At 70.1% G+C, this 55547-nt stretch carries 54 protein-coding genes (1 of these 54 cut by a window edge); 19 read left to right on the top strand and 35 right to left on the bottom strand.

All coding sequences use genetic code 11. The features are described from left to right. Window positions 1-858 carry the 5' portion of an urease accessory protein UreD gene (locus ABB55_RS18210; RefSeq protein ID WP_200912042.1) on the bottom strand. The gene continues 57 nt to the left of window position 1, outside the view, so the window shows 858 of its 915 coding nt (coding positions 1-858); the start codon lies at window positions 856-858; the stop codon falls past the left edge of the window. A 352-nt stretch (window positions 859-1210) separates the two neighbouring features. On the opposite strand from ABB55_RS18210, the gene ABB55_RS18205 reads away from it, so the two are divergent. Together ABB55_RS18205 and ABB55_RS18200 are read left to right on the top strand one after the other, a co-directional pair. Further along, complete coding sequence (locus ABB55_RS18205; protein ID WP_054360069.1) at window positions 1211-2836, top strand: D-alanyl-D-alanine carboxypeptidase family protein; 1626 nt, start codon at window positions 1211-1213, stop codon at window positions 2834-2836. A 43-nt stretch (window positions 2837-2879) separates the two neighbouring features. Further along, window positions 2880-4148 (top strand): CobW family GTP-binding protein, encoded by a 1269-nt coding sequence (locus ABB55_RS18200; RefSeq protein WP_054360068.1) that lies wholly within the window; start codon window positions 2880-2882, stop codon window positions 4146-4148. Here the strand turns inward: ABB55_RS18200 and ABB55_RS18195 are convergent. Beyond that, window positions 4115-4375, bottom strand: a complete 261-nt coding sequence (locus ABB55_RS18195) for a sulfurtransferase TusA family protein (RefSeq protein ID WP_054362152.1) — start codon at window positions 4373-4375, stop codon at window positions 4115-4117. The genes ABB55_RS18200 and ABB55_RS18195 overlap by 34 nt on opposite strands. A 51-nt stretch (window positions 4376-4426) precedes the next feature. Here ABB55_RS18195 and ABB55_RS18190 point away from each other — a divergent pair, with 51 nt between their 5' ends. Then, a complete protein-coding gene (locus ABB55_RS18190; protein ID WP_160321263.1) occupies window positions 4427-5320 on the top strand; it encodes an AMP-binding protein in 894 nt (297 codons plus the stop codon). A 186-nt stretch (window positions 5321-5506) separates the two neighbouring features. On the opposite strand, the gene ABB55_RS18185 is transcribed toward ABB55_RS18190, so the two are convergent. After that, a complete protein-coding gene (locus ABB55_RS18185; RefSeq protein WP_181183822.1) occupies window positions 5507-6628 on the bottom strand; it encodes a polysaccharide biosynthesis/export family protein in 1122 nt (373 codons plus the stop codon). Between the two features lie 194 nt (window positions 6629-6822). Continuing rightward, entirely contained in the window at window positions 6823-9180 is a 2358-nt protein-coding gene (locus ABB55_RS18180; RefSeq protein ID WP_054360065.1) for a glycosyltransferase family 2 protein, read from the bottom strand. On the opposite strand from ABB55_RS18180, the gene ABB55_RS18175 reads away from it, so the two are divergent. Next, a complete protein-coding gene (locus tag ABB55_RS18175) occupies window positions 9179-9508 on the top strand; it encodes a hypothetical protein (RefSeq protein WP_054360064.1) in 330 nt (109 codons plus the stop codon). The two genes, ABB55_RS18180 and ABB55_RS18175, sit on opposite strands and share 2 nt — an antisense overlap. A 36-nt stretch (window positions 9509-9544) precedes the next feature. Here the strand turns inward: ABB55_RS18175 and ABB55_RS18170 are convergent, their stop codons facing one another. The 3 genes from ABB55_RS18170 to ABB55_RS18160 form a co-directional block, all read right to left on the bottom strand. Further along, entirely contained in the window at window positions 9545-10501 is a 957-nt protein-coding gene (locus tag ABB55_RS18170; protein ID WP_054360063.1) for a prephenate/arogenate dehydrogenase family protein, read from the bottom strand. Next, on the bottom strand, window positions 10498-11598 hold the full coding sequence (gene hisC, locus ABB55_RS29860; protein WP_054360062.1) for a histidinol-phosphate transaminase: 1101 nt from the start codon (window positions 11596-11598) through the stop codon (window positions 10498-10500). Before hisC ends, ABB55_RS18170 begins: the two co-directional genes overlap by 4 nt. A 243-nt stretch (window positions 11599-11841) precedes the next feature. Continuing rightward, window positions 11842-12705, bottom strand: a complete 864-nt coding sequence (locus ABB55_RS18160; RefSeq protein WP_054360061.1) for a chorismate mutase — start codon at window positions 12703-12705, stop codon at window positions 11842-11844. Window positions 12706-12877: 172 nt separating this feature from the next. Between ABB55_RS18160 and metX the strand changes: the two genes are divergently transcribed. After that, window positions 12878-14068 carry a homoserine O-acetyltransferase MetX gene (gene metX / locus ABB55_RS18155; RefSeq protein WP_054360060.1) on the top strand — a complete coding sequence of 397 codons (1191 nt, stop codon included), beginning with the start codon at window positions 12878-12880 and terminating at the stop codon, window positions 14066-14068. Then, window positions 14065-14733 carry a methionine biosynthesis protein MetW gene (gene metW / locus ABB55_RS18150; protein WP_083463724.1) on the top strand — a complete coding sequence of 223 codons (669 nt, stop codon included), beginning with the start codon at window positions 14065-14067 and terminating at the stop codon, window positions 14731-14733. The genes metX and metW overlap by 4 nt, the downstream gene beginning before the upstream one ends. Window positions 14734-14900: 167 nt before the next feature. Here metW and ABB55_RS18145 read toward each other — a convergent pair whose 3' ends face one another. Both ABB55_RS18145 and ABB55_RS18140 read right to left on the bottom strand, forming a co-directional pair. Continuing rightward, the gene (locus ABB55_RS18145; protein WP_054360059.1) at window positions 14901-16376 is read right to left on the bottom strand and encodes a methyl-accepting chemotaxis protein; all 1476 of its coding nucleotides are present in this window, start codon (window positions 16374-16376) and stop codon (window positions 14901-14903) included. Window positions 16377-16572: 196 nt separating this feature from the next. After that, window positions 16573-17298, bottom strand: coding sequence for a class I SAM-dependent methyltransferase (locus ABB55_RS18140; protein WP_054360058.1), 726 nt, complete (start codon window positions 17296-17298; stop codon window positions 16573-16575). A gap of 251 nt (window positions 17299-17549) precedes the next feature. On the opposite strand from ABB55_RS18140, the gene gloB reads away from it, so the two are divergent. Beyond that, window positions 17550-18326, top strand: a complete 777-nt coding sequence (gene gloB, locus ABB55_RS18135) for a hydroxyacylglutathione hydrolase (RefSeq protein ID WP_054360057.1) — start codon at window positions 17550-17552, stop codon at window positions 18324-18326. Between the two features lie 4 nt (window positions 18327-18330). Further along, a complete protein-coding gene (locus tag ABB55_RS18130; RefSeq protein ID WP_054360056.1) occupies window positions 18331-18762 on the top strand; it encodes a cupin domain-containing protein in 432 nt (143 codons plus the stop codon). 59 nt (window positions 18763-18821) lie between these two features. Here the strand turns inward: ABB55_RS18130 and yddG are convergent, their stop codons facing one another. Further along, complete coding sequence (gene yddG / locus ABB55_RS18125; RefSeq protein ID WP_054360055.1) at window positions 18822-19736, bottom strand: aromatic amino acid exporter YddG; 915 nt, start codon at window positions 19734-19736, stop codon at window positions 18822-18824. A 383-nt stretch (window positions 19737-20119) separates the two neighbouring features. Between yddG and ABB55_RS18120 the strand changes: the two genes are divergently transcribed. Then, a complete protein-coding gene (locus tag ABB55_RS18120) occupies window positions 20120-21958 on the top strand; it encodes an NYN domain-containing protein (RefSeq protein WP_054360054.1) in 1839 nt (612 codons plus the stop codon). An 89-nt stretch (window positions 21959-22047) separates the two neighbouring features. Here the strand turns inward: ABB55_RS18120 and ABB55_RS18115 are convergent, their stop codons facing one another. The 15 genes from ABB55_RS18115 to ABB55_RS18045 all read right to left on the bottom strand — a co-directional run bounded on the left by ABB55_RS18115 (window position 22048) and on the right by ABB55_RS18045 (window position 39225). Beyond that, window positions 22048-23208 (bottom strand): M20 aminoacylase family protein, encoded by a 1161-nt coding sequence (locus ABB55_RS18115; protein WP_054360053.1) that lies wholly within the window; start codon window positions 23206-23208, stop codon window positions 22048-22050. A 77-nt stretch (window positions 23209-23285) separates the two neighbouring features. Next, on the bottom strand, window positions 23286-24788 hold the full coding sequence (locus ABB55_RS18110) for a class I adenylate-forming enzyme family protein (RefSeq protein ID WP_054360052.1): 1503 nt from the start codon (window positions 24786-24788) through the stop codon (window positions 23286-23288). Window positions 24789-24837: 49 nt separating this feature from the next. Then, on the bottom strand, window positions 24838-25089 hold the full coding sequence (locus ABB55_RS18105) for a hypothetical protein (RefSeq protein WP_152982090.1): 252 nt from the start codon (window positions 25087-25089) through the stop codon (window positions 24838-24840). A gap of 99 nt (window positions 25090-25188) precedes the next feature. Beyond that, window positions 25189-26070 (bottom strand): 3-hydroxybutyryl-CoA dehydrogenase, encoded by an 882-nt coding sequence (locus tag ABB55_RS18100; RefSeq protein WP_054360050.1) that lies wholly within the window; start codon window positions 26068-26070, stop codon window positions 25189-25191. 377 nt (window positions 26071-26447) lie between these two features. Continuing rightward, window positions 26448-27392: an electron transfer flavoprotein subunit alpha/FixB family protein gene (locus ABB55_RS18095; RefSeq protein ID WP_054360049.1), complete on the bottom strand. Its 945-nt coding sequence runs from the start codon at window positions 27390-27392 to the stop codon at window positions 26448-26450. Window positions 27393-27411: 19 nt separating this feature from the next. Further along, window positions 27412-28161, bottom strand: coding sequence for an electron transfer flavoprotein subunit beta/FixA family protein (locus ABB55_RS18090; RefSeq protein WP_054360048.1), 750 nt, complete (start codon window positions 28159-28161; stop codon window positions 27412-27414). Window positions 28162-28524: 363 nt separating this feature from the next. Further along, the gene (locus ABB55_RS18085; RefSeq protein ID WP_054360047.1) at window positions 28525-29244 is read right to left on the bottom strand and encodes a rhomboid family intramembrane serine protease; all 720 of its coding nucleotides are present in this window, start codon (window positions 29242-29244) and stop codon (window positions 28525-28527) included. A gap of 134 nt (window positions 29245-29378) precedes the next feature. Next, window positions 29379-29957 carry a cob(I)yrinic acid a,c-diamide adenosyltransferase gene (locus ABB55_RS18080; RefSeq protein WP_054360046.1) on the bottom strand — a complete coding sequence of 193 codons (579 nt, stop codon included), beginning with the start codon at window positions 29955-29957 and terminating at the stop codon, window positions 29379-29381. 82 nt (window positions 29958-30039) lie between these two features. Then, on the bottom strand, window positions 30040-30231 hold the full coding sequence (locus ABB55_RS18075; RefSeq protein ID WP_054360045.1) for a twin transmembrane helix small protein: 192 nt from the start codon (window positions 30229-30231) through the stop codon (window positions 30040-30042). A 231-nt stretch (window positions 30232-30462) separates the two neighbouring features. Then, window positions 30463-31305, bottom strand: a complete 843-nt coding sequence (locus tag ABB55_RS18070) for an SDR family oxidoreductase (protein WP_054360044.1) — start codon at window positions 31303-31305, stop codon at window positions 30463-30465. A gap of 581 nt (window positions 31306-31886) precedes the next feature. After that, on the bottom strand, window positions 31887-33569 hold the full coding sequence (locus ABB55_RS18065) for an acyl-CoA dehydrogenase family protein (protein WP_054360043.1): 1683 nt from the start codon (window positions 33567-33569) through the stop codon (window positions 31887-31889). A 154-nt stretch (window positions 33570-33723) separates the two neighbouring features. Then, complete coding sequence (locus ABB55_RS18060; protein ID WP_054360042.1) at window positions 33724-34611, bottom strand: DMT family transporter; 888 nt, start codon at window positions 34609-34611, stop codon at window positions 33724-33726. Window positions 34612-34774: 163 nt separating this feature from the next. After that, a complete protein-coding gene (locus ABB55_RS18055) occupies window positions 34775-35572 on the bottom strand; it encodes a Bax inhibitor-1/YccA family protein (RefSeq protein WP_054360041.1) in 798 nt (265 codons plus the stop codon). Between the two features lie 214 nt (window positions 35573-35786). After that, window positions 35787-38444 carry an ABC transporter permease gene (locus ABB55_RS18050; protein WP_083463723.1) on the bottom strand — a complete coding sequence of 886 codons (2658 nt, stop codon included), beginning with the start codon at window positions 38442-38444 and terminating at the stop codon, window positions 35787-35789. A 34-nt stretch (window positions 38445-38478) separates the two neighbouring features. Further along, entirely contained in the window at window positions 38479-39225 is a 747-nt protein-coding gene (locus ABB55_RS18045) for an ABC transporter ATP-binding protein (RefSeq protein ID WP_054360040.1), read from the bottom strand. Window positions 39226-39327: 102 nt separating this feature from the next. On the opposite strand from ABB55_RS18045, the gene ABB55_RS18040 reads away from it, so the two are divergent. Further along, entirely contained in the window at window positions 39328-39999 is a 672-nt protein-coding gene (locus ABB55_RS18040; protein WP_054360039.1) for an arylesterase, read from the top strand. Window positions 40000-40075: 76 nt separating this feature from the next. Continuing rightward, the gene (locus ABB55_RS18035) at window positions 40076-41128 is read left to right on the top strand and encodes an NADP(H)-dependent aldo-keto reductase (protein ID WP_054362149.1); all 1053 of its coding nucleotides are present in this window, start codon (window positions 40076-40078) and stop codon (window positions 41126-41128) included. Window positions 41129-41178: 50 nt separating this feature from the next. Here ABB55_RS18035 and ABB55_RS18030 read toward each other — a convergent pair whose 3' ends face one another. From ABB55_RS18030 to ABB55_RS18005, 6 genes are all read right to left on the bottom strand, one after another. Next, the gene (locus tag ABB55_RS18030; protein ID WP_054360038.1) at window positions 41179-41484 is read right to left on the bottom strand and encodes a hypothetical protein; all 306 of its coding nucleotides are present in this window, start codon (window positions 41482-41484) and stop codon (window positions 41179-41181) included. 341 nt (window positions 41485-41825) lie between these two features. Then, a complete protein-coding gene (locus ABB55_RS18025) occupies window positions 41826-42599 on the bottom strand; it encodes an alpha/beta fold hydrolase (RefSeq protein ID WP_054360037.1) in 774 nt (257 codons plus the stop codon). A 266-nt stretch (window positions 42600-42865) separates the two neighbouring features. Further along, entirely contained in the window at window positions 42866-43444 is a 579-nt protein-coding gene (locus ABB55_RS18020) for a Uma2 family endonuclease (RefSeq protein ID WP_054360036.1), read from the bottom strand. 211 nt (window positions 43445-43655) lie between these two features. Next, window positions 43656-43940: a hypothetical protein gene (locus ABB55_RS18015; protein ID WP_152982089.1), complete on the bottom strand. Its 285-nt coding sequence runs from the start codon at window positions 43938-43940 to the stop codon at window positions 43656-43658. Window positions 43941-44223: 283 nt separating this feature from the next. After that, window positions 44224-44949 carry an acetoacetyl-CoA reductase gene (phbB, locus tag ABB55_RS18010; RefSeq protein ID WP_054360034.1) on the bottom strand — a complete coding sequence of 242 codons (726 nt, stop codon included), beginning with the start codon at window positions 44947-44949 and terminating at the stop codon, window positions 44224-44226. 188 nt (window positions 44950-45137) lie between these two features. Further along, the gene (locus ABB55_RS18005; protein ID WP_054360033.1) at window positions 45138-46313 is read right to left on the bottom strand and encodes an acetyl-CoA C-acetyltransferase; all 1176 of its coding nucleotides are present in this window, start codon (window positions 46311-46313) and stop codon (window positions 45138-45140) included. A gap of 458 nt (window positions 46314-46771) precedes the next feature. Here ABB55_RS18005 and phaR point away from each other — a divergent pair, with 458 nt between their 5' ends. The 6 genes from phaR to obgE all read left to right on the top strand — a co-directional run bounded on the left by phaR (window position 46772) and on the right by obgE (window position 51070). Beyond that, the gene (gene phaR / locus ABB55_RS18000) at window positions 46772-47347 is read left to right on the top strand and encodes a polyhydroxyalkanoate synthesis repressor PhaR (RefSeq protein WP_054360032.1); all 576 of its coding nucleotides are present in this window, start codon (window positions 46772-46774) and stop codon (window positions 47345-47347) included. Window positions 47348-47831: 484 nt separating this feature from the next. After that, window positions 47832-48134, top strand: coding sequence for a 50S ribosomal protein L21 (rplU, locus tag ABB55_RS17995; RefSeq protein WP_054360031.1), 303 nt, complete (start codon window positions 47832-47834; stop codon window positions 48132-48134). A 232-nt stretch (window positions 48135-48366) separates the two neighbouring features. Beyond that, on the top strand, window positions 48367-48639 hold the full coding sequence (gene rpmA / locus ABB55_RS17990; protein WP_054360030.1) for a 50S ribosomal protein L27: 273 nt from the start codon (window positions 48367-48369) through the stop codon (window positions 48637-48639). 165 nt (window positions 48640-48804) lie between these two features. Continuing rightward, on the top strand, window positions 48805-49449 hold the full coding sequence (locus ABB55_RS17985) for a GNAT family N-acetyltransferase (protein ID WP_054360029.1): 645 nt from the start codon (window positions 48805-48807) through the stop codon (window positions 49447-49449). Continuing rightward, a complete protein-coding gene (locus ABB55_RS17980; RefSeq protein ID WP_054360028.1) occupies window positions 49446-50030 on the top strand; it encodes a GNAT family N-acetyltransferase in 585 nt (194 codons plus the stop codon). Before ABB55_RS17985 ends, ABB55_RS17980 begins: the two co-directional genes overlap by 4 nt. Beyond that, complete coding sequence (obgE, locus tag ABB55_RS17975) at window positions 50027-51070, top strand: GTPase ObgE (protein ID WP_054360027.1); 1044 nt, start codon at window positions 50027-50029, stop codon at window positions 51068-51070. The genes ABB55_RS17980 and obgE overlap by 4 nt, the downstream gene beginning before the upstream one ends. Before the next feature lie 93 nt (window positions 51071-51163). On the opposite strand, the gene modC is transcribed toward obgE, so the two are convergent. Together modC and modB are read right to left on the bottom strand one after the other, a co-directional pair. Then, on the bottom strand, window positions 51164-52312 hold the full coding sequence (gene modC / locus ABB55_RS17970; RefSeq protein ID WP_054360026.1) for a molybdenum ABC transporter ATP-binding protein: 1149 nt from the start codon (window positions 52310-52312) through the stop codon (window positions 51164-51166). Next, window positions 52309-53007 (bottom strand): molybdate ABC transporter permease subunit, encoded by a 699-nt coding sequence (gene modB / locus ABB55_RS17965; RefSeq protein WP_054360025.1) that lies wholly within the window; start codon window positions 53005-53007, stop codon window positions 52309-52311. The genes modC and modB overlap by 4 nt, the downstream gene beginning before the upstream one ends. Window positions 53008-53129: 122 nt before the next feature. Here modB and modA point away from each other — a divergent pair, with 122 nt between their 5' ends. Both modA and ABB55_RS17955 read left to right on the top strand, forming a co-directional pair. Continuing rightward, window positions 53130-53912 carry a molybdate ABC transporter substrate-binding protein gene (gene modA, locus ABB55_RS17960; protein ID WP_054360024.1) on the top strand — a complete coding sequence of 261 codons (783 nt, stop codon included), beginning with the start codon at window positions 53130-53132 and terminating at the stop codon, window positions 53910-53912. 44 nt (window positions 53913-53956) lie between these two features. Beyond that, window positions 53957-54409 carry a winged helix-turn-helix domain-containing protein gene (locus tag ABB55_RS17955; RefSeq protein WP_054360023.1) on the top strand — a complete coding sequence of 151 codons (453 nt, stop codon included), beginning with the start codon at window positions 53957-53959 and terminating at the stop codon, window positions 54407-54409. On the opposite strand, the gene ABB55_RS17950 is transcribed toward ABB55_RS17955, so the two are convergent. Both ABB55_RS17950 and ABB55_RS17945 read right to left on the bottom strand, forming a co-directional pair. Next, the gene (locus tag ABB55_RS17950; protein WP_054360022.1) at window positions 54363-54794 is read right to left on the bottom strand and encodes a TOBE domain-containing protein; all 432 of its coding nucleotides are present in this window, start codon (window positions 54792-54794) and stop codon (window positions 54363-54365) included. The two genes, ABB55_RS17955 and ABB55_RS17950, sit on opposite strands and share 47 nt — an antisense overlap. A 232-nt stretch (window positions 54795-55026) precedes the next feature. Continuing rightward, window positions 55027-55329, bottom strand: a complete 303-nt coding sequence (locus ABB55_RS17945; RefSeq protein WP_420848234.1) for a transposase — start codon at window positions 55327-55329, stop codon at window positions 55027-55029. Window positions 55330-55547: the final 218 nt, after the last annotated feature.

Genomic DNA, 55547 nt, shown 5'->3' with positions numbered 1-55547 from the left:
GAGGTCGCGCCGCAGCGCCTGCGGCGACGGCGACAGCAAGCGCGCCACCAGGAAGCCGTCGAAGGCGCTCGTGCCGGCCTCCACCGTTGGTTCCCGGGCGTCATCATCGACGAGCCCGCGCAGCCTGTCGAGATGCCGGTCGGCGTCCGGGGCGGCATAGAGCAGGGTCGCGAAGGCGATCGCGCCGGCCCCCGTGGCGCGCCCGGCGAACAGCGCCGTCGTGTCGCCTCCGGCCCGGAAGCTCTCGGCCAGAACCAGCCGGCCGTCGCGGCGCAGGCGCCAGTGGTCGCTGAGGGCGCCGTCGGTGACCCGCTCGCCCATGGCGCCGCGCCCGAAGAACACGCTCTCGACGATCAGGCAGCGTGCATCGGCGGCGAGATCGACCTCCAGGCGGCGCGCGAGGCGGCTGCGGTCGAACAGGATGGTCTCCTGCGGCAGCCATTCGGCCGTGGCGCCGGCGCCGACCGACAGCCGGTTGTGAATCGTGCCCGCCCCGCCCGAGGACCGGTAGATGCGCTCCGCCGCCTGCCCGGTCACGGTCGCGGCGGTGCCGGGACCCCAGCTGGCCGCGATGTCGAGCCGGTCGCCGCCGGTGACGCCGCCGGCGGTGTTGATGACGACCGCGGTCGGCGGATCGCCCGGCTCGCCGCGCGGCAGGCGGATCTTGGCCTGGCCTTCCTGGAACAGCCTGTCGACCCGGGTCGCGCCGGCCGACAGCTTGAAGGCGATCTCGGCCCGGCCGCGCGCACGCTCCAGCACGACCGGCGCCGCGGCGCCCGCACCCGTGAGGGTGCCAGCAGCGGACCCGGCGGCACGGCCCGATACGGCGCCGCCCGGCCCCGCCGTCGTCCTGTCCAAGATCGCGTCCGTCGCCAGCATGAGTCCCCGTCTGTCCCCGATCGCGATGTCCTAAGGCCCGGAAAGGCCTGCCGGCAGGCTGTCCGCCCCGGGAGCAAGACCGGGGCCAGCGGGCATGCCGCATTGTGGTCGGATTTTTCGGCATCTTGCCCAACAGGTCGCCGGTTGCCCAGACGCATGGATGCTCATGTGTTGGGCAGGATGCCGCGCCTTTCATCGCCCCTTGCGGCGAAGCCGCCATGCCCGACCGAAGCCGCGACGAGGCTTTGCCGTCGGGCCGCAAATCGACTATTCAATGTCCGACTTCGCCCCGCTTCGGCGCGGTCAGGCCCGTCGGAATTCCGGAGCCAAGATGCCGATCGATCCGACCAGACTGCGGCATGGCCGCCGGCTCCCGCTTTTCTCCGCGGCCACGGCCGGCCGGGTCATCGGGGCCGCTTCGATCCTGCTGACGCTGTGCGCCGTCCCGGCCCGCTCGGATGCCGCCCACGCCTATCTGGTCTTCGATGCCAGGACGGGCGAGGTGCTGGACCGCCACAATGCGTTCCAGGCCTGGTATCCGGCCTCGGTCACCAAGCTGATGACCACCTACGTCACCTTCCAGGCGCTCAAGGCCGGACGCCTCAAGCTGTCCTCGCCGGTGGTCATGTCGCCGGAGGCCAATACCCAGCCGCCGAGCAAGATGGGCTTCCCGACCGGCACCGTGCTGACGGTCGACAATGCGCTCAAGATGGTCATGGTCAAGTCGGCCAACGACGTGGCCTGGGCGCTCGGCGAGGCGGTCGGCGGCTCCAAGGACGCCTTCGTGGCGGAGATGAACGCGCAGGCGCGCAGGCTCGGCATGAGCCGGACCGTCTGGGCCAATCCGAACGGCCTGCCCGACCCGGCGCAATATACCAACGCGCACGATCTCGGCCTGCTCGCCCGGGCGCTGATCCGCGAGTTTCCCGAATATGCCGGCTATTTCAGCCTGCCCGGCATCCAGTTCGGCAAGCGGGTGATCCGCAACCACAACCACCTGATGGACCGCTATCCCGGCACGGACGGGATGAAGACCGGCTTCATCTGCTCGGGCGGCTTCAACGTCGTCGCCACGGTGACGCGCGGCGACAAGCGGCTGGTCGCGGTGGTGCTCGGCTCGCCCAACGCACGGGTCCGCGCCGAGAAGGCGGCGGAACTGTTCACCAAGGCCTTCGACGGCTCGGGCGGCCTGATGACGATGTTCTCCAGCCGCGAGCAGATCGACGCCATGACGGCCGGTCCGGAGGCGGCGATGCCGCCGCTCGACATCCGCGAGGAGGTCTGCGGCAAGAACCGCCGGCAGGTCGGCGAGGACGCCGACGATCTCGCCGCCGCGCCGCCGCCGACCCCGGAAGACCAGGGCCGCATCATCATCGCCGGCCAGGGCACGCCGAAGCGCGGCGCCAGCGGCCAGGCCGGCTCCTGGCTGACCGCCCGCTTCGACATCGGCGCCCCCGTGAAGGTCTGGACCGGCGGCGCCGATGCCGCGCCCCCGGCCGGAGCGAATGCCATCGCGACGGCCAAGCCGCCGGCCGGCGCCGGCTCGAACGTGGCCGCCCTGGTCGCGCCGACGCGCCAGACGCCGCCGGGCGCGATCTTCCCCGGGGGCTCCGGCCAGGATCAGGCCGCGCCGCCCGAGGGCCAGAGCACGACCGCGCGCGCCTTCAATCTCTTCTCCAACACCCCGCCGGGCGCCATTCCGAAGCCCGCGACCGGTCCGGCCTCCGGCGCCGGTCTCGACGCCGTGCTGCCGCCCGCCAACGGCACCCCGATGGTGATCGCCGGCCAGGGCGGCGCGACGGCACCCGGTGCCGCACGGCGCGGCGCCGAACCGATCGCCGCCGTCGACCTGCCGCTGCCGGAGCGCAAGCCGAAGCTCGCCGCCGCGAAGCCGGCCGCCAAGACGGCTCATGCCGCCGAGACCAAACCAGTCGACCCGCGTCGCAAGAAGAAATAGGGTCCGGCGCATCTCGACCGACCCCGCCAGGATGGACCCGACCATGGCCCCCGCCGACCCCAGCGACGCGCGCCCCGAACCGGGCGCGCCGATCCCCGTCACCGTGATCACCGGCTTTCTCGGCGCCGGCAAGACGACCCTGCTCAACCGCCTGCTCGGCGACCCGGCCATGGCCGACACGGCGGTGATCGTCAACGAGTTCGGCGAGATCGGCATCGACCATGTGCTGGTCGAGCGGGCCGACGACGGCGTGGTCGAACTGTCCTCGGGCTGCCTCTGCTGCACCATCCGCGGCGACCTGGTCGCGACGCTCGAAGACCTGCTCAAGCGGCTCGACAACGGCCGCATCCAGCGGCTTTCGCGCGTCGTGATCGAGACCACCGGCCTCGCCGACCCGGCGCCGATCCTGCACACCGTCATGCGCCATCCCTATCTGGTCCGGCGCTACCGGCTCGACGGCGTGGTCACGGTGGTCGACGCGGTCAACGGCATGGCGACGCTCGACGCCCAGGAGGAGGCGGTCAAGCAGGCCGCCGTCGCCGACCGGATCGTGCTGACCAAGACCGACCTGGTCGAGCCCGCCCGGCGCCCGGCGCTGGTCATGCTCGCCACCCGGCTGCGCGTGCTCAATCCGGCCGCCGCGATCCTCGATGCGGCGCGCGGCGAGGCGACGCCGGCGGCCCTGCTCGAGACCGGCCTGTGGAGTGCCGAGCGCAAGTCCGCCGACGTCCGCCGCTGGCTGCAGGAAGAGGCCTTCCGCGACCGTGAGGCCGAGCGGCGCCGTCTGGAGGCGCGCCTCGGCGGCGGCCCGGCGCACGGTCATGAAGGGCATGATCACGACCATGGCCACGGGCACGATCACGATCACGATCATGGGCACGACCATTCGCACGGCGACCATGATCACCATCACGATCCGAACCGCCACGACGACCGCATCCGCGCCTTCTGCCTGGCGACCGATGCGGCGATCCCGGCCGGCTCGCTCGATCTGTTTCTCGACCTTTTGCGCTCGGCGCATGGTCCGCGCCTCCTGCGCATGAAGGGCGTGGTCAAGCTGGCCGAGGATCCGGAGCGCCCGCTGGTGCTGCACGCCGTGCAGCACGTATTGCATCCGCCCGTGCAGCTTCCCGCCTGGCCGGATGCCGACCGGCGCACCCGTCTGGTCTTCATCACCAAGGATCTCGACGAGGGCTTCGTGCGGCGCATGTTCGACGCCTTCGCCGGCCATGTCGCCCCCGACACGCCCGACCGGACCGCCGTCGCCGACAATCCGCTCTATGTCTCGGGATTCTCCGGCCGCTTCGGCTGAGGGCCGGCGACGATGACGAAGACCAGCAGCCGGCCGTCGCGCCGGGTCTCGACCAGATCGTGCCCGTCCTCGGCGCACATGTGCGGGATGTCGATGGCGCTCATCGGATCGGTCGCCTCGACGGCGAGCCGGGTGCCGGCCGGCAGGCGGGAAAGCGCCCGGCGCGCCTTCAGCACGGGGAGCGGGCAGTTGAGACCCTTCAGGTCGAGGCGGCGTTCGTCGGTCATGGCGCCTTCCTGCCATCGCCGGGCCGGCCTTGCCAAGCCCGGGGCCGCCGCGTGACCGGCTTGCGCGAGCGCATCGCCGCCGCCCTCGCCCGCTGGCGGCTCCGCCGGCTGTTCGCCCGCATCGCCGCGCATCCGGACCGGACGCTGGTCGACCGCTTCGCCATCCTGGCCGACCGCTGGCACGACCGGATCGCCTTCGCGAGCCCGTCAGGCGCGCCCCCTGCCGGCCGGATCACCTGGGGCGCCCTGTTCGCCGCCTCGCAGCGGGTGACGCGCTGGGCCGGCCAGCAGGGGCTCGGGCGCGGCACCAGGGTCGGGCTGCTGGCCTCGGACCCGGCCGCGACCGCGATCCTGGCGCTCGGGCTGATGCGGGCCGGCGTCGTTCCGGTACTCTACGACACCGCGGCCGCCGGACCGGATCTGGCCGCCGCGATCGATCAGACCGCGCCCGGGCTTCTGGTGGTCGGCGCCGACGCGGCGGCCGGCTTCGAGGCGGCGGTGTCGGACTTGACCCATTTCTGCCCGGTCTGGCGGCTCGGTCCCGATCCCGGCAACTATCCGGGCCTCGACGAGGCGCTGGCCGCCCTCTCCGACCGGCCGCTGACCCCGCGCGACCTGCCGCGGCTCTCGATCGACGATCCGGCCATCCTGCTCGCCGGCATCGATGCCGTGATCCTGACCCATGGCGCCTTGCGGGCCGGGATCGAGGGCGCAGCCCTGACGGCGGGTGCGGCGACCGGGATAGCGATGGTGTCGGATGCCGACGGATCGGCGCGGGACCAGACGGAACGGAAAGGCCCGGCCTCGCCGCTGTGCCTGCTCGGCAGCCTCGCGACCCTGTTCTCCGGCGCGACGGTCGCGGGCGCTGCGCAGCGCAACGCCATGGCGCTTGGTCGGGCGGTCGTCCGGATCGCCGGGGATTTCGTGGACCGCCAGACGACCTGACCTTGCTGCGGGAGCCGGGGGCAACCCGTGCCGACGGCGTCCCCGGACGCGTCCGGGAGCGCAGGACCCCAGCCTTTGCGCTGGACCCCAGCCGTTGCGAATGCCCGCAGCCATGTGGGCGTGCGTCGCCTTTGCGGGCGCGGGGCCGTGACGGCGGCCGAAGCCGCCGCCGCCGGGTGCCGACGGTCAGTTGTTCTTCAGGACCTTGATGTCGTTGGCGAGACCGACGCCGGCGCGGCCGGTCGAGACCGTGCGACCGACAATGTCCAGGAACTTGGCGAATTCCACCGACGGGGCGGTCGCCACATAGACGATGTCCTTGTCGCGCAGCCACATCTGCCGGGCCAGGAACAGGCCCTTCGGCTCGAGCAGGTTCAGGCGGTAGACGACCGGAACCTTGCCGGCGCTCTTCGGCTGCCAATCCGGCCGGATCGCCTTGACCAGATGCGGCTCCTCGAAGCGGAACACGAAGATGCCGCTGGCATCGGCCGCCAGCGTGTTGAGGCCGCCGCCGCGCGCCACGGCTTCCGCCAGCGTGACCGTCTTGGTCTCGAACTTGATCTCGCTCGGCCGGTAGACCGCGCCGAGCAGCGTGTAGGTCTGCGGCGCGAAGGACAGCAGGATCTCGTCGTCCGGCATCAAGTAGACGTTGTTGGACGGAACGAGAACCAGATCTTCAAGCAGGATCGAGGCCGCCTCGGTCTTGCGCTTCAGCGTGACCGTCGTCTCGTAGGTGGTGAAGCGCGAACCGCCGGCCAGCGCGACCATGTCGAGCAGCTTGGTGCCGCCGACATTGAGCGGATACTTGCCGGGCTTCGCCACATCGCCGACCACCACGGCCGCATTGGCCTGGTTGCCGACGACGCCGAGCAGGACCTGCGGCTGGATCGCCTTGTCGGCCAGCGCAGTCTGGATCGCCTCGCGCAGCACCTCGGTGGTGCGTCCGGCCGCCCGCATCCGCCCGACATAGGGCACGAAGATGTTGCCGGTCTCGTCGATCTGCGCCTGGAACTGCGCGCCGCGGGTCTGGGTATTCGCGAACAGGCCGTTGTCGCCGGCCTCCATGATCCGGATGTCGATCACGTCGCCGATGCCGAGCGGCTGGCCGCGCGGACCGGAGCGGATCGCGAAGCGGTCGGCGAAAGTGTGCGGCCGCCAGGGGCCGATGGTGCGGACGACCGGTTCGTCGAGTTGCACGATGACGTAGGAGTCGATCGGCAGGGATGTCTCGACGCGCTCGCTGGTGATCGCCATCGCGGATGGCCCGTCCGACGGCAGCGAGGAGCAGCCGGCCGCCAGCAACGGCATGCACACAGCCGCGAACAGAGCGCGGGCACGAACCGTGAGGGCGCAAAGCCCAGAAAAACGAGCCACCATGACGGCTCCATACCATTCCGGTCTAAAGCGAGCCAGAGCCGTGCTTTGGCGACAGTGCCCAATTCCGAAACGCGTGGCCCCAGAGACACAGACAGTTACAGAAAAACACGCATCCTAACAACAGCTTAATTTTCTGCGACGCGCACCGCGACGGCCCCCTCGGCGCGATCGAAGGCGGGCGAGACAATCGGATCGTCGAGAACCGACGCCGCCCAGCGCGCCCGAAACCGCGCCGCCTCGGCCTCGAACCGCGCGCGCCGCGCGCCGTCGCGGTCGGCGCCGCGCGAGGCTGATTCGAAATGGGTCAGCCGGGCGTCAGGCGTGATCACGGTCCTGAGGCCGAGCGCCTGCGCGCGCAGGCAGAAATCGACATCGTTGAAGGCGACCGCGAAAGCCGGGTCGAGCCCGCCGAGCCGGTCCCAGACCGCCTTGCGCACCACCAGGCAGGCGCCGGTCACGGCCGCCACCTCGCGCCGCGCCAGGAGCCGGCCGTCCGGCCCGGCGGCGTCCCCGGCAAGGCCCCGGTCCATGTGGCCGGCCGTGCCGTGCATGCCGAGCAGGATGCCGGCATGCTGCACCGTCCCGTCCGGATAGAGCAGGGTCGCGCCGACGGGACCGACATCGGCCTGCAGCGCCTCGGCCACCATCGCGGCCAGCCACCCGGCGTCGAGCGGCACGACGTCGTCGTTGAGAAGACAGAGGATTTCGCCGCGGGCTTCGGTCGCCGCGCGATTGTTCAGGCCGGCATAGTCGAACGGACCGGGCGCCCGCAGGACCCGGATGCCCGGACGGGCCGCGGCCTCGGCCAGCACCGCGAGCGTGGCCGGATCGACCGAGCCGTTGTCGACGACCAGAATTTCCAGCGCCGGGTAGTCGGTCCGCTCGGCCAAACCGGCCAGACAGGCGCCGATCAGGTCCGCCCGGTCGCGCGTCGGCACGATGACGCTGACCAGCGGAGGCGGCGACGGCAGCGCCCGGCGCACCCGGACGAAGCCCGGATGCCCCCCAACCGGGATCACCCGCCCGGCCTCGCCGCACCGGGCGAGATGATCCGCCACGCAGGCGGCCGCGGCCGCGGAACGCTCCGCTGCGGTCGCCGGGCTCCAGGCATCGATGGGGCCGTCGCCACGCCGGCTGGCGACCATCTGGGCGACGCGTCGGATCGCCCCCGACGGCGCGGCTTCGGTCACCCTGAAGGCCAGATCGAAGGGCTCCGCTCCGGCCCGGAGCCCGGCCGCCTCCGCCGGCCAGCAGGACCGCGCGACCAGGACGGGGACGCCCATATAGGCATGGGATTCCAGAAGCGCAGGCGACCAGGACGGCTTCAGCCGCGGATGCCGGCGGCGCCCGTCCGGCCCGGTCTCGTCCTCGTCCGCATAGGCGATCGCGAAGGTCCCGTCCTTCTCGACCTCCGCCGCGAAGGCGCCGACGAGACCGGGATCGGCGATCCAGCCGGGCGGCAGCACGGTGATCGCCGCCGCCGCAGAGGCCTCGACCGCCGCCGCCACGGCGGCCGCCGCGGTCGTCCCGGCGGCGACCGGCACGGTCGCGATCCGGGCCGCACATCCCGACGCACGAACGGACGCCAGGGCCGCCTCCGTTGCCGCAAGGCGACCGGCCGGGCCGGCCAGGACCAGTTCGTCGAAGCGCCGCGCCTGGGCGGCGAGCGATGCGAGCGTGGCCGCGACCGCATCGATCGGGACGGCATCGAGGATCGGCACGATCACGACGATCGGGGCCGGCGGACGCGACCGCTCCTCAGGATCGGGCGCCGGTCGGGCGGCGAGCCAGGCCGCGTAGCGCCGTTCCGGATCGTCGTTCCCCGCCCCGCCCCCGCCGGGCGGCTGGGCCGTCTCGAAGCGGCGCGGGTTCAGGATCGTGGCGAGCGCGGCCTTCAGGTAGCCGGCCAGCGGACCAGGGCCGCGGCGGGCCGCGCGGACGGCGCCGGCCAGCGCCATGTTGGCGACCGCGAAAGGCCCCATCCGCCTGAGCACGAGCCGCTCGAGCCGGAACGGGCCCGGCAGGCGCCCCGGCTCGACTTCGATCTGCCGGAACGGCTCGGGCGCCCGGAAGGTGCCGACGAAGCTGCCGCCCGCACCCCGCTTCAGGACGGTCGAGCGCGCCCGCTCGAAGCGGCCGCCGAAGCCGGGCAGCACGCGGACCTGCAGGTCGTGGCCGGCCTCGATCGCGATGGCGAGCGCGTACCAGCCGGGCCGGGCCTCGGCGGCGAGATCGAAGGTCATCGACGGTGCGAAGCCGGTCGCCCGCCAGGCCGGCGGGGCGCCGTCCGGCTCGACATCGCGGCGCGCGACCACCCGGACGCCCGGCGGCGCCTCGGTCTCGTCCGTCCCTGTCAGCCCGCCTTCCGCCATCGTGATCCCGGTGTTATAGGCGTGGCCGCCTTGGTGCCGCGCCGAAGCGGCCGTCGCCGCGTGCGATGCCGCCGCCGGCGCCGCGGCACCATCCAACCGGAGTTCCGTCATGACCGATCCCGTCGCCGCCGCGCAGGCCAGTTCCGGCTTCCGGCAGTTGGCCCTCTGCTGGTTCCGCCGCAAGGACTACGAGCAGGCCAAGGCGCTGATGGAGGACGCCGATCGGCTTTACGACGACTACGATACCTGGCTCAAGGAAGGCTGGGCCTTCGAGCGGGAAATGTCCGACAAGGGCGTGCGCACCGTGCGCATCCGCTTCGACGAACAGAGCTTCCTCCTGTTCTGCGCCACCCATGCGATGCCGCGCGACGGCGTCGCGCGCGCCGAATGGGCCGCCTACGAGGCGATCCGCCGCGCGACCCCGCCGGCCCGGCGCTGACCGGGCACGCCGCGCGGGCGCCGCGAACCGGCGGCCTCAGCCCTTCGCCGGGGCCTCGGCCGACCCGCCCGCGGATGCGCGTCCGAAATCCGGCGCCGCCGTATCCTGGCCGACATCGATGATGCCGCGCCGGATCGCACGGGTCTTGGTGAACAGCTCGAACAGCGCGTCGCCGTCGGAGAAGCGCACTGCCCGCTGCAGCGCGAACAGATCCTCGATGAAGCGGCCGAGCATCTCGATCACCGCTTCCTTGTTGTGCAGGAACACGTCCCGCCACATGGTCGGGTCGGAGGCGGCGATGCGGGTGAAGTCGCGGAAGCCGCCGGCCGAGAACTTGATCACCTCAGAGGCGGTGACCTGCTCCAGATGCGCCGCCGTCCCGACGATGTTGTAGGCGATCAGGTGCGGGATATGGCTGGTGATGGCGAGCACCATGTCGTGGTGCTCGGGCGTCATGGTCTCGACCTTCGAGCCGGTCGCCCGCCAGAAGGCGGCCAGCCGCTCGACCGCCGCCGGATCGGTGCCGGGCGGCGGGGTCAGGATGCACCAGCGATTGTGGAACAGCTCCGCGAAGCCTGCATCCGGGCCGGAATGCTCCGTGCCGGCGACCGGATGGGCCGGCACGAAATGGGCGTGCGCCGGCAGGTGCGGCGCCATTTGGCGGACCACGTCGGCCTTGACCGAGCCGACATCGGAGACGATCGCGCCCGGCTTCAGATGCGGCCCGATCGCCTGCGCGACGGCCTCCGAGGCGCCGACCGGCACCGAGACGATGACGCAGTCCGCGCCTTCGACCGCCGCGGCCATGTCGGTCGTGTAGCGATCGCCGAGACCGAGTTCGACCGCCCGGTCGAGCGTTTCCCGACGCCGGGTCGAGACGACGATCTCGCCGGCGAGCCCGTCACGGCGCGCCACGCGCGCGATCGAACCGCCGATCAGGCCGATTCCGATCAGGGTCAGGCGCCCGAAAATCGGCTTGTCCGCTGCGCTCACCGGAGAAACTCCGTCAGCGCGGCGATCGCCGCCTCGTTGGCTTCCGCCGAGCCGATCGTCATGCGCAGGGCATTGGGCAGGCCGTAGGCATCCATCCGGCGCACCACGACGCCGCGGTCGAGCAGGAAGGCATCGGCGTCCGGCGCGCGCTTGCCGGCCGCGTCGGGGAAGTGGATCAGCACGAAATTGCCGACCGACGGCGTCACCGTCAGGCCGATCGCCTCCAGCGCGCCGACCACCTTGGGCAGCCATTCCTCGTTATGGTCGGCGGCCCGCGCCGTGAAATCGCGATCCTCGATCGCCGCCACGCCGGCCGCGATCGCCGGAGCGGAGACGTTGAAGGGGCCGCGGATGCGGTTCATGGCGTCGATCACCGCGGCCGGCCCGTAGGCCCAGCCGAGGCGCAGGCCGGCGAGGCCGTAGATCTTGGAGAAGGTGCGCGCCATGATCACGTTCTCGCTGGTCGAGACCAGTTCGATGCCGCTCTCGTAGTCGTTGCGTCGGACATATTCCGCATAGGCCGCGTCGAGCACCAGCAGCACGCGCTTCGGCAGGCCGGCATGCAGCCGCTTGACCTCGTCGAAGGGCAGGTAGGTGCCGGTCGGATTGTTCGGATTGGCCAGGAACAGCACGCGCGTCCGCTCGGTGACGGCGGCCAGCAGCGCATCCACGTCCGCGGTCAGGTTCTTTTCCTTGACGGCGATCGGCGTGCCGCCGGCCCCGGTCACCGCGATCGGATAGACCAGGAAGCCGTGCTCGGAATAGATCGCCTCGTCGCCGGGGCCGATATAGGCATGCGCGATCAGGTTCAGGATCTCGTCCGAGCCCGCGCCGCAGATCAGCCGCTCCGGCGCCAGGCCGTAGAGCCGGCCGATCGCCTCGCGCAGCGCGGTGGCCGAGCCGTCGGGATAGAATTCCAGGGCGCCGGCCTGGGCCTGATAGGCCGCGATCGCCTTCGGGCTCGCCCCGAGCGGGGTCTCGTTCGACGACAGCTTGTAGAGCTTGCCGCCTCCGGTCGCCTTGGACTTGCCCGGAACATAGGGGGCGATGTCGAGCACGCCGGGGCGCGGGATCGGGCGGTCGAGGGGGGCGGTCATGACGGGCCTCGTGGTCGGCGGAAGCGGAAGATCTCGATTAGGAGACGTGGTCGGCGGAAGCGGAAGATTTCGGAAGGGAGACGCGGTCGGCGGAAGCGGAAGATTTCGGAAGGGAGACGCGGTCGGCGGAAGCGGAAGACTTCGGAAGGGAGACTGGGTCGGCGGAAGCGGAAGACTTCGGAAGGGAGACTGGGTCGGCGGACGCGGAAGAACCGGACTATCGGGGTCGGGAGCCGGTCGGGATCAGTCGACCCGGCCCGGCGGCCCGGCCGGCAGACGGATCGGCGCCGGGTAGCCGCCGACGACGCGCGGGCTGCGCACCTCGACGCCGGCCGCCGCGAAGGCCGCCGGCACGGTGGTGCGGTCCTGCGCGGCCGGGATCGCGATCAGGAATTCGGCGCGCGGACCCTCGTCATGGCGCGCCAGCAGCTCGATGCCGGCATCGGCCAACGCACGGGCGGGATCGCGGTCGCCGACCCCCGAACAGGCGAGGATGTCGACTTCCGGCGCGACCGGCTCGCTGATCGGATTGGAGACGATCAGCGCCGGCAGGTCGGCAACGCGCCCGGGCATGTCGATATAGGGCAGACGCGTGATCACCCGCGGCCCCTCGCCGCCGAGCCGGTTCCACCAGGCCCCGACCCAGCTCGGCTGCGACAGGCGGATGATGCCGAGATCGGAGACCGACGCGGCCACGGCCTCGATCACCTCCTCGGGACCGGGCAGCATGTGGGCCGGCACGGTGAAGCCGCAATAGAAGCGGGCGAGATCGCGCATCGCGACCGGATCGCGGCCGCCGTCGAGATGGACCTCGTAATGGGCCTGCAGATACGTGAAGGTCGAGAGGATCTCGCGCCACATATGCTCGAGCGCGACGATCGGCAGGATGCCGCGATGGCGCGCCACCAGGCGCCGCATCATCTCGGCCTCGCGCGCCGGCCGGAAGGCAGCGCCGGTCACGTCGGTGCGCTTGACCTTGATCAGTTCGTCGATGATCGCCGACCGCGCCACCAGGAGCCGGTGCACCTCCTCGTCGATCGCATCGATCTCCGTGCGCAACTGGCCGAGCCGGACGGCGAGATCTGCAGGCGGAGGCGTATCGGACATGACGGAACCGGCAACGGGAGCGGGGCTTCTTCATAGGGAACGCCCCGCACGAAATCAAATGGCGGCTGGCCGCGGCACCGATCCGCCGCCGATGCCATTGACAGAAACGGCCGGCGGCGAATAGCTGGGCGCCCCGCCGCAGGCGGCAGGATGAAGCCCCCGGAAGGGTCATATGGGTAACGGTGGATTGCAAGCCGTGGACGATGCGGTCGAACTGGCCCGCCTGCGCCAGACGGAGACGCCGGACAGCCTGGTGGCACGGTTCGGGGCCGACCAGCCGCTTCAGCTCGATTCCGGCCACAGCCTCGGTCCCTGGCAGATCGCCTACCAGACCTATGGCCGGCTCAATGCGGACAAGTCGAACGCCATCCTGGTTTGCCATGCGCTGACCGGGGATCAGCATGTCCACAACATCCACCCGGTGACCGGCAAGTCGGGCTGGTGGGATCTGGTCATCGGGCCCGGCCTGCCGATCGACACCGACCGCTATTTCGTCATCTGCGCCAACGTGCTCGGCGGCTGCATGGGCACCACCGGCCCGGCCTCGATCAATCCGGCGACCGGCAAGCCCTACGGGCTCGATCTGCCGGTCGTCACCATCGGCGACATGGTGCGCTCGCAGGCGGCGCTGGTCGACCATCTCGGCATCGACAAGCTGTTCCTGGTCATGGGCGGCTCGATGGGCGGCATGCAGGTGCTGCAATGGGCCGCGGCCTATCCGGAGCGCGTCTTCGCCGCCGCGCCGATCGCCGCGGGCGCGCGCCATTCCTCGCAGAACATCGCCTTCCACGAGGTCGGCCGGCAGGCGATCATGGCCGACCCGGACTGGCGCCGCGGGCGCTACCTGGAAGAGGGCACCAGCCCGCGCAAGGGTCTGGCGGTCGCCCGCATGGCCGCGCACATTACCTATATGTCGGAGGCCTCGCTGCATTCGAAGTTCGGCCGCCGCCTGCAGGGGCGCGACCGGCTGACCTTCGGCTTCGACGCCGACTTCCAGATCGAGAGCTACCTGCGCCACCAGGGCCTGTCCTTCGTCGACCGCTTCGACGCCAATTCCTATCTCTACGTGACGCGCGCGATGGACTATTTCGACATCGCGGCCGAACACGGCGGCAAACTGGCGGAGGCCTTCCGCGGCACCAAGACGCGCTTCTGCATCGTCTCCTTCACGTCCGACTGGTTGTTTCCGACCGCCGAGAGCCGGGCGGTCGTGCATGCGCTCAACGCCGCCGGCGCCAGCGTCTCCTTCGCCGAGATCGTCACCGATCGCGGCCACGACGCCTTCCTGCTCGACGAGCCGGAACTGTTCGGCATCCTGCGCGGCTTCATCGACAGCGCCGCCCGCGCCCGGGGGCTCGCATGAGCGACCGGACGCCGACCCCGCCCGGCGGTCCGGGCGCCCTCTTCCAGGCCGGCGGCGAGCCGCGCGTCGACCTGCGCGTGATCGCCGATCTGGTCCCGCGCGGCGCGCGCGTGCTCGATGTCGGCTGCGGCGATGGTGCGCTGCTGCAATGGCTAGCCCGCAGCCGGGAGGTCGACGGCCGCGGCATCGAGCTCAGTCAGAAGGGCGTCAACGAATGCGTCGCCCGCGGCCTGTCGGTGATCCAGGGCGATGCCGACACCGACCTCGTCTACTATCCGGACGGCGCCTTCGACGTGGTCATCCTGTCGCAGACCCTGCAGGCGACCGAGCGGCCGAAGGACGTCCTCAAGCACCTTTTGCGCATCGGCCGGCGCGCGATCGTCTCAGTGCCGAATTTCGGCTACTGGCGCATCCGCCTGCAGTTCCTGCTGCGCGGGCGGATGCCGATCACCGAGGATCTGCCGTACAGCTGGTACGACACCCCCAATATCCATTTCTGCACGATCCGGGATTTCGTCGAGCTGACCAAGGAAGCCGATGTCGGCGCCGTGATGGAGAAGGCCGTGGCGCTCAATGCCGGCGGCCAGGCCATGAGCCTCAACGCACCCTGGTGGTTCTGGAATCTGTTCGGCGAACAGGGCGTCTTCGTGCTCAAGCGAAGCTGATCGGCTCGGCGCCGGCGTCCCCTCCCGTCCTGGTCGCCGGACGGGCGCCGGGCCCTCGACCGGGCGACATCGACCGGCCCGCATCGGCCGGCCACCGGCGACCGACCTCCGGCGGATCGCGGACGACGGTCGCCGGCCCGCAGCCGGCGACGCATGATCCGTGACGGTCAGGCGATGGCGCGGCTTGCCTCGCGCACGGTGCGGGTCGCCTGATCGACGAACTTCGTCTGCTCGGCGATCTGGTTCATGTTGCGGCTGATCACCTCGACGCCCTTCGAGGCGGTCTGCATGTTCTCCGACATGTCGCGGGTGACGGCCGTCTGCTCCTCGACGGCGGCGGCGATGCCGGACGAGATCTCGCTGATCTTGCCGATCACGTCGGCGATGCTGGCGATCGCATTGACGGCCTGGCTGGTCGAGACCTGCACGGCATCGATCTGCTGGCCGATTTCGTCGGTCGCCTTCGAGGTCTGGCCGGCGAGATTCTTGACCTCGGAGGCGACGACGGCAAAGCCGCGGCCGGCATCGCCGGCCCGGGCCGCCTCGATGGTCGCGTTGAGGGCGAGCAGGTTGGTCTGGCCGGCAATGTTGTTGATCAGTTCGACGACCGCGCCGATGCGCTGGGCGGCGCTGGTCAGGCCCTGGACGATCTCGTTGGTGCGCTCGGCCTGCTGCACGGCGGTGGTCGAGATCGACCGCGCGACCGAGACCTGCCGGCTGATCTCCTCCACCGAGGCGGCCAGTTCCTCGGCGCCGGAGGCGACCGCCTGCACGTTGGCGGAGGTCTGGGTCGACGCGCTGGCGGCGCTCGACGCCTGTCGGTTGGCCTCAGAAACGGCCTCGGTGACCTTGTCGAGGTCGCTCGCGATGGCCCTCTGGGCCTCTTCCCGCCGCATGCGTTCGCGCACCATGGCGGTGATGTCGGTGCAGAACTTCACGACCTTGAAATAGCGCCCCATGGCGTCGGCGATCGGATTGTAGGTCGCCTGGAGCCAGACTTCCTTGCCGCCCCGGCCGATCCGCTTGAACTCGCCGGCCTGGAATTCGCCACGCCGCAGGCCGTCCCAGAAACGCTGATAGTCCGCCGAATTGCGCGTAGCCGTCTCGACGAACATCGAATGATGCTTGCCCTTGATCTCGTCCAGCGTATAGCCGACCGCGCTCAGGAAGTTCTGGTTCGCCTCGAGGATGTTGCCGTCCATCGTGAAATGGATCACCGCCTGCGACTTGCCGATCGCGGCGATCTGACCTTCATATTCGGCGTTGCGCAGCTTCGTCGCCGTGATGTCGGTCGCGAACTTGATGACCCGATAGACCTTGCCGCCGCGGTCGAGCACGGGGTTGTAGGAAGCCTGGATCCAGACCTCGCGTCCCCCCTTGCCGATGCGGCGATACTCGGCCGCCTGATACTCGCCGCGGCGCAGACGGTCCCAGAACTGCTGATAGGCCGGCGATTCCCGTTCGGCGGCATCGACGAACATCGAATGATGGCGGTCCTTGACCTCATCGAGCGTATAGCCGAGCGCCGCCAGGAAATTTGCGTTGGCATCGAGAATGCGCCCGGACGGATCGAACTCGATGACCGCCTGCGACCTGTCGATGGCGCGAAACTTGTCGCGCAATTCCGAGCGTCCGAAGAGCATGGCGTTTCTTCCCTCACCGGTCCTGAGGTACCGCATTCTTATATTTAAAATAATTGATACCTAATTATTAACGAAAGGTTAAAAATGAGAAGTCTTTGATTTCCAAATATTAAAATAAGAACCAGTCGCCTTCTATATTATACAGAAACCTTCGTCCAAATCGATTGGAACTGCCCCATAGGTAGGGCTACTGACACTAACTCTGCGGAACCAGAACCGGCTGAAACACCGACCGGCGCTCCCGCGCGCGAGCGCGGGCCGGCAGTCCCTGATACATTTGCTTCGTCGCTTCGACCAAGATGACGCCGGCCAGGGCGGGCCAGAATCTCTGCCCGATTCGCTCGATGGCCGGAGCCGAGCGGACCAGGAAGCGTCGCTGGAACGGTGGGGTGAACAGCGCGCCCTGCCAGTCGATCGGCGAAAACAGCGTATCCTTCAGGAGCTTGTCCATCTGCCCGCGCGAGAAGGGACGGCCGTAGCCGAAGGGCGTGGTTTCCATCCGCGCCCAGATGCCGGTTCGCGACGGAACCGCCGCGATCAGCCGTCCGCCCGGCGCCAGCACGCGCCAGACTTCGCGCAGGACGTCGGCCGGCTTCTCGGCCATTTCCAGGCAATGCACCAGAAGAACGCGATCCATCGAGCTATCCGGCAGAGGCAGATCCTGCTCGTGCACCAGCGCGGTCGCAGACGGACCTTCGCTCGGCCAGTTGACCACGCCCATCTGCGCCGGCATGAAGCCGATCACCCGTTCCGCCTCGTCCTTGAACGGGCGCAGATAGGGCGTCGCATGGCCGATGCCGAGCAGGCGGTCGCCGGCCACCTTCGGCCACATGGCGCGCAGGCGCTGGCCGAGGATCGAGCGGGTCACGCGACCGAGCGGTTCGCCGTAAAAATTCCTGAGATCGACGATGTCGAGATACATTCTGAACCCATGGCTCGCGATCGGCGTTGTCCTGCCGATCCCGCTGCGGCCCCGGACGGGAACCGACCGATACTCTGGCCGCGGGATCGACGGAATGCTAGGGGTTCGAGACGGGCGGACGCTTCCGACCCGCCTCGTCAATCCGAACCACTAACGCTATGATTTCGTGGTCAATTCAATCCGACATGCGCGGGACGCAAAGGTCCGATCGAATTGACCGCGCGGCAGGGTGACGAAGAAGGAGTGATCGCTTGGCTCGACTGCAGATCTACCAGTTTGCCTGCCTCTCCGACAATTACGGCGTTCTCGTCCACGACCCGGCGTCGGGCGCGACCGCGTCGATCGACGCCCCGGACGAAGGCCCGATCCTGCGCGTGCTCGACGAGACCGGCTGGCGCCTGACCGACATCTGGGTCACCCACAAGCATCACGACCATGTCGGCGGCGTGGCGGGCCTGAAGGCCCGTTTCGGACTGCGCGTGATCGGTCCGCGGTCCGAGGCCGACCAGATTCCCGGCCTCGACGTGCCGGTCCAGGAGGGCGACCGGCTCGCCTTCGCGGGCCACGAGGTGCTGGTGCTCGACACCCCGGGCCACACGGCGGGCCATATCGCCTATGTGCTGCCGGACGCCAATGCGGCCTTCGTCGGCGATACCCTGTTCGCGCTCGGCTGCGGGCGGGTGTTCGAAGGCAGCATGGCCGACATGTGGGCGTCGCTGCAGAAGCTGCGCGCCCTCCCGGTCTCGACCGAGATCTATTGCGGGCACGAATATACCCTGTCCAACGCACGCTTTGCCGTGTCGGTCGACCCGGACAACGCGGCGCTGCGCACGCGGCTGGCCGAGATCGAGAAGCTGCGCGCGGAGGGGCTGCCGACCCTGCCGACCTCGATCGCGCGCGAGATCGAGACCAATCCGTTCCTGCGCGCCGACGATCCGGATCTCGCCGCGGCCCTCGGCATGGCCGGCGCCGATCCGGTCGCGGTGTTCACCCGCCTGCGCGAAGGCAAGAACCAGTTCCGGGGCTGACGCCATGGACCGACAGGCCGAAGAGATCATCCGCCGCCTCGGGCTCGTGCCCCATCCGGAGGGCGGGCATTACCGCGAGACCTTCCGGGACGCCGATCCGGCCGGCGGCCGCGCCCGCTCGACCGCGATCTACTTCCTGCTGGCGGAAGGCGAGCGCTCGGCCTGGCACCGGGTCGATGCGGTCGAGATCTGGCACTGGCATGCCGGCGCCCCGCTCGAACTGGCGGTCTCGCCCGGCGGCCGCCATGTCGAGCGGACCCTTCTCGGCGGCGACGTGCTGGCCGGCCAGGTGCCGCAGGGCATCGTACCGCCCGGCGCCTGGCAGAGCGCCTGGAGCCTCGGGGCCTGGACTCTGGTCGGCTGCACGGTCGCGCCGGGTTTCGAGTTCGCCGGCTTCGAGATGGCGCCCGCCGGGTGGCATCCGGCCGAGGGATAGGCGGGCGAAGGATAACGGTCGACGGATAGCGGTCGACAGATAGGCGGGCGGGCGCCCGATCAGGCGTCCGTCGCGGTGGCGCCGTGCCCGTCGCCGGCCGCCGAGCGCCGGCCGAACAGCATGTCCTTGGAGGCGATCAGCGCGCCCGCCGTGATCGCCACCGCGCCGACCGCGATCGCCGGCGTGAAGCTGCCGAAGCCGGCGGCGACGAGCAGCAGCGTCGAGGTCAGCGGCGACAGATAGGCGACCGCGCCGAGCACCTGGATGTCGCCGCGCTTGACGCCGTAATCCCAGACGAAGAAGGCGAGGCCGACCGGGAACAGCCCGAGCCCGACCAGCGCCGCCCAGGCGCCGGGCCCGGCCGGCCAGACCGTCTGTTCCAGCGCGACATGGCACAGTCCGGAAAGCACCGCCGTCGCCAGGCAGAAGCCCGCCACCGCCTCGGTCGGCACCGCGCCGAGCCGGCGCGAGACGACCGAATAGCTCGACCAGGTCAGGGCCGAAACCACCGCGGCGGCATAGCCGGGAATGTGGGCGGCCTCGATCACCAGCCCGCGCCCGCCGGTGACGATCGCCGCCGCGCCGCACAGTCCGATCGCCGCGCCGATGACGTGATGCAGGCGCAGGCGCTCGCCGGGCAGCAGGCCCGAGAACAGGACGATCAGCAGCGGCCAGCAATAGTTGACCAGATTGGCCTCGACCTTCGGCGCCAGCTGCAGCGACGTGAAATAGAAGAAGTGGAACCCGAACAGTCCGCCGGTCCCGATCAGCCAGACCTTGGCCGGCTGCAGCAGGAGACCCAGGCGCCCGGTCGCGGCGAGCCAGAGCGTCGCCAGCGTGCCGGACAGGCCGAAGGTCAGGGCGGTGGTCAGGAAGGGCGGCACCGGGCCGGCCGCCGCGGCGAGCACGCCGAGCGTCGCCCACATGGCGACGGCGCTGAGGCCGACCAGGGTGGCGACGTTTCGGCTGGTCATGGGCGGTGTCCGGATCAGGCGGGTTGCGGGCGGCAGGTGCGGCGAATCGGCATGTCGGCCGGCCCGTCGGTCGGCGGCCCGCCGGTCGACGGCCTGCAGACCTCGCGTCCTGTAGCCCGCGGACCGGTGCCGGTCCACCCCCATGACGTGCACGGGCGTATCGATCGGACGGTCGTTGCGCTGCCGGACGCCGAATCGAGGAAAGATGGCCCGGCCGCACGATTAAAGGCCGCCGACATTTCCGTCGGACCGGCACATGCGGTAGCCTGCAGCCGACCCGATGCCGCCCGGACAGGCAGCCGACCATACCGCACTTTCCCAAGCCCCCGCATTTCCGGCGAAACCCGGGCGCGGGCGCCATTTCAAAGGACTGGCCGAAACCGATGGCCGAGACATTGCGATCCGTTCTGTTCGTCGACTTCGACAACGTGTTCTTCGCGCTGCAAAGTGCCGACAAGGATGCCGCCCGCGCCTTCGCCAACGATCCGCAAAGCTGGCTCGATGCGATCGAAAGCGGCGTCCTAATCGAGGAGGCGGACGGCAGCGAGCCGATCCGCCGGCGCATCCTGATGCGCCGCTGCTACGCCAATCCGGCGGTGATGCGCTATTTCCGCCCGTCCTTCACCCGCTCCGGCTTCCAGATCGTCGACTGCCCGCCCTTGACCGGCAAGGGCAAGAACTCGGCCGACATCTACATGGTCGTCGACATGCTCGACGCCATGCGCCACGAGACCCGCTTCGACGAGTTCATCATCCTGTCCGGCGATGCCGACTTCACGCCGGTGCTGACGCGTCTGCGCGCCTACGACCGGCGCAGCGTGATCTACTCCAACGCGGTCACCGCCGCCGCCTACAAGGCGCTGTGCGACGGCATGATCACCGAGGAGCGGCTGATCGACCTGACCGGCTTCGGCGACGACGATTTCGAACGCCCGCCCGAGCCCGCAAAGGCCGACGCCCTGCGCGCCGAGCCCGCGAGACCCGAACCCGCGAGGCCCGAGCCCGCAAGACCCGAGCCTTCGAAAGTCGAGCCTTCGAGGGCTGAGATGGGGAGGCCCGAGATGGCGAGGCCCGAGGCCATCCGGCCGGAACCGGTCCGCCAGGAGGCCGGGCGCAGCGATCGTGCGCGCGGCGAGCCGGCCCGGGCCGAGCGCCGCGAACCGGTCCGCGATCCCGTCCCGCGCGATCCGTCGTTCCCGCCGCAGCGGCGCCAGGGGGCCGGCCGTCCGCGGCCCGGCGCCTTCGCACCGGCCCGGGACGAGGGGTCCGAGCCCGGCAATCTCTCCGACATGCCCGCGGAGGCGGCGACGGGCCAGGACGGCGGCGCGGCAGCGGCGCGGTTCGACGACATGGAAGGCGTCGCCCGCCGGGTCTCGGCGGCCACCAGCGTGCCGGCCTTCGCCCCCGAGGTCTATGCGCAGTTGTTCCGGGCCCTGGCGGCGGAGGTCGCGGAGCGCGGCTTCAGCCTCAATCGCACCGTCAACGGCGTGATGCGGCGCCTCAGCGAGCACGGCCTCAAGCTCCGCCCGCAGTCGGTCGCCTTCGTGATCAAGGGACTGATGCTCAGCGGCCATGAATTCGCCGCCGGCGACAAGCCCGGCGCACTGGCCAAGGCGTTCCGCCGGCAGGTGCTCTATCTGGCCGCCAATGCCGACCTGGTCCTGGCCGACGCCGAGCGCGCCATGGTCGGGGCCTGGATCGTCGGCGCCCTGCGCACCGGCCAGTCTGGCGACGCCGTCGAAACCGAGCCCACCCCGGGCGACCAGGAACGCGCCGCCGAGGCCGCCGGGATCGCCATCGAGGAGACCCTGCATCCGCTCCCGCGGCATGCGCCGGCCGCGCGGTTCGACCCGGCGCCGGACGCCGCGCCCGACGACGCTGCGGATTACGGAAGGGACGCGGCAGACGACGACGACGCGCCGGATGAGTCCGACGAGGACGACGGTCCGGAGGATGACGGGCCGGAGGATGACGGGCCGGAGGATGACGACGACGGGCCGGATCGGGACGACGACCCGGAAGGCGACGACGGCCCCGAGCGCGAATACCGCACGGAGGACGACGACCGTTCGGACACGGACGAAGCCCGCAGCGACGGCGGGTCCGGCATGTCGGCTGCCGGCGCGGCGCGGACGGCCCCGGAGGCGCCAGCCCCCGCCCCCGCCCGCAAGGTCTCGATCGAGGATCTCCTCGCCCGCATGCGGACGCCGCGCGGGTCGTAGCACTCGAAAGCCGCGCCGGTCCGACTGACAGCCGCCCGGGCTCGCGGCGACGCAGAGGGCCGCCCTCTCACGAGAGCGGACCGACGCGTTCAGGCCGGCAGCGCGCGCTCGACCAGGCGGACCCAATAGGAGGCGCCGTAGGGAATTGCGGCGTCGTCGAAATCATAGGCCGGGTGGTGCAGGCCGGCGGTATTGCCGTTGCCGACGAAGATGAAGGCGCCCGGCCGGGCCTCCAGCATGAAGGCGAAGTCCTCGGAGCCGAGCTCCGGCGGCATCGCGGTGTCGACCGCATCCACGCCGGCGACATCGCGGGCGACCTCGGCGGCGAAGCCGGTCTCGCGCTCGTGGTTCACCAGCACCGGATATTCGCGATTGTAGTCGAGCACCGCCTTGACGCCGTAGGCCGCCGCGGTCGTCTCGACCACCGTCCGCAGCCGCGCCTCGACATGGTCGCGCACGGCGGGCGACAGGGTGCGGACGGTGCCGACCAGCCGGCCGGTCTGCGGTATGACGTTGTCGGTGAAGCCGGCATTGAAGCAGGTGATCGAAATCACCGCGGAGGCGATCGGGTCGATGGTGCGCGAGACGATGTGCTGCACCGCCTGCACGATCGCGGCGCCGGCCAGCACCGTGTCGCAGCACAGATGCGGGGTCGCGGCATGGCCGCCGACGCCTTCGAGGTCGATGGTGATCGTATCGCAGGAGGCCAGAAAGGCCCCGCTGCGCAGCGCGAAGCGACCGACCGGGATGCCCGGCGCGTTGTGCATGCCGTAGACCGCGTCGACGCCGAAGCGGGTCATCAGCCCGTCGTCGATCATCGCCTTGGCGCCGCCGCCGGCCTCCTCGGCCGGCTGGAAGACCAGCACCACGGTGCCGGCGAAATTGCGCGTCTCGGCGAGATGGCGCGCGGCGGCGAGCAGCATGGCGGTGTGGCCGTCATGCCCGCAGGCATGCATTTTTCCCGGGACCTCGGAGGCCCAGTCCTTGCCGGAGGTCTCCAGGATCGGCAGCGCGTCCATGTCGGCCCTGAGCGCGATGGTGCGGCCGGGCGCGCGGCCGTGGATCACGCCGACGACGCCGGTGCGGCCGATCCCGGTCGCCACCGCGTCGACCCCGAATGTCTCGAGCTTCTCGGCCACATAGGCCGCGGTGCCCTCGACCGCATAGCCGAGTTCCGGATGGCGGTGCAGGTGCCGGCGCCAGCCGGCGACCTCCGCGGCGGCGGCGTTCAGGGAATTGACGATCGGCATGGCGAACCCCTGTCCGGTTGCTCGGTCGAAACGGATGGTTCCCGGCCGTCTCGATCGAGCAACCCAGTCTTAGACCATTACCCGCGCAACGCCCGCCTCAGGACCTTGCCGGAGGCGGTGCGCGGCAGTTCTTCGAGAAAGACCCAGGCGCGCGGGCGCTTGTAGTCGGCCAGCCGCGTCGCCGCGTGGGCGGCAAGCGTCGTCGCATCGGCCGCCGCCCCCTCGCGCAGCACCACGAAGGCGGTGACCACCGAGACCGCTGCGCCTGCGACCTCCGCGACCGCCACCTCGGCCACGTCCGGATGGTCGGCGATCGCCCGCTCGACCTCTTCGGGGGCGACGCGGTAGCCCTGCGCATTCATCTGGTCGTCGGCGCGGCCCTCATACCAGACATAGCCGTCGGCATCGAAGCGCGCGAGATCGCCGGTCAGGAACCAGTCCCCGCGCATCTGCGCCGCCGTCTCGGCCGGCAGGTTCCAGTAGCCGAGCATCAGGCCCGGATCCGACCGGTCGATCGCCAGGATGCCGGTCTCGCCGGGGCCGAGCGGCGTCGCACCGCCGGCGACCGGCAGGACCGCGAGCCGGCGCCCGGCCTGCGGCTTGCCGGGGCTGCCCGGTCGGGTCGGCACGTCGGGGCCGGAGGAGAGATAGGTCGAGATCTCGCTCATGCCGAGCGCCTCGTAGAGCGGGCGGCCGGTACGGGCGACCCATTCGTCGTGCAGCGCCGCCTTCAGCGCCTCGCCGGCCGAAAGGCCGTGGCGCAGCGCCGGCATCCGCTCCGGGCCGATCGCGGCATATTTCAGGATGCGCCGGTAGAGACCCGGCACGGCGGCGAACAGGGTCGCGCCGGTCGCCTCCAGGAGGTCGGGCCAGATCTCCGGCGGCCGGTCGCCGAGATGGACGATGCTGGTCGCGCCGTTGACCCAGGGGTCCATCAGGCCGGCGCCGAGCGTGTAGGTCCAGTTGAAGGCGCCGGCATGAAACAGGCGGTCGTCCGGCCCGATCCCATACCAGCCGCGATACATCGGCCGCCGGCCGAGGATGACCCGCTGGGCATGGAGCACGCCCTTCGGGCGCCCGCTGGTGCCCGACGTATAGACCAGGAAGGCCGGATCGTCGGCCAGGGTGTCGGAGAAGCCTGCCGGCCGGGCGGCGGTCAGCCGCGACGGATCGTCGATCGCCGCGACGCCGTCGCGCGCCGCCGGCATGGCGCCGGAACCGTCGCCGACGACCAGACGGGCGCCCGAATCGGCAAGGATCAGGTCGGCCTCGGTTCCGGTGAGTTGGGTCGAGGTCGGGATCGGCACGAAGCCGGCCGCGATGGCGCCGAGGAACAGGACCGGGAACAGCGAGGTGTTGCCGACCCGCAGCAGGATGCGGTCGCCCCGCGCCAGCCCGGCCGCGGCAAAGCCGCCGGCCGCGGCCAGCGCCGCGTCGCGGAAGGCCGCATAGGTCCAGGTCTCGGCGATCCGCCCGCGCGGACCTTCGGCGACCATCAAGGCGGCCTTGTCGGGCACCCGGTCGGCCGCGGCGAGGCAATGGGCGGCAAGATTGAAGCGGACGGGGGGCGGCGCGCTCATGCCGCGCTCCGGGAAAGCGGCCCCATGCGGCAGGTCGCGGTGCGGCGGATCAGGCGATCAGGTTCAGCGAACTGGTGCTGGCGGCCAGCTTCGCCCGCGCCTGCGCCTGGATGCGCTGCGCGGTCTGCTGGATGATCAGCGTGACCTGGCTCGACCCGAAATCGGTCATCTGCGACGCGAAGGTGTCGGCCGCCGACGAGATCGAGTCGCGCGCCGAGTTCGCCGCCTGCTTGTTCATGTAGGACAGGTTGCGCGGCGTGTAGAGCTGCGGCCGGTACTTGGAGATGCCAGAGATCGCCATGATGGCCGCTTCCAGATCGATCAGGGGACGAGGATGGCACGCCACACCTTCACGATTCGTAAACGACCATGACCGGACCCTTTCCGCGCCCCGCCCCGCTCAGCGGGTCGGGATCGGCTTCTCGCCGCGGTAGTCGTAGAAGCCGCGCTGGGTCTTCCGGCCGAGCCAGCCGGCCTCGACATATTTCACCAGCAGCGGGCACGGGCGGTACTTCGAATCGGCCAGCCCCTCGTAGAGCACCTGCATGATCGACAGGCAGGTATCCAGGCCGATGAAATCGGCCAGCTGCAGCGGGCCCATCGGATGGTTGGCGCCGAGCCGCATGGCGGTGTCGATGGCATCGACCGAGCCGACGCCCTCGTAGAGCGTGTAGATCGCCTCGTTGATCATCGGCAGCAGGATGCGGTTGACGATGAAGGCCGGGAAGTCCTCGGCCACCGTCGAGACCTTGCCGAGCCGCAGGACGAAGGCCTTGCAGGCGTCGAAGGTCGGATCGTCGGTCGCGATGCCGCGCACCAGCTCGACGAGCTGCATCAGCGGCACCGGGTTCATGAAATGAACGCCGACGAACTTCTCCGGCCGGTCGGTCGAGGCGGCGAGCCGCGTGATCGAGATCGACGAGGTGTTGGTCGCCAGAAGTGCGGAGGGCTTCAGGAGCGGACAGATCTGGGCGAAGATCTTGCGCTTGATCTGCTCGTTCTCGGTCGCCGCCTCGATGACCAGATCGCAATCGGCCAGCGCATCCAGGTTCTCGGCCGCGGAAATGCGGGCGAGCGTCGTGACGCGCTCGGCCTCGCTGATCTGGTTCTTGTTCACCTGGCGGGTCAGGTTGCCGTTGATGGTGGCCAGCCCCGACTGGATGCGGTCGAGCGAGATGTCGTTCAGCGCGACGTCATATCCAGAGAGCGCGCAGACATGGGCGATGCCGTTGCCCATCTGGCCGGACCCGATCACGCCGACCTTCTTGATCTCTATTCCCATCGTCCGTCTCGCTCTCCGATCGCGTGCCATGCCCCCGGACCGCCGGCCGGAGGCATGGAATGCGATCCATGCCGGATCCATCGCCGCAATCCGTTGCGGCACCGCCCGGGAAACCGGGTCTCCGAATGCCGCGGCGGGCGGCGTCGAGCGGGCCGCCATCCTAACGCGGTCCGTCTGGCGTACAAGCCGTCGGATCGTCGAAATGCTGCGCTGCGGGCTTTCAGGGGGCCGTCCCGGCCGGTGCGGCCGAAAGGCTTGATCGCGATCGCAAAGATCGCCGCGCCGGCAATGCAAACGGGCGGGAACGCCTGGCTCCCGCCCGTTTGCGACCTGCGACAGTCCGCCTCACGGCCTCACGGCCGCGATCCGACCGCCTCTCAGCGGCCGAGCTTGCCGAGTTCGGCGGCGAGTTCGGGCAGCGCCTGATAGAGGTCCGCGACCAGGCCGTAATCGGCGACCTGGAAGATCGGCGCCTCCTCGTCCTTGTTGATCGCGACGATCACCTTGGAGTCCTTCATGCCGGCGAGATGCTGGATCGCCCCGGAAATGCCGACCGCCACATAGAGCTCGGGCGCCACGACCTTGCCGGTCTGGCCGACCTGCCAGTCGTTCGGCGCGTAGCCCGCATCGACCGCCGCGCGGCTGGCGCCGATGGCGGCGCCGAGCTTGTCGGCGACCGGTTCGATATAGGTCGTGAAGTTCTCGCGGCTCTGCATCGCGCGGCCGCCGGAGACGATGATCCGCGCCGAGGTCAGTTCCGGACGGTCCGACTTCGACAGTTCCTCGCCGACGAAGGTGGAGAGGCCGGGATCGGACGCGCCGCCGACCGTCTCGACCGGGGCCGAGCCGCCGGTGCCGGCCGCCGGGAAGGCGGCGATGCGCACGGTGACGACCTTCTTGGCGTCGGTCGACTGCACGGTCTGGGTGGCGTTGCCGGCATAGATCGGCCGCTCGAAGGTGTCGGCGGAGACGACCTTGGTCACGTCCGAGATCTGCATCACGTCGAGCAGCGCGGCGACGCGCGGCATGACGTTCTTGCCGGTCGTGGTGGCCGGGGCGACGATCGCGTCATAGGGGCCGGCGAGCGAGACGATCAGCGCCGACAGCGGCTCGGCCAGCGCATGGGCGAGGCCGGCACCTTCGGCATGCAGCACCTTGGCGACCCCGGCAAGGCCGGCGGCCTCCTGGGCCGCCGCGGCGGCATTCTCGCCCGCGACCAGCACTTGGATGTCGCCGCCCATGGCCTGGGCGGCCGAGAGCGCCTTGTGGGTGGCGTCCTTCAGGGACGCGTTGTCGTGTTCGGCGACGAGAAGAATGGTCATGGTTCCGGTCTCCTCGCGCTCAGATCACGCCGGCTTCGGACTTCAGCTTCTGGACCAGCTCGGCGACCGAGCCGACCTTCACGCCGGCCTTGCGGGCACCCGGCTCGACGGTCGTCAGCACCTTCAGCCGCGGCGTCGTGTCGACGCCGAAATCGGCCGGGGTCTTCTCGTCGATCGGCTTCTTCTTCGCCTTCATGATGTTCGGCAGCGACGCATAGCGCGGCTCGTTGAGGCGCAGGTCGGTGGTCACGATGGCCGGCATCTTCAGCTTGACGGTCTGCAGGCCGCCGTCGACCTCGCGGGTCACCGACAGCACGTCGCCGTCGATGACGACCTTGGAGGCGAAGGTGCCCTGCGACCAGCCGAGCAGGGCCGACAGCATCTGGCCGGTCTGGGCGCAGTCGTCGTCGATCGCCTGCTTGCCGAGGATGACGAGACCCGGGGCCTCCGCCTCGACGACACCCTTCAGGATCTTGGCCACCGCCAGCGGCTCCACCGCGGCGTCGGTCTTGACCAGGATGCCGCGGTCGGCGCCCATGGCGAGGCCGGTGCGCAGCGTCTCGGCCGCCTGGGCCGGTCCGATCGAGACCACCACCACCTCGGTCGCCTTGCCGGCTTCCTTCAGGCGCAGGGCCTCCTCGACGCCGATCTCGTCGAACGGATTCATCGACATCTTGACGTTGGCGAGGTCGACCCCGGAGCCGTCCGGCTTGACGCGGATCTTGACGTTGTAGTCCACCACCCGCTTGACGGGCACGAGTATCTTCATGATCGACAGCCCTGTCTCACGGCGCCTTGCGAACCCGGCCGGGCCCGGCGGCGCCCCTCAGAATTCCCCGCCGCCTCCGAAGACGACGCGACGCCGTGGCGCCGGACGTCCGCGGACCCGACGTCGCGCGCCCTGCCCCCGACGGGAGGCAGACCGGCGCTCGGCCGTTCCGGATCCCGAGCCACACGGATCAGTCCATCCGGCTTCGGGATGTTCCGGCGATCCGCCGAACCCTCAGCGCGGTAAGAGGACGTCCTGGCCTGACGGAAGCGGATCGTCTTTGTCGAGAGCGACACGAAAGTGCGCTGGGACGCTAATGATGCAGTGCGGCCAAGTCAACGTGACCGAAGGGATCGAAACCGGTCACGCGGCGGCGCCGAGATCGGTTCCGGTGTCGAACAGCCGGACGCCGGGCCGGCGCAGCACGAGCACCAGCGCGGCACCGGCCGCCAGCCCGCCGATATGGGCCCACCAGGCGACGTTGTCGCCCTGGTGCACCGCAACATTGTAGAACTGGAACAGGATCCAGGCGCCGAGCGCCAGCCAGGCCGGGATCGGCAGCGGAATCCGGCCGAGCGCCAGGATCCACAGCCGGACCCGCGGATGCAGGATCAGATAGGCGGAGACGATGGCGGCGATCGCCCCGGACGCGCCGATCAGGGGCAGGTCGGACGTCGGATTGAGGAGGACATGGGCGCCGCCCGCCACCGCCGCGCTGACCAGGTAGAAGGCGAGGAACTTCAGATGCCCGAAGGCGTCCTCGACATTGTCGCCGAACACCCAGAGGAAGACCATGTTGCCGGCCAGATGCCACATGTCGGCATGCAGGAAGGCGTAGGAGACCAGCGTCACCGGCGGCGGCACGAGATCGTAGATGGCCGGCATGCGCCGGATGCCCTCGACCACGCTCGGAATCACCCCGAAGGCGACCGTGGCACCGGTCTCGGCATTGGGAATGAGCGTGGTTTGGGCCGCCAGCCAGATCGCGGCATGGACGGCGACCGTGATGCCGATCAGCCCCCAGGTGACATACGGAAAGGCGACATGGCGCAGCGGATTGGCATCATGCAGGGGAATGAACACGGGGGGCCGGCTCCGGCGGACGATCGGCCATCATAGGCGCGAAAGCCGCGCCGCGGATAGGGCCGGAACCGGCGACCGTCCGGCTCCGGCCTCAGGCAGGCCGGCCGCCGGAAGCGACCCGCCACCCGGCCGGATCACCGGTTCTGGCCCGGCACCCACAGCACGTCGGCCGCACCGCAATCGTTGACCCAGCGGGCGGCCACGAAGAAGAAGTCGGACAGCCGGTTGACGTAGTGCAGCGCCGCTGTGCCGACGATCTCGTCCGGCTGGCCGGCCAGCTGCACCATCAGCCGTTCCGCGCGCCGCGAGACGGTGCGGGCGAGATGCAGATGGGCGGCGGCCGGCGATCCGCCGGGCAGCACGAAGGACCGCAGCGGCTTCAGATCGGTGTTGAGTTCGTCGATCTCGCGCTCGATCCGCTCGACCTGTGCGGCCGTGATGCGCAGCGGCTCCCAGGCGACCGGCTTGCCCTCCGGCGTCGCCAGATCGGCACCGAGATCGAACAGGTCGTTCTGGATGCGTGCCAGCATGGCGTCGACCACCGGCGCCGCCGCACCGGTGTGCAGACGGGCCAGACCGACCGTGGCGTTGGTCTCGTCGACCGTGCCGTAGGCTTCGATGCGGAGATCGAATTTCGGCCGGCGCTCGCCGGTCGACAGCGCCGTCGAGCCGTCGTCGCCGGTGCGGGTGTAGATGCGGTTCAGGACGACCACGTCCGTGTCTCCCCTTGGCGGGCCGCCGTCCGGAAGACCCGGGCGCGGCCGTCTGTCCCTGTTGCGGATGCGATCCGGCGCCTCAGCGCCCCATCAGCCAGATCGCCGTCATGATCACCACGATGGCCACGAATTGCAGGCCGACGCGCCAGCGCATCAGCTTCTGCGAGGTGTTCGGACTGCCGCCGCGCGCCATGTTGATCAGGCCGAGCAGCAGGACGACGCCGACCGCCAGGATGGCGAAAGGCACGAGCATGTTGACGATACTTTCCATGGCGGGTCCTTCGGCCTCGGCGAGGCAGGCGATTCACGGGAACGAGCAGGCCGCGGCCCGATCGATCGCAGGCCGGCTCCGGGCGCGCGACCTTGCCGGCTTGCCGGCAGGCCCGCAACCCCCGACGCCGCCGACCCGGCATACGCCGGAAGCGGGCGGTCGGATGGCCGGCCGTGCCGGACCGATTCCGGCGCCCGCCGTCCGGCGACCAGCTTCTCAGGGCCGATAGGCCTAACGGTCTTCCCGATCGGAAACGCGGCGCAGGAAGCCGACCAGTGCGCGGCCCGGCAGGAGGCGCCGGACCACGTCCATCACATAGGTCGGCACGGTGACCGAATAGTAGGGTTTCGGCCGGTCGCTTTCGACAGCATGGATCAGCCGGTCGACCACCGCCTCGGGCGGCAATTTGAAGCGCCCCGCACCGCCGCGTTCCATCCGCCCGAGCCGGCGCCGGTAGATGTCGCGATGGGCCGAACCGTCGATGTCGATATTCGCCACGAAGGCCGCCATCGCGGTCGACACGAAGCGGGTCGCGATCGGGCCGGGACGGATGGTCGAAACCGTGATGCCGCTGCCGTGCAGCTCCTGGCGCAGCGTATCGGTCAGGCCCTCGAGCGCGAATTTCGAGGCGATATAGGCGCCGCGATACTTCATCGCGACGATCCCGAGTACGGAGGAACACTGCACGATGCGGCCGGCGCCGTTGGCCCGCATGGCGGGGATCAGCCGGCAGGTCAGATCGTGCCAGCCGAACAGGTTGGCCTCGAACTGCGCGCGCAGGATGTCGGTCGGTAGATCCTCGACCGCGCCCGGCTGACCGTAGGCGCCGTTGTTGAAGAGCGCACCGATCCGGCCGCCCGTCCGCTCCAGCACGGCCTCGGCGCAGGCCGCGATGCTGCCGGCCTCGCGATAGTCGAGGCGCAGCGGCTCGAGGTCGAGCGCCGCCAGCGCGGCCAGGTCGGCCTCGGTCCGCGCCGTCGCGAAGACGCGCCAGCCGCGCGCCTTCAGCATCACGGCGGCGGCCCGGCCGATGCCGGTCGACGCGCCGGTGACCAGGATGGTTCGCGGCAGCATGCGGGTCTCCTTTGAGCGGTCTCGCGATGCACCCGTGGGGGCACCGTGGTCTGGATGGAGGCAGCACGATCCGTCGGATGGCGGGGCGGCCGACGGCCCATCCTGCCTCGGAAGAGTTCGGCCCTCTCCGTAGCACGCCGCGTGCCGCAGCACGCCTGACAACGAGAGTCCCGCGCCGTCGCCCGAGCCGCAAAAAGACGAAAGCCGGTCGGGAGGTCCCGACCGGCTTCGCCCAGAGCATGCAATCACCGTGTATGCATTTCATCGCATGGACGATTACAGTCAGCAACACCATTCCTACCGGAGGGTTAATGCGACCGCCTGCGATCCGGGGGGCCGGTTAACCGTGCCGCAATGGCGTCCGGCCGGCGACCGACCGGATCCCGGCGCCGTCCGCGCGCCCTCGCCGAGGCCCCCGGCGCCGCCCACGGACCTGCCAAATCATAAAAAAGAACCGGTCGGGGACACCGACCGGTTTTTCAAGTTTTTGGCAAGAATCCCCTGAAAACCTGCCGTTAGGAAACTCCATGACGGGGGGCTGTCTGCCAACCCCCCAATTCTGCGGGTCCGTTTTGCGGGCCTCAGCCGTTGCCGCCGTCGAGGATGCGGCGGGCGATCACCTGCGCCTGGATCTCGGCCGCGCCCTCGAAAATGTTCAGGATCCGGGCGTCGCACAAAACCCGCGAGACCGGATATTCGAGCGCGAAGCCGTTGCCGCCGTGGATCTGGAGCGCGTTGTCGGCCGCCGCCCAGGCGACGCGGGCGCCGAGCAGCTTGGCCATGCCGGCCTCCAGGTCGCAGCGCTTGTCGTGATCCTTCTGGCGCGCGGCGAAATAGGTCAGCTGGCGCGCGATCATCACCTCGACCGCCATCATGGCCAGCTTGTCGGCGACGCGCGGGAAGGCGATCAGCGGCTTGCCGAACTGGATGCGCTCCTGGGCGTAGCGCAGGCCGAGATCGAGCGCGCACTGGGCGACGCCGATGGCGCGCGCCGCGGTCTGGATGCGGGCGGATTCGAAGGTCTGCATCAGCTGCTTGAAGCCCTGCCCCTCGACGCCGCCGAGCAGGTTGTCGGCCGGCACCGTGAAGCCGTCGAAGGCGATTTCGTATTCCTTCATGCCGCGATAGCCAAGCACCTCGATCTCGCCGCCCGACATGCCTTCCGCCGGGAAGGGCTCGGCATCGGTGCCGCGCGGCTTCGGCGCCAGCAGCATGGAGAGGCCGCGATAGCCGGGCTGGTTCGGATCGGTGCGCACCAGGAGCGTCATCAGGTCGGCCCGGACCGGATGGGTGATCCAGGTCTTGTTGCCCGAGACCTTCCAGACATCGCCCTCCCGCACGGCGCGGGTGCGCAGCGAGCCGAGGTCGGATCCGGTATTGGGCTCGGTGAACACGGCCGTCGGCAGCACCGCCCCGGAGGCGATCTGCGGCAGCCATTCGGCCTTCTGGGCGGGCGTGCCGCCGCCGAGGATCAGTTCGGCGGCGATCTCCGAACGGGTGCCGAGCGAGCCGACGCCGATATAGGCGCGCGACAGCTCCTCGGAGACGACGCACATGGATTCCTTGCCGAGACCCAGCCCGCCGAACTCCTCCGGAATGGTCAGGCCGAAGACGCCGAGCTCGGCCAGCTGGCCGACCACCTCCATCGGGATATACTCGTTCTTCAGGTGCCATTCGTGCGCATGCGGCACGACGGCGTCGGCGGCAAACTTGAACATCTCGCTTCGGAACTGGTCGAGCGTGTCGTCGAGGCCGGTATCGCCGACGGTCAGCGCGCCCTCCGACCGGGTCATCGCCTCGACCAGGACGGCGCGGTTGGCGACCGTGTTGCCGGTCTCGATCAGGTGCAGGATCTCGGGGGTGCGCAGCAGCGCCAGGTCGGCGTCGCCGAGGCCGAGATCGGCCGGGCGGACGAACTCGCCCTGGTTCATCGGGATGCCGCCCGGGATCTGGGCCAGATACTCGCCGAAGGCGACGCGCACGATCGCCGTCTCGACCGGTCCGAAGCGGCCGAGATCGCTCAGGCGCTCGGCATAGCCGGCCATCTCGCGCAGCGATTCCACGTAAGTGGCCAGCCAGGCGAGGCCATGGGCGGCGCGCTGCTCGCGATCGACCAGATCGGCCGAGATGCGGCCGTCCTTCTCGACCCGGGCGCGGACCCGGTCGCGGGCGCGGTCGAGGAACCGGTCGAGCGCGCCGACGGCGGCACGGGCGGCCGGGATCAGGGCGGGCGCGGGATCGAGCGAAACGGCTGCGAGTGTCATCTGAACCTCCCCGGAACGCGGCGGCGTCCGCGTCACTGTCGCACGTGTTGCGGTGCGGGAAAATATGGATGCCGGCGAGGACCGCAAGCGCGACCTTCGTGGGCCTTTCGCCGCAAGGGGCCGCGCGCGGCCAATTCGGCGGGAGGCGTGCCGATCAGCCGCGGCTCGAGGCGAGCGCCACCCCGGCAACCGTTACGGCCATGCCGGCGAACTGGATCGGGGTCAGCATCTCCCCGATCAGCGCCCAGGCCTGCAGGGCGGAGACCGGCGGCACCAGATAGATCAGCACGGCGGCCCGGCTGACCTCGCCGCGCCGGATCAGGAACAGGTAGAGGGCGATGGTCAGGATCGACAGCACCAGCACCGACCAGGCCAGCGCGAAGAACAGCTCCGGGGTCGGTTCGAAGCGCAGGGATTCGGTCGCCAAGGCCAGCGGCGCGACGGTCGCGAAGGCGGCGCAATATTGCAGCGCCGCGATGGTGCGCAGGTCGCCGCCCTGCAGGAAGCGCTTCTGCCAGAAGGTGCCGGCCGTCACCGCCACCATGCCGACGAGATTGACGGCGAGCGGACCGAGCACGCCGGCGACGTGGTCCGATCCCAGGCCGGCGAGCTTCGGCGACAGCGCGATGACGAGACCGATGAAGCCGAGCGCGACGCCGAGCTTGCGGCGGGTGGTCAGCATCTCGCCGAGCAGGCGCGGCGCCAGCAAGGCCGTCAGGAGCGGCTGGACCGATGCGATCAGGGCGGAGAGGCCGGCCGGGATGCCGTGGGCGATCGCCCACCAGACGCCGCCGAGATAGAGGCCGTGCAGCAGCGCGCCGGTGATCAGGGCATGCAGGATGAAGCGCGGATCGCGCGGCAGGCCGGCGCCGAAGGTCAGCGCATAGGTGCCGATCAGCACGGCGGCGAGGCCGAAGCGCACGGCCAGGAAGGTCAGCGGATCCGCATAGGGCGTCACGTAGCGCGCCGCGACCCAGCCGGTCGACCACAGGAAGACGAAGAGGGCCGGGATCAGGCCGAGACCGAGGCTGCGCGCGTTCATCGGTGAGGCCTAGCGGTCGGCGGGCGCGCATGCAACGGCCGCGGCGGTCGCGGCTGCCCTGCAGGGTCGGCGCGGGCCGGGTCGCGCTGCCCGAAACGCGAGGGGCGCGGCCCTTGCGGACCGCGCCCCGTCAACGGATGGCTTCCAGCTTCGCCGGGCCGGATCAGTCGTTCTTCTGACCGAACAGCTGCAGCAGCATGGTGAAGAGGTTGATGAAGTCGAGGTAGAGCGTCAGCGCACCCATGATGGCCGAGCGGCCGATGGTCGCCTGATCGGCGCCGTCGAGGGCGTAGATATACTCTTCCTTGAGCTTCTGCGTGTCGTAGGCGGTCAGGCCGGCGAAGACCAGCACGCCGATCACCGAGATGGCGAACTGCAGCGCCGACGAAGCCAGGAAGATGTTCACGATGCTGGCGATCAGGATGCCGACCAGACCCATGAACAGGAACGACCCCCAGGCCGACAGCGACTTCGAGGTCGTGTAGCCGTAGAGCGACAGCGCGCCGAAGGTGGCGGCGGTGATGAAGAACACGCGCGTGATGGAGGCGTGCGTGTAGATCATGAAGATCGTCGCGAGCGATACGCCGACCAGGGCCGCGTAGAGCCAGAACACGCCCTGCGCCGCCGCCACGCTCATGGTCTGGACGCGGAAGCCCAGGAAGAACACGAGGCCGAGCGGCGCGAACATGATCACCCACTTCAGCGGGCTGACGAACAGCGTGTAGCCGAACTGGGTCAGCGCGACGCCGCCGCGCAGGGTCTGCACGGCATCGGCCGCGCCCGGCGTGGTGATCGACAGCGTGTAGATGAAGAACGCCGCAAGGCCGGTGACGGCCACGCCGATCGTCATGTAGTTGTAGATCGAGAGCATGTAGGAGCGCAGGCCCTGATCGATGGCCTGGGCATCCGCGCGCGCCACGGTCGAGCCGAACCGCGCGTACTGGTTCCCGAAGTTCGACATCGGTGAGTTCCCTTTCGAAATCGATACGGTCCACCGCATCAGGACTGCGGCGGTCATCGACAATATGGGAGGGGTTGCGCTCCTCCGCAAGCGGCATCGGTCAGGAAAATATCATCTTGGCGCCCATTCCTTGCGCAAGGTCAACAGTCTCGGCCGAAATGGGAATTCGCGCCCGCCCGGACCCGGATCGCATGACAATCGTGACGGGCCCTTGTCACAAGTGGCGGAGCACCGGGGCCGCCTTGGCACCGAGGGCCCGCCAGGTGTCGTAGAGGCCGAAACCGAGCGTGGCGACGAGCGCCAGGGCGACCGAGCCGATCGCAACGGCCGGATCCAGCGCAAAGGTCAGGCCCATGATCCTGGACAGGACCATCCAGGCCGCCGCACTGCCGGCGATCAGCCCGAACAGCGCCGCGGCCAGACCGACGAGGCCATATTCGAAGGCGAAGGCGGTCAGGATGCGCCGCCGCGTCGCCCCGAGCGTCTTCAAGACCACGGCGTCGTAGATGCGCCGGCGCTGGCCGGCCGCGAGCGCGCCGGCCAGGACCAGCACGGCCGTCGCGAGCGTCACGCCGGCCGCCGCCCCGACGCCGTCGGCGAGCTTGCCGACCAGATCGTCGACCGCCTGCAGGGCGTCCTTGACGCGGATCGTGGTCACGACCGGGAAGGCCGCGGTGACCTTGCGCAGGAGGTCGACCTCCTTGTCGGCCGTGCCGCCATCGGCCCAGGTGACCGTGGCCAGGAAGGAATGCGGCGCCCCGCGGAAGGTGTTGGGCGAGAACACCATCACGAAGTTGATGCCGAGCGTCTCCCATTGCAGCCGGCGGAAATTGGCGATCTTCGCCTCGAACTCCCGGCCGAGCACGTTGACCCGCACGCTGTCGCCGATGCCGAGGCCGAGCCCGCGGGCGATGTCCTCCTCGAAGGAGACCAGCGGCGGGCCGGCATAGTCCTTGGCCCACCAGGAGCCCGCGACCAGCCGGGAATTCTCCGGCAGACTGTCCGCATAGGTGATGCCGCGGTCTCCGGTCAGCACCCAGGCCGCCTCGCGCGCCGGAGTCACGCTGGCGGCCGGCACGCCCTTCAGCGCGACGATCCGGCCGCGCAGCATGGGCACGTCGACCAGCTGCGCGTCGGGCGCCTCGCGCCGCACCAGGGCATTGAACTCGGGCACCTGGCGGTTGGGCACGTCCATGAAGAAGAAGCTCGGCGCATGCTTCGGCAGCTGCTGGCGGATCTGGTCGCGCAGATTGGCGTCGACGAGCGCCAGGGTGACGAGCAGCGTCATGCCCAGCCCGAGCGACAGCACGACCGACCCGGTCGGCGCGCCGGGCCGGTGGATGTTGCGCAAGGCGAGGCGCAGTTCGGCCGAAGGCGGCGACGGCATCCGGGCGGCGAGCGCGATCACGCCGAGGGCGACGAGGCGCAGGAGCCCGAAGGCGGCGCCGAGCGCGGCGAGATAGAGGAGCGCGGCGACACGGTCCTCGGCGAGCCCGAGCGCCAGGGCGGCAAGACCCGCGAGCGCCGCGCCGACCAGCACAAGATAGCGCGGCCGCGGCAGGCGCCGGTCCGGCTCCACGGCGTCGCGGAACAGCGCCGTCGGCGGCACGTCGTGAGCCCGGCCGAGCGGCATGCTGGCGAAGGCGATCGCGACCAGGAAGCCGTAGGCGACGGCGAGGCCGAGTTCGGCCGGATAGAGCGCGGCCCGCGTGCCGATCGGCAGCACGCCGGACAGGAAATAGCCGGCGATCGGCGGGGCGATCGACCCGAGGACCAGGCCGGCGGCGATGCCGAGGCCGGCGATCGCCAGGATCTGCAGGAAATAGACCCGGAAGACGAAGCTGCCGGACGCGCCGAGGCATTTCAGCGTCGCGATCACGTCGCGCTTGCCGTCGAGATAGGCCCTGACCGCATTGGCGACACCGACGCCGCCGACGATCAGCGCGGTCAGCCCGACCAGGGTCAGGAACTGCGCGAAGCGGTCGATGTTGCGCTTCAGGCTCGGCGCCGCATTGGCGCGGCTGCGCGTCTCGAAGGCGGCATCCGGATGGGCCGTCTCGATACCGTTGGCGAGCGCCCGCAACCCGGCCTCGTCGTCGACCTGGGAGGCGAGCTTCACCCGGTAGTGCCAGCGCACCAGGCTGCCGGGCTGCAGCAGCCCGGTCTCGCGCAAGGCCGCCACGCCGATCAGCAGCCGCGGCCCGAAGCCGACGCCGCCGGCGACCTTGTCGGGCTCGGACCGGACCACCCCGGCGACCGTGAACTTCGCGGTACCGACCGAGATCTCGTCGCCGATCGCCAGGCCGAGCCGGACCATCAGCGGAACCTCGACCAGCGCGCCGTAGCGGCCGCGGTCGTCGCGGGCGAGCAGTCCGCGCGCGTCTTCAACGATCGCGCCGCCGGCCGTCTCGGCCTCCAGCCGGCCGTAAAGCGGATAGGCGGCATCGACCGCCTTGATCTCGACCAGAGTCTGGTCGACGCCGTCGCCCTTGCGCGCCATGGCGCGCAGCGTCGCGGCGACCGACACCGTGCCGAGCCGGCCGATGCTGGCGGCCTCCGCCGGGCTCGCCTCGCGATTGACCAGCGCGAAGGCGAGGTCGCCGCCGAGGATGCTCTGGCCCTCCTCGGCGATGGTTTCGGTCATGGCGCGGCGCACCGAGTTGACGCCCGCGATCGCCGCCACGCCGAGCGCGATGCACAGAATGAAGATGCGGAACCCGCCGAGCCCGCCGCGCAGCTCGCGCAGGGCGAAGCGCAATGCGGTCGCCAGGGATTGGGCGGCCTGGAAGGACTGGGCGGCGGCGACGGCCCGTTCGCCGCCCGGCCCGTCGGCCGCGCGCGGATGCCGGTCGGCGGGCGGCGACAGGAGCATGCGGATCCTCTCAAGCAGAGCCGTCATCGCCGGGTCACGCCCCGGCCGCCGACAGGGCCGCGGCCGCTCCGGACACCGCCACCGGCGCGGCCTCGGTCGTCGCGTCGGGTCCGGCGACGATCCGGCCGCCCGAGACATGGACCATGCGCGAGCAGCGCCGGGCCAGCGACGCGTCATGGGTGACCAGCACCAGGGTCGCGCCGCGCTCGGCCTGCTTGGCGAACAGAAGGTCGGCGACCTGCCCGCCGGTCGCGGCATCGAGATTGCCGGTCGGCTCGTCGGCGATGACGATGTCCGGCCGCCCGACCAGGGCGCGCGCGATCGCGACCCGCTGCTGCTCGCCGCCCGACATCTCGGCCGGATAGTGCCCGGTCCGCTGCGCGAGGCCGACCGCGGCCAGCTCGGCGCGCGCCCGCTCGAAGGCCTGCGGGATGCCCGCGAGTTCCAGCGGCACCGCGACATTCTCCAGCGCCGTCATGTTGGGCACGAGGTGGAACGACTGGAACACGATGCCGACATGCCGGCCCCGGAACAGCGCCAGCTGGTCCTCGTCCATCGCCGAGAGGTCGGCGCCCGCGACGCGGACCCGGCCGGACTGGACCCGTTCCAGGCCGGCCATGACCATCAGCAGGGTCGACTTGCCCGAGCCGGACGGCCCGACGATGCCGACCGATTCGCCGGCCTCGACCGCCAGCGTGGCCCCCTTCAGCACCTCGACGGCGACGGCCCCCTTGCCGAGGGTCAGGCGAAGATCCGCAAGGTCGACGAGGGGTTCGGACAAATGCGACGCTCCGCGGTTGGGACGCCCCTGGTCGCGGGGCCTCAGCGGGCTCATATGGGAGGTGCCCGCCCGGGATCCAGATGACAGGCCGGAGTCTTTTCCATGACCGCAACCCCGTCCCGCCGCAGCGTTCTCGCCGCCCTGGCCAGCCTCGCGTCGCTCGGCCCGGCCGCCACCGGCACCGGATGGGCCGCCGCGCCGGCCGGCCGTAGGGTCCGCATCGTCGCGCTCGGCGACAGCCTGACCGCCGGCTACGGACTGCCGCCCGGCGACGCCTTTCCGGTGCGCCTGGAGGCGGCGCTCAAGGCGAAGAGGCATCACGTCGAAGTGATCAATGCCGGCGTCTCCGGCGACACCTCCGACCAGGGCCTCGCCCGGCTGGACTGGTCGACGCCGGAGGACGCGGATGCGGCGATCGTCGAGTTCGGCGCCAACGATGCGTTGCGCGGGCTGCCCCCGGCGACCACCCGCGCAGCCCTCGACGAGATCGTCGGCCGCCTCGCCGCGCGCATGCCGGTCCTGCTCACCGGCATGCGCGCGCCCCGCAACATGGGCGAAGCCTATGCGAACGCATATGACCCCCTCTTCCGGGAGGTGGCGGAAAAGCACGGCGCTCTGTACGATCCGTTCTTCCTCGAGGGCGTCGTCCTCGATCCCCGCCTCAACCAGCCCGACGGCATCCACCCGAACCGCGCCGGCGTGGATCTGATCGTGGGTCGCATCCTGCCCATGGTGGAGGACCTGATCGGCCGCGCCCTGGCGCGACGGCCGTGACGGTCCGCCGCCGACCACCCGGAGTCGTCGACGCATGAATATCCGCACTGAAACCGGCCTGCTGGCGCCCGGCGCCATGGAGTATCGCCCGCTCGGCACGACCGGACTGATGGTCAGCGCCTTCTGCCTGGGCACCATGACCTTCGGCGAGCAGAACAGCGAGGCCGAGGGTCACGAGCAGCTCGACTTCGCGCTCGACCACGGCATCAACTTCATCGACACGGCCGAGATGTACGCCATCCCGCCGAAGCCGGAGACGCAGGGCTCGACGGAACGGATCATCGGCACCTGGCTGGCCGCGCGCGGCAACCGCGACAAGATCGTCCTGGCCACCAAGGTCAGCGGCCGCAGCCCGAACGGCTGGCTGCGCGACGATGGCGCGCCGACCCGGCTGACCCGCCGGCAGATCGACGAAGCCGTGCACAAGAGCCTGAAGCGGCTGCAGACCGACTATATCGACCTCTATCAGGTCCACTATCCCGAGCGCCCGGTGCCGCAGTTCGGCTCCAACCCGGTGATCTGGCGCACGCCGGAACCGGCCGCCGACGAGACCGCCATCGAGGAGAGCCTCGACGCGCTCGACGCGCATGTGAAGGCCGGCCGCATCCGCCATATCGGCCTGTCCAACGAGACCGCCTGGGGCACGATGCGCTGGCTCGGTGCCGCCGCGCAGAGCGGTGCGGCGCGCGTGCAGTCGATCCAGAACGCCTACTCGCTGGTCAACCGGACCTTCGAGGTCAACCTGGCCGAAGTGGCGCTGCGCGAGAAGGTCGGGCTGCTCGCCTACTCGGCGCTGGCGCAGGGCTATCTGACCGGCAAGTACCGCAACGGCGCCCTGCCGGCCGGCGCGCGCAAGACCCTGTTCAACCGGCTGCAGCGCTACGAGACCCCGCATGCCGACGCCGCCGTCGCCGCCTATTGCGATCTGGCGGCCGAGCACGGGCTCGACCCCTCCCAGATGGCGCTGGCCTTCGCAGTCTCGCGGCCGTTCGTCACGTCGGTCATTCTCGGCGCGACCACGATGGCCCAGCTGACCACCTGCATGGGCGCCACGGGCGTGACCATCGGCCCCGAACTGGAAGCCGCGATCGACGCGATACACCTGCGCCACACCAATCCCTGTCCGTGACGGGACGCCGGACCGGGGCGCGGCAGCCGCCGCGCTTCGGCACCGAAATGTCAGAACCGGCCGGCCTGCAGGCCGATGCGATCCGTCGGCGACGACGATCCGATGCCGCCGGGAATGCCGGCGGAGGCCCCGCGCAGGGCGCGCAGCACCAGGACGATGAAGTATCCGACCTGGATGGCGACCGGGAAGGCGATCAGATTGACGAGATAGCCGAGCCCGCTTTCGCCGTTGAGATAGGAGGCCGGAACGGCCGCGATCGCCGCGAGCAGGGCCAGGGCGGCCAAGCCTCTGATTTTCAGATAGAACCCGGCCGCCATGCCGATCAGCACGAAGGCGATGCATGCCACGATCGTCACGTCAGAGGGCCTTCCGCTATCGCGCGTGTTGACTTCGAGATTTCGGACGCATGCCGTGGGCGACCAGGGCGGTCCGCCAGACGGACCCGCGGCCCGTCCTCCCTGTCGATCCCCGCTCCCTGTCGATCCCCGCGACCGACCGGCTCCATGACCGACCAGACCCCGTGGCCGACCGGGCCCGATGACCGCCAAGACCCGATCCCCGGCCTGGAACGCGACCGGACAGTGTCGGATTCCGGAGGGGGGTTCAATGCCGAATTGTTGCGACCGTGCCGAACCATAAGCGCTCCGGGCCGGCGCGATAGTCGACCGCATCACGCTCCGGAACGTCTCCCCCCGGTCTACTCGGCCGCGCAGGTCTCGACCAGGATGCGCGTCACCTCGCGGGGCACCTCCAGATGCGGCATGTGCCCGACGCCGGCGAAGACATGGACGCCGACCGTGCCGGGCGCGCGGCGCGACTGCCGGGTCGGCAGCACGCGATCCTGGTTGCCCCAGATCAGCCGCACCGGATGCGGCAGCCCGCCGAGAAGGGAGAGATCGAAGCTCTTCTGGCGTTCGCCGTCGAGGATCGCCTCGACGATGCGGGCGAGCGCCGCCGTCACCCGCGGGTCGCGCCGCTCGGCCGCCATATGGCGGGCGATCTCCAGCGGCACCGGCCGTTCGTAGCCGAAGAACTGTTCCAAGAGCGCGTGGATCTCGTGTTCGGCGACCGCCACGGCGAAGCGGCGCAGCAGGCGCTGGTTGATCTCGTCGCCGAAGCCGCCCGGCGCCAGAAGGGTCAGGCTGGCGACCCGTTCCGCCTCGGCGAGCTTCATGGCGACCAGCACCGCCGTCGCGCCGCCCATGGAATGGCCGACCAGGTGAAACCGCTCGATGCCCATCGCGGATAGCGATGCGATCACCGCCTTGGCGGAGATGCCGGCATGGCCGATCTCCGGCCAGTCGAGCGCGGCACCGTGGCCGGGCAGATCGAACGCGATGGTGCGCCGGCGCGTCTCCAGCGCGATCTGCTGGCCGAGCCAGGTCTCGCGCGAGCCGGCGAAGCCGTGCAGGAACACGATCGGCGTCCGGCCTTCCGGACCGCGGGCGGAATGGGGCAGGATCGACGACATGGACGGCGGCCTCCGGCGGAACTGGGCCGATCCCTAGAGCATTTCCCGATGGGATGGAATCATCCAATCGATAGGGAAATGCTCCAGGGTCAGTGACTTGAGCAATTCCCATCCGGAGGCAATCGTCCGATGGACGGGAAGGCGCTCCGGCAGCCGAGACCGGCGCGCGACCGCAACCGGGCCGACGCTGCAGCGCCTTCGGCACGTCCGGTTCTGCGATGCCCGGCCGGCCGCAGCGTCCCTCCGTCCGGCAATCGACCGGGCGATCAACCGATCGGAAGGTCGAAATAGATCCGCCCCAGATCGATCCGGTACGCGACGGCGTCGAGCACGAGATCGTCGCCGGGCCGGGTCAGAACCTCCATCGACCAATCACCGTCGGTGCGCCGGTAGTGTTCGACCCGCATCTGATCGGTATAGATCAAAAGGATATGCGAGACGCTCGCCAGCGACTTGTAGAACCACAGCTTGCGGCCGCGGTCGACGTCCATGGTCGATGGCGACAGCACCTCGACCACGACGACCGGATCGGTGATCCAGGTGCGGTCGCCGCGCGGCCCGCAACGGACAACGATATCCGGACGGCATCCGTCGAAGCGCCCGAGATCGTCATTGGCCTGGACCCGCATGCCGCCGAGATAGGTCCGGCAGTTGCGGCCATCCATGGCGAGCTTCAGCGGCGCGCCCAAATTCGAGACGATCTGCTCGTGGGTCTCGGTCGGATTGGACATCATCACGATCCGGCCGTCGACCAGTTCGAGACGACGGCCGTCGGCGGCGGCAGCAACGCGCTGCTCGAATTCCGCCAGCGTGATCCGGCGCTCCTGCTCGACCGCTTCCGCCATGACCGCCCTCGTCGAACCGGCTCCAGCATAGGCGGACCGCTGCGAAAACGAAACGGCCCGCCTGCGGGCCGCAGGAGCGGGCCGGGTCGAACGCTTGGGATCGCCCGGTCTCAGGGGCTGGACCGGCCGCCATGGGCCTGCAGCGCGAGCCGGTGATCGATCCCCGACGTCGCCGAAAGCGAAGCGACCAGGCGCCCTCCGCCCGTCGCGGCTATTCGGGATTGTGGACGACGGAGCTGCCCGGCTTGCTCAGGCGCTGGACCACGCCGAGATGGGCCGCGGCGCCGGCGTCGGGAAGCGTCTGCTTGCCGACCCGCGCGCCCTTGCGGTCGAACTGCAGCACGATCGTTCCGGTCGGGCTGGTGATCACCTGGGCCTTGGTGCCGTCGGCATAGTTGATGGTCGAATTGCCGGCGACGGCGGTTCCGCAGGCGAACCCGAGGACCACGAGCCCGGCGGCGAGACCGATCGAGACTTTACCGATCGAGAATTTCATGGGCATCCCTCGCGCTGATCCAAGGATGGGGATGCCGTGCAGTATCCCGGAGCCGCAACGAGAGGTCAATGCCGCTGCGGAACAGGACCGTCTCCCGTCGCGGCCGGTCGCCGGGCGGCGTCGGCTTGCCCGCTGAAATGCGTCGGCCCGCCGCGAGGATCCCCGCAGCGGGCCGATCGATCGATTGGTACCGGCCAACGGGCCGAGCCGGAGCCATCCGGCCCTCCCGGGCGAACGGTTGCCGCGATAGGAGTCCGGTCCAGGACCGGGCTCGCAACCGCCGTCAGGCCATGTACTGGCCGCCGTTGGCCGACAGGGTCGAGCCGGTGATGAAGCCGGCGTCGTCGGAGGCGAGGAAGACGACCGCGCGCGCGATCTCCTCGGGCTGGCCGAGGCGGCCGACCGGGATCTGCGGCAGGATGCGGGTCTTCAGCACCTCTTCCGGCACCGCCATGACCATTTCGGTGGCGATGTAGCCGGGGCAGATGGCGTTGGCGGTGATGCCCTTGGAGGCGTTCTCCTGGGCGATCGCCTTGATGAAGCCGATGTCGCCGGCCTTGGCGGCCGAGTAGTTGGCCTGACCGGCCTGGCCCTTCTGACCGTTGATCGACGAGATCACGATGATGCGGCCGAAATTGCGCGCCCGCATGCCTTCGATGACCGGACGGGTCATGTTGAAGAGGCCGTCGAGATTGGTGCGGATGACCGCGGACCACTGCTCCTTGGTCATCTTGTGGAAGAAGCCGTCCTTGGTGATGCCGGCATTGTTGACCAGCACGTCGACCGGGCCGAGTTCGGCCTCGACCTTGGCGATGCCGGCCGTGCAGGCGTCGAAATCGCCCACGTCCCACTTGTAGGTCGGAATGCCGGTCTCGGCCGTGAACTTGGCGGCGGCCTCGTCATTGCCGGCATAGCTCGCCGCGACCGTGTAGCCGGCGGCCTTGAGGGCCTTGGAGATCGCAGCGCCGATGCCGCGCGAACCGCCCGTGACCAGTGCAACCCTACCCATGACATTTCTCCCGTTCAGAAATCGGAGCCGGTCAATAGCCGGTCACTCTTTGGACTGTCGAGGTGGCAATTCGGCGTCGGACGAAAGGCGTTCGACGAAAGTCGCTGAGCGCGAAGGCCGGACATCGGAACGGGGGCGGCGCGGCTGCACCACCCCCGTCGAAGCCCGGTGCGGGAGACCCCGCCCGATCAGCGCTCGACCGTCAGGGCGACGCCCATGCCGCCGCCGATGCACAGCGTGGCGAGGCCCTTCTTGGCGTCGCGCTTCTGCATCTCGTGCAGCAGCGTGACCAGGACGCGCGCGCCGGAGGCGCCGATCGGGTGACCGATCGCGATGGCGCCGCCGTTGACGTTCACGATGTCCGGGTTCCAGCCCATGTCCTTGTTGACCGCGCAGGCCTGCGCCGCGAAGGCCTCGTTGGCCTCGACCAGGTCGAGGTCGTCGACCGTCCAGCCGGACTTCTGCAGCACCTTGCGCGAAGCCGGGATCGGGCCGGTGCCCATGATCGCCGGATCGACGCCGGCGGTCGCCCAGGAGACGATGCGGGCGAGCGGGGTCAGGCCGCGCCGGGCGGCTTCCTCGGCCGACATCAGCACCAGCGCGGCGGCGCCGTCATTGATGCCCGAGGCGTTGCCGGCGGTCACGGTGCCTTCCTTGTCGAAGGCCGGGCGCAGCTTGCCGAGCGCGTCGATCGTCGTGCCGGCGCGGATATACTCGTCCTGGTCGACGATCTTGTCGCCCTTGCGGTCCTTGATCACGACCGGGACGATCTCGTCCTTGAAGCGGCCGGCCTTCTGGGCGGCCTCGGCCTTGTTCTGCGAGGCGACCGCGAACTCGTCCTGCGCGCCGCGGGTCAGCTGCCACTGCTTGGCGACGTTCTCCGCGGTATTGCCCATGTGGTAGCCGTGGAACGCGTCCATCAGGCCGTCGCGGAGCATGGAATCGGCCATCTCCATCGAGCCCATCTTGGTGCCGTTGCGCAGATGCGCGACATGCGGCGCCATCGACATGGATTCCTGGCCGCCGGCGACGATGATGTCGGCATCGCCGGTCAGGATCTGCTGCATGCCGATCGCGACCGTGCGCAGGCCCGAGCCGCACAGCTGGTTGAGGCCCCAGGCGGTGGCCTCCTTCGGGATGCCGGCCGCGATGGCGGCCTGGCGGGCCGGGTTCTGGCCCTGGCCGGCGGCGAGCACCTGGCCGAGGATGACTTCGTTGACCTCGGCGGCCTCCACCTTGGCCCGTTCCAGCGCGGCCTTGATCGCAATGGCGCCGAGCTGGTGGGCCGGCAGGCTGGCAAGCGAACCGTTGAAGCTGCCGACTGCGGTGCGGGCGGCAGCGACGATGACGACGTCTTTAGCCATCGCATGTTCCTCCGAGATGGGTTGAAGTCCTTGATCCGAGAAGCCGGATGGCAGGGGGTCCCCGAGGGCGATCCGGCAGTCCCGCGCAATAGAGACACGGCCGATCCCGGTGTCAATGCGAGGTCCTGCGACTTGAGGTCAGCAATCCGTCGGGGGGCGGCGACCGGTGCGCAGTTCTCCCGAGGGTGCCGACTACAGCGGCACGGTTTCGCAGGCGCGAGAAAATTTGTGGCCCCTGCGAGAAAAACTTCATAATGTCAGGCATCCGGACCTCCGAGGGATCCCGATCCAGGCGATCGGGAGGAGGGTTCGGCAGGTCGGATCGCCGCAAAGGCGGACGGCCGGCCGGTGCCGCATCGCCCGCATGGCCCGGGCGGGCCGTCGCCAGCGAGGAACGCCGATCACTGGAATCCGTCGAGACCGAATTCGTCGAGACCCGGGGGGCTGGACTGACCGCGATGACCAAGACCAAAGAACCGACCATAATCAAGAAATACGCCAACCGGCGGCTCTACAATACCGGCACCTCGACCTATGTGACGCTCGAGGATCTCGCCGAAATGGTGAAGGGCGAAGAGGATTTCGTGGTGTTCGACGCCAAGTCGGGCGACGAGATCACCCGGTCCGTGCTGACCCAGATCATCTTCGAGCAGGAGAACAAGGGCACCAACCTGCTGCCGATCGCCTTCCTCCGGCAACTGATCCGGTTCTACGGCGATTCCATGCAGAACCTCGTGCCGAGCTACCTCGAATTCTCCATCGACAGCCTGACCCGCGAACAGGGCAAGCTGCGCGATCATATGACCCAGGCCTTCGGCAACAATGCCTTCGAGGCGATGCAGGACCAGGTCCGGCGCAATACCGAGATGTTCGAGCGCGCCATGCGCATGTTCATGCCCTTCTCCGGCACCGCAACGGAGGTTCCGAAGGCGCGTGCGGAAGAGAAGCCGGAGCCGAACGAGCTCGACCGCCTCAAGCAGCAGATGGAGGACATGCAGCGCCGCCTCGACGCCATCGCCGAGCGCAAGAGCTGAAGCCGGTCGCGCGGCGCCGGCCCTGCCGGCCCGCTGCGGCAGTCCTTGTCCCGGCTGACCCTGTCCCGGCGCGTCCCTTCCTGATAGCACCTGCCCCCGCAGCGCCGCGGTCCGATGACGGGCCGGCCCGGCGACACGCTGTTCCGGCGCCGCCCCATCCTCGCTACGGGCCGCAGCACCCCGGGCACCGTCGATATCCCGGCCGAATTCCTTGACTTCGGCCGATCCCTCGATATAACGCCCCCATTCGCGAGAGCCGGGCCGCAAGCCCGGCTCATTGCGCTGTTCGAGGCTTGGCCGCCGGTTCGCCGGCAAGGCCGTCAAGTCCGCTTCCTTCCGCCGGTCTCGACCGGACGGATCGACCCGTTTCGATCGCCCCATGGGGGCGGGCGAAGCACCAGGGTCCGGGGCGGCGCCGAAGGACGCGCGAAGCAAAACGGAACCTCGCAGCCAGCGGGGCAGCCGTTCACATAGGGACTACACAATGTTCGCGGTCATCAAGACCGGCGGCAAGCAGTATCGGGTTGCCGCCGAAGACGTCGTTACCATCGAGAAGCTCGAAGCCGCCCCCGGCGAGACCGTGACCTTCGGCGAAGTGCTGATGGTCGGCAACGAAATCGGCACGCCCTTCGTGGCCGGCGCGTCCGTCACCGGCATCGTGGTCGAGCAGACCCGCGGCGACAAGACGATCGCCTTCGTCAAGCGCCGCCGCAAGAGCTGGAAGCGCAAGAAGGGCCATCGGCAGGAGCTGACGGTCGTGCGCATCACCGGCATCGCCGCGGCCTGAGGCGGGACGGGTCCCGGCCCGACGGCCAGGGACCCGGCGACCGGCCTCGCCTTCCGGATGCGCCGCTCTCTCCCGAGAGGGCGCGCGCAGAACGGAGACCCGATCCGCGCCTTGCGCGGGTTGTCGAATCCGAATGTCGGGGCTAGTGTGGCGCCGATCTGTTATCCACCCGCGGGTGCGTGACCGCCGAGACCGGCCGGACCGCCCGCAGACGAAGTGAAGGAGCTCGATCATGGCTCATAAGAAGGCTGGCGGTTCGTCCCGCAACGGCCGCGACTCCGACGGCCGTCGCCTCGGCGTCAAGAAGTTCGGCGGCGAAGCCGTCATTCCGGGCAACATCATTCTGCGCCAGCGCGGCACCAAGTGGCATCCCGGCCAGGGCGTCGACATGGGCAAGGATCATACGATTTTTGCCATCGTCGAAGGCAAGGTTCTGTTCCAAGCCAAAGCCAACGGCCGAACCTACGTATCCGTTGCGCCGAATATGGCAGCAGCAGCGGAGTAACCCGGCGAGATGACCTCTCTTCCGCCGGTGTCCCAAGACCCCGGCGGATCAGAGCTCCGCTGAATTCCTGAAATCCCCGGATGGGGGCGACGGAGGGGGTGATGGGGCACCATCCCCCCTCCAACTCGTTTTCGCCCCCCATCACTCCGTCCGGAGGATCCAGGAATGAGCGACAGGACCGATCCGACAAGTCCGGTCGAGGATTTGGCCAGCCTGATCGTCGAAACCGCGAGACTGGTGCTGCGCCAGCCGACCCGGGACGACGCCGAGCGGCTGGCCGAACTCGCCAACGACATCGCCATCGCCGAGAACCTGTCGAGCATGCCGCACCCCTATTCGGTCGCGGACGCGCTCGCCTTCATCGACAATACCGACGTGTCGCCGCTGCGGGTCAATTTCGGCATCTATGCCAAGGACGACGCCGGTCGCTTCATCGGCACGGCCAGCCTGATGCCGCGCGACGGCGAACGCTTCGTGGTCGGCTACTGGATCGGGCGGCCCCATTGGGGGCGTGGCTATGCCACGGAAGCGACCCAGGCCATGGTCGATCTCGCCTTCGACCGGCTCGACGCACCGTCGGTCTCGGCCAGCTGCCGGGTGACCAACGGTGCCTCGCGCCGGGTTCTGGAGAAGAGCGGCTTCCAGTATGCCGGCCAGGGCATGGGCCCGTCCCTGTTCCTGCGCGGCATGGTGCCGGTCGACCGGTTCCGGATCGAGCGGCCGGTCTGGAAGTCGTTGCGGGCCTGGCGCGATGCCTCGGTCGCGCGCCGCGAGGCGACGGCGGTGCATCTCGCCGGGGCGCTGACGTGAACGGCTCCGGCCAGGCCGTCGGCGGGGCGGCGTCCGGGGGCATCGCCGCCGGACCGGTCCTGAAGACCGCCCGGCTGCGGCTGAGGCCCTACGGCTGGGACGACGCGCCCGCGATGACGGCCTTCCTGGCCGATTTCGAAGTGGCGCGCTGGCTCGCGCTGGTGCCGCATCCCTACGGGCCCGAGCATGCCCGGAGCTTTCTGGAGAAGACGCTCGGCGGCGGCTTCCCCGACAAGCTCGGTCTCGCCATCGAGGTCGACGGTCGGCTGGCCGGCGGAATCGCGCTCGCCGGCTTGTCGGCGCTGCCGATGCTCGGATACTGGCTGGGTCCGCCGCATTGGGGGCGCGGGCTGATGACGGAGGCGGTCGCCGCCGTTCTCGCCCACGGCTTCGGGACGCTGGGACTGACGCGGGTCGGCTCCGGCATCTTCGCCGGCAACGAGGCCTCGCTCGCCATCCAGCGGCGGGCGGGCTTCGAGGTGGTGGGCCAGAGCGAGGTCTTCTCGCTCGCCCGCAACACGACCGTGACCCATATCGACACGCGCCTGACCCGCAGGCGCTGGCAAGAGACGAAGCGATGAAATTTCTCGACACCGCCAAGGTCTATGTCCGCTCCGGCGACGGCGGGGGCGGCAGCGTTTCGTTCCGGCGCGAGAAGTTCATCGAGTTCGGCGGCCCGGACGGCGGCGACGGCGGGCGCGGCGGCGATGTCTGGATCGAATGCGTCGAGGGCCTCAACACGCTGGTCGACTACCGCTACCAGCAGCATTTCAAGGCGCGCACCGGCGGCCACGGCATGGGCCGCAACCGCGCCGGCGCCAATGCGCCGCCGATCACCCTGAAGGTTCCGAAGGGGACCGAAGTGCTCGAGGAGGACGGCGAGACCCTGATCGCCGACCTGACCGAGATCGGCCAGCGCGTGCTGCTGGCGCGCGGCGGCAATGGCGGTTTCGGCAACGCCCATTTCAAGTCCTCGACCAACCAGGCGCCGCGCCACGCCAATCCGGGCCAGGACGGCGAGGAGAAGGCGCTCTGGCTGCGCCTGAAGCTGATCGCCGAAGCCGGTCTCATCGGCCTGCCCAATGCCGGCAAGTCGACCTTCCTGGCCACCGTCACGGCGGCCAAGCCGAAGATCGCCGACTATCCCTTCACGACGCTGCATCCCGGCCTCGGCGTGGTCCGGGTCGACACCCGCGAATTCGTGCTCGCCGACATTCCCGGCCTGATCGAGGGCGCGCATGAAGGCCAGGGCCTCGGCGACCGCTTCCTCGGCCATGTCGAGCGCTGCCGCGTCCTGCTGCACCTCGTCGATGCCAATTCGGACGACGTGGTGCGCGACTACAAGATCGTCCGGCGCGAGCTGAAGCTCTACGGCGAAGGCCTGGCGCAGAAGCCCGAGATCGTCGCCCTGTCGAAATGCGACGCCCTGACCGAGGACGAGCGGGCCGAGAAGGTCGCCGCCCTGAAAAAGGCGGCCCGGCGCGTGCCGATCCAGCTGTCCTCGGCGAGCGGCGAGAATGTCGAGAAGACGCTGCGCGCGCTGCTCCGGGCGATCGACACCGACGTGGCCGAGGAGGCCGACGAGATCCCGGCCGCCAAGGATCAGACCTGGCGGCCCTGACGGCCGCCTCAGGACGATCCCGCCACCACACGGCCCGCCGCTCAGCCCGCCCCGCTCGACTCGGGGACGCGCCCTGTTCGGGGTACCCTGCCCTCAGCCCGGCGCCGCGCCTGCGGAACCGGGGGCGGCGACAGCGGCGCTACCGCCCGCCATCGGCCGCTCGTCGAGCGAGACCGTCTTGACCAGGGCATGGACCGTATCGCCCGGACCGAGGCCGAGCGCGGCGAGACCCATGCGGGTGACCGAGGCGACCAGCGTGCCGCCGCCCGGCAGGGCGATCTCGACCCGGGCCAGCGCCTGATCGGTCGGGTGCAGCGCCGCGATCGTCCCGGCCAGCACCGAGCGCACGCTCATCCGCGCCGGCGGCGGCTCGGCGGCGAGCGTCACGTCGGTCGCCCGCACGACGATCGCCAGTTCGCGCCCCGGCTCGCCGGCCGGTCCCGGCAGCCAGAGCGTGCCGGCCGGGTGGACGATGCGCGTCAGCCCATAGGCGGGCTCGTAGGCATCGACGCGGCCGGCCAGCACAGAGACCAGATCGAAGCGGTCGACCCCGGCCGTGGCGGCCAGCCCGAACACCCGGTCCGGTGGCCCCTCGCCGGCGATCCGGCCGCGATCGAGCACCACGACATGGCCGGCGAGCCGCGCCACCTCCTCGACCGCATGGCTGACATAGACGATCGGGATCGCGAATTCGTCGCGCAGGCGCTCGATCAGCGGCAGGATTTCGAGCTTGCGCGGCCGGTCGAGCGCGGCCAGCGGTTCGTCCATCAGGAGGAGGCGCGGGCTCGACAGCAGCGCCCGGCCGATGGCGACCCGCTGCCGCTCGCCGCCCGAAAGGCTGGCGGGCCGGCGGCCCAGCAGGGAACCGATGCCGAGCGTCGCGACGACCGGCTCGAAGGGCACCGCCCGGCTGTCGCGCGGGGCGAACCAGCGGCCGAACATCAGGTTGGCGCGCACGCTCATATGCGGAAACAGCAGCGCGTCCTGGAACACGAGCCCGATCCGCCGGCGCCGCGGCGGCAGGAAGACGCCCCGCTCGGTATCGACCAGCACCTGGCCGTCGACCTCGATGCGGCCGCGATCCGGGCGGATCAGGCCGGCGATCATGCGCATGGCGGTGGTCTTGCCGGCCCCCGAGGCGCCGAACAGCGCCGTGACCGCCGCCGTGCTCTCGAAACGGGCCTCGAGCCGGAACCCGCCCTCCCCGGTGGCCAGCCGACGGTCGGCCTCGAAGCGGATCATGCGATCAGACCCGTCTGGCGGCGCGCCCGCGCCTGCAGCGCCTCGGAGACGACGAGCGCGATCAGCGCGATCACCACCGAGACCAGCGTCAGCCGGAACGCCTGGGCGTCGCCGCCGGGCACCTGGGTGGCGGCATAGATGGCCGCGGCCAGCGTGCGCGTCTCGCCCGGGATCGAGGACACGAAGGTGATGGTCGCGCCGAATTCGCCGAGCGCCTTGGCGAAGGCCAGGATGGCGCCGACCACGATGCCGGGCAGCGCCAGCGGCAGCGTGACCAGGAAGAAGGTGGCGACGCGACCCGCACCGAGCGTGCCGGCGGCCGATTCGAGCCGCGGGTCGATGCCTTCGAGCGACAGCCGGATGGCGCGCACCATCAGCGGGAAGCCCATCACGGCGGCGGCCAGCGCCGCGCCGGTCCAGCGGAAGGAGAGGACGATGCCGAGATGGTCGGCCAGGAAGGCCCCGAACACGCCGCGCCGCCCGAACAGCACGAGCAGGAGATAACCGGTCACGACCGGCGGCAGCACCAAGGGCAGATGGATCAGGCCGTCGAGCAGCGCCCGGCCGGGAAAGCGGCCGCGCGCCAGCACGACCGCGACCAGGATCGCCACCGGCAGGCTCGTCAGCGTCGCAACCCCGGCGACCCGCAGGCTGAGCAGGATCGCGGTCCATTCCTCGGCACTGAATTCAACCATGCGGGCGGTTTATCCTGTATCGCAAACGATATTGCATTCCGGCTCAAGCCGTGCACGATCGTATAGAGCTGACCGGCGGAATCCAGCCCGCCGCGGAAGATTTTGCCGGAGGACCATCCCCGATGTCGATTCTGCGCCGTTCCCTGATCGCCGGCCTCGCCGCCCTGGCGGTCGCCGTCGCCACCCCGTCCCGCCCGGTCGTGGCCCAATCCGGCGACGTGGTCGTCTTCGCCGCCGCCAGCCTCAAGAACGCCCTCGACGAGATCGCGGCGGATTACACCAAGGCGACCGGCAAGAAGGTCGCGATCTCCTACGCGGCCAGTTCGGCGCTCGCGCGCCAGATCGAACAGGGCGCACCGGCCCAGGTCTTCGTCTCCGCCGATCAGAAATGGATGGACTATGCCGCCGGCAAAGGGCTGATCGAACCGGCGACGCGCTCCGATATCCTCGGCAATCGCATCGTTCTGGTCGCCCCGAAGGGCGGCACCAAGCCGGTCGAGATCAAGGCCGGCTTCGACCTCGGCAAGCTCCTCGGCGACGGCCGCCTGGCGATCGGTGCGGTGGCGTCGGTGCCGGCCGGGACCTACGCCAAGGAATCGCTCGAAAAGCTCGGCGCCTGGGACGGCGTCAAGGGCAAGCTGGCCGAAGCCGAATCGGTGCGCGCCGCGCTTCTCCTCGTCTCGCGCGGCGAGACCCCCTACGGCATCGTCTATCAGACCGATGCGGCCGCCGACCCGAACGTCGCCGTGGTCGGCACCTTCCCGCCGGAAACCCACACCCCGATCCTCTACCCCGCCACGCTGGTCAAGGGCGCGGGCGCGGACGGAACCGCCTTCCTGGCCTTCATGCGGTCGGCCGCCGCACGCAAGGCCTACGAAAAGCAGGGCTTCACGGTCCTCTATTGAGCGCGCGCTTCCCTGGCGCCGACCGGCGCGGCATACTCGGCGCCATGGGAGATATCGTTGCCAAGCCGGAGACCAGCCCTGCCGCCGCGCGGGTGTCGCTGACCGTCGATCTTCCGCATGGCGGCCGAATCGGTCCCGAGGATGTCGACCTGATCGAGACGATCGCCCGGGAACGCTCGATCGTCGGGGCCGGTCGCGCGCTCGGGCAGTCCTACCGCAAGACCTGGCTGATGGTCGACGCGCTCAACCGCATGTTCGAGAGCCGGGTGATCGACACCTTCCCGGGCCGGCGTCAGGCCGGCGCCACGGTGACCGATTTCGGCCGCCGCCTCGTCGCGCTCTACCGCTCGGCCGAGCGGCGCGCCAATGCCACAACCGCCCGGGCGCTCGACGAGATCGTCGCCAGCCTCGACTGGCGCTTCGAGGCCGCCGTCACGCCGGCAGACGCCGTCACGCCGACGGCCAGGGACGCGGCGGCGGCAGATCGGCCGGACTGATCATGGCCGGCTCGATCGCCACCGTCTTGATCATCGCCCAGGCCCGGAGGCCCGGCTCCAGCGCCAGCCGCTCGACCGATTCGGCCGTCACCAGGGCGTCGAGCCGGGTGGCGCCGAGATCGAGCGCGACCCGCACATAGGGCAGCGCCAGCGGCTCCACGGCCGCGATGGTCCCCGGCAGCCGGTTGGTGATCGAGACATCCATCGGCCGCGTCAGCGCCAGCGCCACGTCGCGCGCATCGATGGCGATCCGCACCCCCGCCCCGGGTTCAAGCGCGACCTGCGGCACGCGCAATTCCCCATCGGCGAAATGCAGCGTCGACAGCCCATAGGCCGGATCGTGCCGCAGGACGCGGGCCAGGATGGCGGTCGAAATCCGGATCATGAACGGCGCAAGCTCCCCTGAGCGGCGAATGCGTCCCGACCGGCGACGCAGCGGACCACCGCCGCCGCCAGTATACCCCGCAATCCGACCCGGATCGGCCAGGCTTCGCGCATGCCCGGGAAAGCGGTTCCGGAATGTTCGAGGACTGCCCGATGCCGGAAGAGGTCGCCGATCTCCCCGCGCATTCCCGGCCGAAGCGCCAGCGCAGAGCCGGCAACTGTGTCGAGACCTTTCATGCGTGGAAAGGAATCTGGTCTCGGATGACGGCGTTGGCGGTGACGAGGAGTTTACGGCTGACGGCGACGAGGGCGAGCTTGAAGGGCTTGCCGGCATCCCGGAGGGTCTGGAAGAAGGTCTTGAAACGGGGGCAATGTCGGATGGCCGCGAGAGCGCCCATGTAGAGCGCGTCGCGGACGCGTTTGCGTCCGCCGAGGATGGATCGCTGGCCGCGGAATCGGCCGCTGTCGCGGGCGAAGGGGGCGAGGCCGGCGAGGGCGGCGATCTGCTTGGGCGAGAGGCGGCCGAGCTCGGGCATCAGAGCGAGGAGCGTGGTTGCGGCGACCGGGCCGATGCCGGGGATGGAGCGGGAGATCTGGGCGTGCCCATGGAGCTGGCAGAGAGCGCCCAATCTCCCATCGCATTCCCGGCCGAAGCGAAGCGCAGAGCCGGGACCTACTCTGCTGCCAACGTGCAGCAAGATTCTGATTTAATTGACGATCTTGATGCCGCCGCAGGGCGAGTGGGCCTCGGATC

The organism is Prosthecodimorpha hirschii (assembly GCF_001305515.1).
GTDB lineage: Bacteria > Pseudomonadota > Alphaproteobacteria > Rhizobiales > Ancalomicrobiaceae > Prosthecodimorpha > Prosthecodimorpha hirschii.
Note: the sequence above shows the minus strand (reverse complement) of the source record. Positions and strands in the feature narration are given on the sequence as shown.

Bases quoted from the DNA above. Each gene is read 5' to 3' on its own strand.
- ABB55_RS18205 (WP_054360069.1), top strand. From the start codon at position 1,211: ATGCCGATCGATCCGACCAGACTGCGGCATGGCCGCCGGCTCCCGCTT.
- ABB55_RS18200 (WP_054360068.1), top strand. From the start codon at position 2,880: ATGGCCCCCGCCGACCCCAGCGACGCGCGCCCCGAACCGGGCGCGCCG.
- ABB55_RS18195 (WP_054362152.1), bottom strand. From the start codon at position 4,375: ATGACCGACGAACGCCGCCTCGACCTGAAGGGTCTCAACTGCCCGCTC.
- ABB55_RS18185 (WP_181183822.1), bottom strand. From the start codon at position 6,628: ATGCCGTTGCTGGCGGCCGGCTGCTCCTCGCTGCCGTCGGACGGGCCA.
- ABB55_RS18175 (WP_054360064.1), top strand. From the start codon at position 9,179: ATGACCGATCCCGTCGCCGCCGCGCAGGCCAGTTCCGGCTTCCGGCAG.
- ABB55_RS18180 (WP_054360065.1), bottom strand. From the start codon at position 9,180: ATGACGGAACTCCGGTTGGATGGTGCCGCGGCGCCGGCGGCGGCATCG.
- hisC (WP_054360062.1), bottom strand. From the start codon at position 11,598: ATGACCGCCCCCCTCGACCGCCCGATCCCGCGCCCCGGCGTGCTCGAC.
- ABB55_RS18160 (WP_054360061.1), bottom strand. From the start codon at position 12,705: ATGTCCGATACGCCTCCGCCTGCAGATCTCGCCGTCCGGCTCGGCCAG.
- metX (WP_054360060.1), top strand. From the start codon at position 12,878: ATGGGTAACGGTGGATTGCAAGCCGTGGACGATGCGGTCGAACTGGCC.
- metW (WP_083463724.1), top strand. From the start codon at position 14,065: ATGAGCGACCGGACGCCGACCCCGCCCGGCGGTCCGGGCGCCCTCTTC.
- ABB55_RS18145 (WP_054360059.1), bottom strand. From the start codon at position 16,376: ATGCTCTTCGGACGCTCGGAATTGCGCGACAAGTTTCGCGCCATCGAC.
- ABB55_RS18140 (WP_054360058.1), bottom strand. From the start codon at position 17,298: ATGTATCTCGACATCGTCGATCTCAGGAATTTTTACGGCGAACCGCTC.
- ABB55_RS18130 (WP_054360056.1), top strand. From the start codon at position 18,331: ATGGACCGACAGGCCGAAGAGATCATCCGCCGCCTCGGGCTCGTGCCC.
- yddG (WP_054360055.1), bottom strand. From the start codon at position 19,736: ATGACCAGCCGAAACGTCGCCACCCTGGTCGGCCTCAGCGCCGTCGCC.
- ABB55_RS18120 (WP_054360054.1), top strand. From the start codon at position 20,120: ATGGCCGAGACATTGCGATCCGTTCTGTTCGTCGACTTCGACAACGTG.
- ABB55_RS18115 (WP_054360053.1), bottom strand. From the start codon at position 23,208: ATGCCGATCGTCAATTCCCTGAACGCCGCCGCCGCGGAGGTCGCCGGC.
- ABB55_RS18110 (WP_054360052.1), bottom strand. From the start codon at position 24,788: ATGAGCGCGCCGCCCCCCGTCCGCTTCAATCTTGCCGCCCATTGCCTC.
- ABB55_RS18105 (WP_152982090.1), bottom strand. From the start codon at position 25,089: ATGGCGATCTCTGGCATCTCCAAGTACCGGCCGCAGCTCTACACGCCG.
- ABB55_RS18100 (WP_054360050.1), bottom strand. From the start codon at position 26,070: ATGGGAATAGAGATCAAGAAGGTCGGCGTGATCGGGTCCGGCCAGATG.
- ABB55_RS18095 (WP_054360049.1), bottom strand. From the start codon at position 27,392: ATGACCATTCTTCTCGTCGCCGAACACGACAACGCGTCCCTGAAGGAC.
- ABB55_RS18090 (WP_054360048.1), bottom strand. From the start codon at position 28,161: ATGAAGATACTCGTGCCCGTCAAGCGGGTGGTGGACTACAACGTCAAG.
- ABB55_RS18075 (WP_054360045.1), bottom strand. From the start codon at position 30,231: ATGGAAAGTATCGTCAACATGCTCGTGCCTTTCGCCATCCTGGCGGTC.
- ABB55_RS18070 (WP_054360044.1), bottom strand. From the start codon at position 31,305: ATGCTGCCGCGAACCATCCTGGTCACCGGCGCGTCGACCGGCATCGGC.
- ABB55_RS18065 (WP_054360043.1), bottom strand. From the start codon at position 33,569: ATGACACTCGCAGCCGTTTCGCTCGATCCCGCGCCCGCCCTGATCCCG.
- ABB55_RS18060 (WP_054360042.1), bottom strand. From the start codon at position 34,611: ATGAACGCGCGCAGCCTCGGTCTCGGCCTGATCCCGGCCCTCTTCGTC.
- ABB55_RS18055 (WP_054360041.1), bottom strand. From the start codon at position 35,572: ATGTCGAACTTCGGGAACCAGTACGCGCGGTTCGGCTCGACCGTGGCG.
- ABB55_RS18050 (WP_083463723.1), bottom strand. From the start codon at position 38,444: ATGCTCCTGTCGCCGCCCGCCGACCGGCATCCGCGCGCGGCCGACGGG.
- ABB55_RS18040 (WP_054360039.1), top strand. From the start codon at position 39,328: ATGACCGCAACCCCGTCCCGCCGCAGCGTTCTCGCCGCCCTGGCCAGC.
- ABB55_RS18035 (WP_054362149.1), top strand. From the start codon at position 40,076: ATGGAGTATCGCCCGCTCGGCACGACCGGACTGATGGTCAGCGCCTTC.
- ABB55_RS18025 (WP_054360037.1), bottom strand. From the start codon at position 42,599: ATGTCGTCGATCCTGCCCCATTCCGCCCGCGGTCCGGAAGGCCGGACG.
- ABB55_RS18020 (WP_054360036.1), bottom strand. From the start codon at position 43,444: ATGGCGGAAGCGGTCGAGCAGGAGCGCCGGATCACGCTGGCGGAATTC.
- ABB55_RS18015 (WP_152982089.1), bottom strand. From the start codon at position 43,940: ATGAAATTCTCGATCGGTAAAGTCTCGATCGGTCTCGCCGCCGGGCTC.
- phbB (WP_054360034.1), bottom strand. From the start codon at position 44,949: ATGGGTAGGGTTGCACTGGTCACGGGCGGTTCGCGCGGCATCGGCGCT.
- ABB55_RS18005 (WP_054360033.1), bottom strand. From the start codon at position 46,313: ATGGCTAAAGACGTCGTCATCGTCGCTGCCGCCCGCACCGCAGTCGGC.
- phaR (WP_054360032.1), top strand. From the start codon at position 46,772: ATGACCAAGACCAAAGAACCGACCATAATCAAGAAATACGCCAACCGG.
- rplU (WP_054360031.1), top strand. From the start codon at position 47,832: ATGTTCGCGGTCATCAAGACCGGCGGCAAGCAGTATCGGGTTGCCGCC.
- rpmA (WP_054360030.1), top strand. From the start codon at position 48,367: ATGGCTCATAAGAAGGCTGGCGGTTCGTCCCGCAACGGCCGCGACTCC.
- ABB55_RS17985 (WP_054360029.1), top strand. From the start codon at position 48,805: ATGAGCGACAGGACCGATCCGACAAGTCCGGTCGAGGATTTGGCCAGC.
- obgE (WP_054360027.1), top strand. From the start codon at position 50,027: ATGAAATTTCTCGACACCGCCAAGGTCTATGTCCGCTCCGGCGACGGC.
- modC (WP_054360026.1), bottom strand. From the start codon at position 52,312: ATGATCCGCTTCGAGGCCGACCGTCGGCTGGCCACCGGGGAGGGCGGG.
- modB (WP_054360025.1), bottom strand. From the start codon at position 53,007: ATGGTTGAATTCAGTGCCGAGGAATGGACCGCGATCCTGCTCAGCCTG.
- modA (WP_054360024.1), top strand. From the start codon at position 53,130: ATGTCGATTCTGCGCCGTTCCCTGATCGCCGGCCTCGCCGCCCTGGCG.
- ABB55_RS17955 (WP_054360023.1), top strand. From the start codon at position 53,957: ATGGGAGATATCGTTGCCAAGCCGGAGACCAGCCCTGCCGCCGCGCGG.
- ABB55_RS17950 (WP_054360022.1), bottom strand. From the start codon at position 54,794: ATGATCCGGATTTCGACCGCCATCCTGGCCCGCGTCCTGCGGCACGAT.
- ABB55_RS17945 (WP_420848234.1), bottom strand. From the start codon at position 55,329: ATGCCCGAGCTCGGCCGCCTCTCGCCCAAGCAGATCGCCGCCCTCGCC.